This is a genomic window from Methyloversatilis discipulorum (genome assembly GCF_018780585.1).
GTDB classification, from domain to species: Bacteria; Pseudomonadota; Gammaproteobacteria; order Burkholderiales; family Rhodocyclaceae; genus Methyloversatilis; species Methyloversatilis discipulorum_B.
The window spans coordinates 57,672-109,519 of sequence record NZ_JADMJL010000003.1; the positions used below are offsets into that span (position 1 = coordinate 57,672).

General features: G+C 67.7%; 47 protein-coding genes (1 of these 47 only partly in view). 23 read left to right on the forward strand and 24 right to left on the reverse strand.

Annotated elements, in window-relative coordinates; genetic code table 11:
* Nucleotides 1–2,683, reverse strand: the 5' portion of a protein-coding gene (locus tag IV112_RS00475) for an LPS-assembly protein LptD (RefSeq protein ID WP_304000408.1). It extends 200 nt beyond the left edge of the window; 2,683 of the gene's 2,883 nt are visible here — the first part of the coding sequence; the start codon lies at nucleotides 2,681–2,683; the stop codon falls past the left edge of the window.
* Nucleotides 2,684–2,881: 198 nt separating this feature from the next.
* Here IV112_RS00475 and IV112_RS00480 point away from each other — a divergent pair, with 198 nt between their 5' ends.
* Nucleotides 2,882–3,886: an aminoglycoside phosphotransferase family protein gene (locus IV112_RS00480; protein WP_304000409.1), complete on the forward strand. Its 1,005-nt coding sequence runs from the start codon at nucleotides 2,882–2,884 to the stop codon at nucleotides 3,884–3,886.
* An 8-nt stretch (nucleotides 3,887–3,894) separates the two neighbouring features.
* Nucleotides 3,895–4,575, forward strand: coding sequence for an N-acetylmuramate alpha-1-phosphate uridylyltransferase MurU (gene murU / locus IV112_RS00485; RefSeq protein WP_304000457.1), 681 nt, complete (start codon nucleotides 3,895–3,897; stop codon nucleotides 4,573–4,575).
* Between the two features lie 6 nt (nucleotides 4,576–4,581).
* Here murU and IV112_RS00490 read toward each other — a convergent pair whose 3' ends face one another.
* The 7 genes from IV112_RS00490 to IV112_RS00520 form a co-directional block, all read right to left on the reverse strand.
* A complete protein-coding gene (locus IV112_RS00490) occupies nucleotides 4,582–6,060 on the reverse strand; it encodes a sensor histidine kinase (RefSeq protein ID WP_304000410.1) in 1,479 nt (492 codons plus the stop codon).
* Nucleotides 6,060–6,740 carry a response regulator gene (locus tag IV112_RS00495; RefSeq protein WP_019916878.1) on the reverse strand — a complete coding sequence of 227 codons (681 nt, stop codon included), beginning with the start codon at nucleotides 6,738–6,740 and terminating at the stop codon, nucleotides 6,060–6,062. The genes IV112_RS00490 and IV112_RS00495 overlap by 1 nt, the downstream gene beginning before the upstream one ends.
* Before the next feature lie 69 nt (nucleotides 6,741–6,809).
* Nucleotides 6,810–7,454, reverse strand: coding sequence for a tetratricopeptide repeat protein (locus IV112_RS00500; protein ID WP_304000411.1), 645 nt, complete (start codon nucleotides 7,452–7,454; stop codon nucleotides 6,810–6,812).
* Nucleotides 7,451–8,263 (reverse strand): SDR family oxidoreductase, encoded by an 813-nt coding sequence (locus IV112_RS00505; protein WP_304000413.1) that lies wholly within the window; start codon nucleotides 8,261–8,263, stop codon nucleotides 7,451–7,453. The genes IV112_RS00500 and IV112_RS00505 overlap by 4 nt, the downstream gene beginning before the upstream one ends.
* Nucleotides 8,260–8,928 (reverse strand): TenA family transcriptional regulator, encoded by a 669-nt coding sequence (locus IV112_RS00510; RefSeq protein ID WP_304000415.1) that lies wholly within the window; start codon nucleotides 8,926–8,928, stop codon nucleotides 8,260–8,262. Before IV112_RS00510 ends, IV112_RS00505 begins: the two co-directional genes overlap by 4 nt.
* Entirely contained in the window at nucleotides 8,915–10,384 is a 1,470-nt protein-coding gene (locus tag IV112_RS00515) for an AMP-binding protein (protein ID WP_304000416.1), read from the reverse strand. Before IV112_RS00515 ends, IV112_RS00510 begins: the two co-directional genes overlap by 14 nt.
* Nucleotides 10,381–11,061 carry a thermostable hemolysin gene (locus IV112_RS00520; RefSeq protein ID WP_304000418.1) on the reverse strand — a complete coding sequence of 227 codons (681 nt, stop codon included), beginning with the start codon at nucleotides 11,059–11,061 and terminating at the stop codon, nucleotides 10,381–10,383. Before IV112_RS00520 ends, IV112_RS00515 begins: the two co-directional genes overlap by 4 nt.
* A gap of 138 nt (nucleotides 11,062–11,199) precedes the next feature.
* On the opposite strand from IV112_RS00520, the gene pepP reads away from it, so the two are divergent.
* From pepP to hemF, 9 genes are all read left to right on the forward strand, one after another.
* On the forward strand, nucleotides 11,200–12,513 hold the full coding sequence (gene pepP / locus IV112_RS00525) for a Xaa-Pro aminopeptidase (protein ID WP_304000419.1): 1,314 nt from the start codon (nucleotides 11,200–11,202) through the stop codon (nucleotides 12,511–12,513).
* Nucleotides 12,510–13,685, forward strand: coding sequence for an FAD-dependent monooxygenase (locus tag IV112_RS00530; protein ID WP_304000420.1), 1,176 nt, complete (start codon nucleotides 12,510–12,512; stop codon nucleotides 13,683–13,685). Before pepP ends, IV112_RS00530 begins: the two co-directional genes overlap by 4 nt.
* 83 nt (nucleotides 13,686–13,768) lie before the next feature.
* The gene (locus IV112_RS00535; RefSeq protein WP_304000422.1) at nucleotides 13,769–15,271 is read left to right on the forward strand and encodes an MBOAT family O-acyltransferase; all 1,503 of its coding nucleotides are present in this window, start codon (nucleotides 13,769–13,771) and stop codon (nucleotides 15,269–15,271) included.
* 2 nt (nucleotides 15,272–15,273) lie between these two features.
* A complete protein-coding gene (locus IV112_RS00540) occupies nucleotides 15,274–16,467 on the forward strand; it encodes a hypothetical protein (protein WP_304000423.1) in 1,194 nt (397 codons plus the stop codon).
* Between the two features lie 110 nt (nucleotides 16,468–16,577).
* A complete protein-coding gene (dusB, locus tag IV112_RS00545) occupies nucleotides 16,578–17,612 on the forward strand; it encodes a tRNA dihydrouridine synthase DusB (RefSeq protein WP_304000424.1) in 1,035 nt (344 codons plus the stop codon).
* Between the two features lie 49 nt (nucleotides 17,613–17,661).
* On the forward strand, nucleotides 17,662–17,898 hold the full coding sequence (locus IV112_RS00550; RefSeq protein ID WP_019916864.1) for a Fis family transcriptional regulator: 237 nt from the start codon (nucleotides 17,662–17,664) through the stop codon (nucleotides 17,896–17,898).
* A 53-nt stretch (nucleotides 17,899–17,951) separates the two neighbouring features.
* Nucleotides 17,952–19,541 (forward strand): bifunctional phosphoribosylaminoimidazolecarboxamide formyltransferase/IMP cyclohydrolase, encoded by a 1,590-nt coding sequence (gene purH, locus IV112_RS00555; RefSeq protein WP_304000426.1) that lies wholly within the window; start codon nucleotides 17,952–17,954, stop codon nucleotides 19,539–19,541.
* 34 nt (nucleotides 19,542–19,575) lie between these two features.
* Nucleotides 19,576–20,838, forward strand: a complete 1,263-nt coding sequence (gene purD / locus IV112_RS00560; protein WP_304000427.1) for a phosphoribosylamine--glycine ligase — start codon at nucleotides 19,576–19,578, stop codon at nucleotides 20,836–20,838.
* Nucleotides 20,835–21,758, forward strand: a complete 924-nt coding sequence (gene hemF / locus IV112_RS00565; protein ID WP_304000429.1) for an oxygen-dependent coproporphyrinogen oxidase — start codon at nucleotides 20,835–20,837, stop codon at nucleotides 21,756–21,758. The genes purD and hemF overlap by 4 nt, the downstream gene beginning before the upstream one ends.
* 225 nt (nucleotides 21,759–21,983) lie before the next feature.
* Here hemF and IV112_RS00570 read toward each other — a convergent pair whose 3' ends face one another.
* From IV112_RS00570 to hemC, 7 genes are all read right to left on the reverse strand, one after another.
* The gene (locus tag IV112_RS00570) at nucleotides 21,984–22,619 is read right to left on the reverse strand and encodes an OmpW/AlkL family protein (protein ID WP_019916860.1); all 636 of its coding nucleotides are present in this window, start codon (nucleotides 22,617–22,619) and stop codon (nucleotides 21,984–21,986) included.
* An 80-nt stretch (nucleotides 22,620–22,699) separates the two neighbouring features.
* Nucleotides 22,700–23,728 (reverse strand): M48 family metallopeptidase, encoded by a 1,029-nt coding sequence (locus IV112_RS00575; RefSeq protein ID WP_304000430.1) that lies wholly within the window; start codon nucleotides 23,726–23,728, stop codon nucleotides 22,700–22,702.
* Nucleotides 23,709–24,794: a YjgN family protein gene (locus IV112_RS00580; protein ID WP_304000431.1), complete on the reverse strand. Its 1,086-nt coding sequence runs from the start codon at nucleotides 24,792–24,794 to the stop codon at nucleotides 23,709–23,711. Before IV112_RS00580 ends, IV112_RS00575 begins: the two co-directional genes overlap by 20 nt.
* 56 nt (nucleotides 24,795–24,850) lie before the next feature.
* Entirely contained in the window at nucleotides 24,851–26,014 is a 1,164-nt protein-coding gene (locus tag IV112_RS00585) for a heme biosynthesis HemY N-terminal domain-containing protein (RefSeq protein WP_304000432.1), read from the reverse strand.
* On the reverse strand, nucleotides 26,014–27,024 hold the full coding sequence (locus IV112_RS00590) for a uroporphyrinogen-III C-methyltransferase (RefSeq protein ID WP_304000433.1): 1,011 nt from the start codon (nucleotides 27,022–27,024) through the stop codon (nucleotides 26,014–26,016). Before IV112_RS00590 ends, IV112_RS00585 begins: the two co-directional genes overlap by 1 nt.
* 97 nt (nucleotides 27,025–27,121) lie before the next feature.
* The gene (locus IV112_RS00595; RefSeq protein WP_304000434.1) at nucleotides 27,122–27,919 is read right to left on the reverse strand and encodes a uroporphyrinogen-III synthase; all 798 of its coding nucleotides are present in this window, start codon (nucleotides 27,917–27,919) and stop codon (nucleotides 27,122–27,124) included.
* The gene (gene hemC / locus IV112_RS00600) at nucleotides 27,916–28,926 is read right to left on the reverse strand and encodes a hydroxymethylbilane synthase (RefSeq protein WP_304000435.1); all 1,011 of its coding nucleotides are present in this window, start codon (nucleotides 28,924–28,926) and stop codon (nucleotides 27,916–27,918) included. Before hemC ends, IV112_RS00595 begins: the two co-directional genes overlap by 4 nt.
* Before the next feature lie 196 nt (nucleotides 28,927–29,122).
* On the opposite strand from hemC, the gene ppc reads away from it, so the two are divergent.
* The gene (ppc, locus tag IV112_RS00605) at nucleotides 29,123–31,906 is read left to right on the forward strand and encodes a phosphoenolpyruvate carboxylase (RefSeq protein ID WP_304000437.1); all 2,784 of its coding nucleotides are present in this window, start codon (nucleotides 29,123–29,125) and stop codon (nucleotides 31,904–31,906) included.
* A 276-nt stretch (nucleotides 31,907–32,182) separates the two neighbouring features.
* On the opposite strand, the gene IV112_RS00610 is transcribed toward ppc, so the two are convergent.
* Together IV112_RS00610 and IV112_RS00615 are read right to left on the reverse strand one after the other, a co-directional pair.
* On the reverse strand, nucleotides 32,183–32,941 hold the full coding sequence (locus IV112_RS00610; RefSeq protein WP_304000438.1) for a LytR/AlgR family response regulator transcription factor: 759 nt from the start codon (nucleotides 32,939–32,941) through the stop codon (nucleotides 32,183–32,185).
* 2 nt (nucleotides 32,942–32,943) lie between these two features.
* The gene (locus IV112_RS00615; protein ID WP_304000439.1) at nucleotides 32,944–33,942 is read right to left on the reverse strand and encodes a sensor histidine kinase; all 999 of its coding nucleotides are present in this window, start codon (nucleotides 33,940–33,942) and stop codon (nucleotides 32,944–32,946) included.
* A gap of 102 nt (nucleotides 33,943–34,044) precedes the next feature.
* Between IV112_RS00615 and argH the strand changes: the two genes are divergently transcribed.
* The 5 genes from argH to IV112_RS00640 all read left to right on the forward strand — a co-directional run bounded on the left by argH (nucleotide 34,045) and on the right by IV112_RS00640 (nucleotide 39,931).
* A complete protein-coding gene (gene argH, locus IV112_RS00620; protein ID WP_304000440.1) occupies nucleotides 34,045–35,481 on the forward strand; it encodes an argininosuccinate lyase in 1,437 nt (478 codons plus the stop codon).
* An 81-nt stretch (nucleotides 35,482–35,562) separates the two neighbouring features.
* A complete protein-coding gene (locus tag IV112_RS00625) occupies nucleotides 35,563–36,864 on the forward strand; it encodes a serine/threonine-protein kinase (RefSeq protein WP_304000441.1) in 1,302 nt (433 codons plus the stop codon).
* Nucleotides 36,865–36,868: 4 nt separating this feature from the next.
* Nucleotides 36,869–38,206: a serine/threonine-protein kinase gene (locus tag IV112_RS00630; protein WP_304000442.1), complete on the forward strand. Its 1,338-nt coding sequence runs from the start codon at nucleotides 36,869–36,871 to the stop codon at nucleotides 38,204–38,206.
* On the forward strand, nucleotides 38,203–39,072 hold the full coding sequence (locus IV112_RS00635; protein ID WP_304000443.1) for a fructosamine kinase family protein: 870 nt from the start codon (nucleotides 38,203–38,205) through the stop codon (nucleotides 39,070–39,072). Before IV112_RS00630 ends, IV112_RS00635 begins: the two co-directional genes overlap by 4 nt.
* Nucleotides 39,073–39,367: 295 nt before the next feature.
* Nucleotides 39,368–39,931 (forward strand): phasin family protein, encoded by a 564-nt coding sequence (locus IV112_RS00640; RefSeq protein WP_020165799.1) that lies wholly within the window; start codon nucleotides 39,368–39,370, stop codon nucleotides 39,929–39,931.
* Between the two features lie 72 nt (nucleotides 39,932–40,003).
* On the opposite strand, the gene IV112_RS00645 is transcribed toward IV112_RS00640, so the two are convergent.
* From IV112_RS00645 to ubiD, 3 genes are all read right to left on the reverse strand, one after another.
* Nucleotides 40,004–41,035 carry an HAF repeat-containing protein gene (locus IV112_RS00645; protein ID WP_304000444.1) on the reverse strand — a complete coding sequence of 344 codons (1,032 nt, stop codon included), beginning with the start codon at nucleotides 41,033–41,035 and terminating at the stop codon, nucleotides 40,004–40,006.
* A gap of 125 nt (nucleotides 41,036–41,160) precedes the next feature.
* A complete protein-coding gene (locus IV112_RS00650) occupies nucleotides 41,161–41,913 on the reverse strand; it encodes a competence/damage-inducible protein A (protein WP_304000445.1) in 753 nt (250 codons plus the stop codon).
* Between the two features lie 77 nt (nucleotides 41,914–41,990).
* Nucleotides 41,991–43,484: a 4-hydroxy-3-polyprenylbenzoate decarboxylase gene (ubiD, locus tag IV112_RS00655; RefSeq protein WP_304000446.1), complete on the reverse strand. Its 1,494-nt coding sequence runs from the start codon at nucleotides 43,482–43,484 to the stop codon at nucleotides 41,991–41,993.
* 168 nt (nucleotides 43,485–43,652) lie between these two features.
* Between ubiD and IV112_RS00660 the strand changes: the two genes are divergently transcribed.
* From IV112_RS00660 to IV112_RS00670, 3 genes are all read left to right on the forward strand, one after another.
* Nucleotides 43,653–44,582: a histone deacetylase family protein gene (locus IV112_RS00660; RefSeq protein WP_304000447.1), complete on the forward strand. Its 930-nt coding sequence runs from the start codon at nucleotides 43,653–43,655 to the stop codon at nucleotides 44,580–44,582.
* Nucleotides 44,583–44,683: 101 nt separating this feature from the next.
* On the forward strand, nucleotides 44,684–45,352 hold the full coding sequence (locus IV112_RS00665; protein ID WP_304000448.1) for a hypothetical protein: 669 nt from the start codon (nucleotides 44,684–44,686) through the stop codon (nucleotides 45,350–45,352).
* Between the two features lies 1 nt (nucleotide 45,353).
* Nucleotides 45,354–45,902: a FlgO family outer membrane protein gene (locus IV112_RS00670; protein WP_304000449.1), complete on the forward strand. Its 549-nt coding sequence runs from the start codon at nucleotides 45,354–45,356 to the stop codon at nucleotides 45,900–45,902.
* A 22-nt stretch (nucleotides 45,903–45,924) separates the two neighbouring features.
* Here the strand turns inward: IV112_RS00670 and IV112_RS00675 are convergent, their stop codons facing one another.
* From IV112_RS00675 to IV112_RS00690, 4 genes are read right to left on the reverse strand one after another with little or no spacing between them, the layout of a single operon-like run.
* On the reverse strand, nucleotides 45,925–46,839 hold the full coding sequence (locus IV112_RS00675) for an alpha/beta hydrolase family protein (RefSeq protein ID WP_304000450.1): 915 nt from the start codon (nucleotides 46,837–46,839) through the stop codon (nucleotides 45,925–45,927).
* Nucleotides 46,836–47,336, reverse strand: coding sequence for a DinB family protein (locus IV112_RS00680; RefSeq protein ID WP_304000451.1), 501 nt, complete (start codon nucleotides 47,334–47,336; stop codon nucleotides 46,836–46,838). The genes IV112_RS00675 and IV112_RS00680 overlap by 4 nt, the downstream gene beginning before the upstream one ends.
* A gap of 13 nt (nucleotides 47,337–47,349) precedes the next feature.
* Nucleotides 47,350–47,547 (reverse strand): DUF1127 domain-containing protein, encoded by a 198-nt coding sequence (locus IV112_RS00685; protein ID WP_304000452.1) that lies wholly within the window; start codon nucleotides 47,545–47,547, stop codon nucleotides 47,350–47,352.
* Complete coding sequence (locus IV112_RS00690) at nucleotides 47,522–47,917, reverse strand: tautomerase family protein (RefSeq protein ID WP_304000453.1); 396 nt, start codon at nucleotides 47,915–47,917, stop codon at nucleotides 47,522–47,524. Before IV112_RS00690 ends, IV112_RS00685 begins: the two co-directional genes overlap by 26 nt.
* A 193-nt stretch (nucleotides 47,918–48,110) precedes the next feature.
* On the opposite strand from IV112_RS00690, the gene IV112_RS00695 reads away from it, so the two are divergent.
* The 3 genes from IV112_RS00695 to IV112_RS00705 all read left to right on the forward strand — a co-directional run bounded on the left by IV112_RS00695 (nucleotide 48,111) and on the right by IV112_RS00705 (nucleotide 51,742).
* Nucleotides 48,111–49,514, forward strand: a complete 1,404-nt coding sequence (locus tag IV112_RS00695) for a PLP-dependent aminotransferase family protein (protein ID WP_304000454.1) — start codon at nucleotides 48,111–48,113, stop codon at nucleotides 49,512–49,514.
* Nucleotides 49,515–49,642: 128 nt separating this feature from the next.
* A complete protein-coding gene (locus tag IV112_RS00700) occupies nucleotides 49,643–50,206 on the forward strand; it encodes a PEP-CTERM sorting domain-containing protein (protein ID WP_304000455.1) in 564 nt (187 codons plus the stop codon).
* 39 nt (nucleotides 50,207–50,245) lie between these two features.
* On the forward strand, nucleotides 50,246–51,742 hold the full coding sequence (locus tag IV112_RS00705) for a PhoX family protein (RefSeq protein WP_304000456.1): 1,497 nt from the start codon (nucleotides 50,246–50,248) through the stop codon (nucleotides 51,740–51,742).
* The last annotated feature ends 106 nt before the right edge of the window (nucleotides 51,743–51,848 follow it).

Below are 51,848 nucleotides of genomic sequence, written 5' to 3' on the forward strand. Positions count from 1 at the left end.
CGCCGTTGTACTCGAAACCCGCGAGGCCTTCGACCAGTCGACGCTCGGCGATCGAATAGTTGTGGCGCGCCACGGCGTACCAGCGATTCGTCAGCGGCCACTGCGCCGACAGGTCAAGATCGCGCACGTCTCCAATCGTGGTCGAGGCGCGGCGGAAACGGTAGGACGCATTCAGCACCTGCGCCTCGCGCGGATTCCAGCGCATGGTCAGGTTGTAGCGCTCGGTCTGCGAAAGGTCGGTGTTGTACTGCACGGCCGCATCGACCCAGGTCTTCGGCAACAGCTCGCCGGACACCGCGGCCAGCGTGCTGGCGACGCGCTCTGTACGGGGCGTGCCGCCGGGCAGCGTGACCAGCTGGTCGCTGAAGTAGAAGCGCTGCCCCAGCGCGAGGCGAGCACGTTCCGATCCATTGACCGGATCGATGAAACGCGAGATCGCGGCCGTCGTGACCTGATTGCTGTCGGCGATACGGTCCTGACCGACGAATACGTTCTCCGAGAAGATCTGCGCGAAGTTGAAGTCGGCCAGCGCACTGTCGAACACCGGATACTTCGACTGGTCCTTGTAGGTCGACAGCACGTAGTACATGCGCGGTTCGAAGGTCTGTATGAAGCCCTGACCGAACAGGTCGGAATCGCGCTCGAAGACGGTGCCTGCGTCGAGACTGAAGATCGGGATCGAACGCGACAGCGAGGTCGACTGCGCAGCGTTCGCGGTTCCGCGATCGAGGTCGTAATTGCTCAGATGCACGCCGACCTTGGGCGTGATGAACATGTAGGAGTTGCGCATCGGCAGCGACAGCTGCGGATAGACGACGGCACGACGACCCTGGTCGCGCGTCACATCGTCGATGCGGAAATCGGTGTAGTTGGCCAGCGTGCTGAACACCAGCCCGCCCGGCAGATCGGAACGCAGCGCATTGAATGTGACGCTGGGTAGCAGACGGTAGATATCAGGCAGGTTCGCGAGCGTCTGATAATCGGTCGCCCTTGCAGAAACTTGCCACCAGTCGCCCGAGTATGTGAGTGACCCCTCGCGCGGAAGATAGCTTAGAGAGGTGATTGCGAGTCGTGCCCCAAGATCCGTGTAGTAATTGCGGTCCGATACCGAATTGATGTTCAGCGAGCCAGTCAGGCGCTCGTTGAACCGGTGCGCGTGCTGCATGCTGAAGGCGTAGCGATCACGCTCTGCCAGACGATCGCTCGGCAGGTAATCGAGCCGTATCTTGCCGGCATAGTCTTCCTGCAGGTAGCGGAACTCGCTGCTGAGCATCAGGCCGCGCGTACCGAGTACGCGCAGGCCGATGGTGGCATCCATGTTCGGCGCGATATTCCAGTAGTACGGCAGCAGCAGGTCGATACCGGTGCGGTTGGTCACACCGAAGGTGGGCGTCAGGAAACCGGACTTGCGGCGATTGTTCAGCGAGAAATCGAGCCAGGGCGAATACAGGACCGGCACACCCTTGAAGATGATCTTGCCGTTGCGGCCCTCGCCCTCTTCCGACTCGAAGTCGAGATTGAGCGTATCGACCTGCGCATACCAGTCCGGGTTTTCCGGGCCGCAGGTCGAGTAGGTCGCGTTCTCCATGCGGATGCGGTTCTCGCCGAGAAACTCCATCACGTCGGCTTCACCGCGGCCGGTGGTGGTACGCAGGTTCTCGCCAGTCTGCAGATTGCGCCGCACGGTGTAGCGCGGCTTGTCGAACACGCCCTCGCTGCGCGTCAACTGGTAACGCAGCGACGGGCCCTCGACCACGTCCTCGCCGCGTACCAGGCGCACATTGCCCTGCGCCCGCAGTTCGTCTGTAGGCGGCTCATAGACGATGGAATCGGCAGTCAGCGAGGTGGTCGCGCGGCGCAGTTCGGCAGTGCCTTCGGCGCGCATCACGGCGTCGGTGGTGCCGTCCAGCTGATCGGCGGCGATCAGCGTCGCGCGCGACTCGGGGTGACGCTCGACGTACTCCGACAGCGTGATCGCCCCCTTGAGCATGCGCGTCTCGTCGTCCTCCGGCACCTGCGGCGGCAGCGCGCCGGTGACGTCCGCTTCCTGCGCGGCCGGCGCACCGGCAATGACAGTCTCGCCGGTCTGACCCGCCGGCACACGCCGACGCGCCACCGGCGGCGTGCCCATCAGCGATCTATCGACCTTGAGCGGCGGCATGTTGCGCGCCGTCGTCACGTTGCGGTAGGGCGGTGCCTCGTCAAGCGCGGCCTGCGCCGTCGGCGGTGCAACGCGCGCGCCCGGCGGCGCCTTGACCAGCGAACGGTCGACCTTCAGCGGCGGCAGGTTGCGGGCATTCGATGCCGTCGCCGGCGCGACAGGTGCAGCAGCCGGTCTGACGGACGCCGGAGCGGCCTTCAGCGCTGGAGCTGGAGCCGGAGCAGGCGCTGGAGCCGGCGCCGCTTCGACGGCAACCGGTGCCTCTGCGGCCGGCTGTCCCGGCGTCGCCACCGGAAACACTTCCACGCCCGGTGCAGCCGCCGGCGTCTCGGCCGGCGCCGCAGCGCCGCCGGTCGCGGCCGGCTGCTTCGGCGCAGCGGCCGGCTTGGCGGCGCCCGTCTTGGCCGGCCGCTGTGACGGCGGCACCAGGGACGGATCGACCTTCAGCGAAGGAAGTGCATCGGCCGCCTGTGCGCCGCAGGCCATCCAGGCCAGATAGAGAATGACGGAACGCCTGAGCACGAATGAGAGGGCTGGAAGCGGGCTGATCGCGGGTTGAACTCCGGCTTTCGCGCCCGGGCGACGGATCGCCGGCTTGCACGCAGCCGCGTTATAGAATCACGCATCTTATCAAACGCGACCCGGTTGCCGGCCTGCGATGGCAACAATTTGCAGATCGCGACGCCGGCCCGCCGGTCAGCCGCCCCGGCCCCACCGAACATGACCCAAGACCCGCGCCTCGACGCACTCACTGCCTGGCTGCAGGCGCAGTTTCCCGGCCAGACCCTCGACATCCGCCCGGCCTCGGCCGACGCCAGCTTCCGCCGCTATTTCCGGGTGACGCTGCCCGACGGCAGCACCCACATCGCGATGGACGCTCCGCCGCCGCAGGAAAACTGCCGCCCCTTCGTTGCCGTGCAGGCGCTGTTCGAGGCGGCCGGCGCCCATGTGCCGGCGCTGCGCGCGCAGGATGTCGAACAGGGTTTCCTGCTGCTGTCCGACCTCGGCAGCACCACCTATCTTGATGTGCTCGACGCAGAAAACGCCCCGGCGCTCTATTTCGACGCCACCACCGCGTTGATCGCCATGCAGAAAGCCAGCCGGCCCGGCGTGTTGCCCGAGTACGACCGCGACCGCCTGCTGGCGGAGATGGAACTGTTCCCGGTGTGGTACGTCGGGCGCCATCTGAAGGCCGAACTGTCGGAGGCCGAGACGACCGCGCTGTACGATGTGTTCGACCGCATCCTCGACGTGAATCTGGCCGAGCCGCAGGTGTTCGTGCACCGCGACTACCACAGCCGCAACCTGATGGTGACGATGCCCAACCCCGGCGTGCTCGACTTCCAGGACGCCGTGTACGGCCCGATCAGCTATGACCTGGTCAGCCTGTTCAAGGACGCCTACATCGCCTGGGACGAGGAGCAGACGCTGGACTGGCTCATCCGCTACTGGCAGGACGCAAAGCGCGCCGGCCTGCCGGTGCGCGAGGACTTCGCTGACTTCCACCGCGACTACGAGTTCATGGGCGCACAGCGCCACCTGAAAGTGCTCGGCATCTTCGCCCGCCTGTACCACCGCGACGGCAAGGACGGCTACCTGAAAGACATGCCGCGCGTGATGAAGCATCTGCTTGCCACTGCCAGCCGCTACCGCGATCTTGCGCCGCTGGCCAGGCTGCTCAACCGTCTTGAAGGCATCACGCCGCAGGCCGGCTACACCTTCTGATGAAAGCGATGATCCTCGCCGCCGGCCGCGGCGAGCGCATGCGCCCGCTGACCGACCACCTGCCCAAGCCGCTGCTCGAAGTCGGCGGCCGGCCGCTCATCGTCTGGCATATCGACGCACTGCGGGCGGCCGGCGTCACCGACCTCGTGATCAACCACGCCCACCTCGGCCACAAGCTGGTCGAGGCGCTCGGCGACGGCAGTGCGCTCGGCGTCCGCATCGCCTGGTCGGCAGAACCTGAAGGCGCGCTGGAAACCGCCGGCGGCATCGCGCACGCGCGCCAGCTGCTCGGCAACGCTCCGTTTGTCGTGGTCAATGGCGACATCTGGTGCGACGCCGACTTTGCGGCCCTCGCGCAGGCCGCATCGGCGCTGCACGCCGACGGCGACCTCGCCCACCTGCTGCTGGTGCCCAACCCGCCACACAATCCGGGCGGCGACTTCGTATTGCGTGACGACCGCGTATACGACGAGAACGACGGCCGGCTCACCTTCTCAGGCATCGGCGCCTATCACCCCTCGCTGTTCGACAGCCTCGATCCGGACGCGCCGGCAAAGCTCGCGCCGCTGCTGCGGGCGGCGATGCGCGAAGGCCGCGTCGGCGGCGCGCTGCACCGCGGCCACTGGCACGACGTCGGCACCCCGCAGCGGCTGGCCGAGGTCGACGCGCTGGCGCGCAAGGACGGCTGAAACCGATCAGGCGGCCAGCGGCAGACGCAGATCGATGTGCATGCCGCCACCGTCGGCATCGCGCAATTCGATGTCGCCGCCCAAGCGCTCGACCACCTCGCGCACGATGGCCAGACCCAGCCCGGTACCGCTGCCCGCCGATCCGGGAATGCGGAAATACGGCTCGAAAACCCGCTCGCGCAGTTCAGGCGGTATCCCCGGCCCCGCGTCGATGACGGCCAGGCGCGCCACATCCCCGTCGCGCGACAGGCGCACCGTGATGGTCGTCCCCGTGGGTGCATAACGCTGCGCGTTGTCGATCAGATTGCCCGCCATGCTGGACAGGCCTGTAGGGTCAGCGCGCATGATCAGCGGGTCTCCGCAGCTTTCGAAGGCCAGCAGATGACCACTCGATTCGCAGGCCGGCAGCCGCTGCGCCACCGCGTCGGACACCACGTCACGCAGAGACACCGCCATGTCGTGGGTGGCGCGGCCGGCGCGGCTGTGCGCCAGCATCTGCTCGGCCAGATGTACGGTGCGCGCCACTCCTTCGAGCAGGCTGTCGAGCGACTTGTCGCGCTGTATCGCGTCTTCCGCGCGACGAGCGTTCTGCGCGTGGATGCGCAGCGCGGCCAGCGGCGTGCGCAGTTCGTGCGCGGCGGAATCGATGAAGCGCCGCTCGCGTTCCAGCGTGTTGCGCACCCGCGCGAACAGCGCGTTCAGCGCACCCAGCACCGGCATCATTTCGCGCGGCACGCGCGACAGCGTAAGAGGCTGGTCGTCCTGCGGGCGGCGGGCCGCGATGCGCTCGGTCATTTCGGACAGCGGGGCCAGACCGTAGCCGATCAGTAGCGCGTTGAGCAGCAGCACGACCACCAGTCCGACCAGCAGCGGCGCACCGGTGGCCCAGCCCAGCTTGGCCGTCAGTTCGGCGCGCGCGTCGGTGCGCTCGCCCACCTGTACCCACACGTCTCCGGCCCGCAGCACGAACACGCGCCACATGCCGTCGTCGAGGTCGTGGTCGCTGAAACCGGGCTTCATCGGTGCAAACGGTTTCTCCGGTGCCGACGACGAGCGCGCCAGCAGGCGATGAGCGGCGCCGCCGAAATCGACGCTCCACACCTGATAGGCAATATGCGTCTCGTACTCGTGTCCGAGCGGCGTTTCGACATCGTGATGACCGAACAGCCACTCCTGCAGTATCCACAGCAGTGCGAAACCCGGCTTTCCGGCCAGTTCGGCGTCATGCTCGTGCGCCATGTCGGCCAGCGGCCCCGGCAGCGACATGACCAACGGGGCATTGATGGTGGCGTGCTCGACCTGTTGCGCGAGCAGACTTTCGAGCACACGCGCCGAGGTGGCCAGACGCGCATCGAACAGTTCATCCGCCTCGTCCTGTCCGGCCATCACCGCCAGCACCGCGGTGGTGCCGATCACGCACAACAGGATGAGGGCGCTGCCGGCCAGCAGCAGCGCGCGTATCGACATGCCGCGGAACGGCCGCATCACTTGCCCTGCCGCGTCGCAGGCAACGGATCGATCACGTAGCCGACACCGCGCACGGTGCGTATCAGTTCGGGGTGGAATTTCTTGCGCAGATTGTGGATGTGCACATCCAGCGCATTGCTTTCGAGGTCGCTGTCCCAGCCGTAGATGTTCTCCACCAGCTGCTGCCGGCTCAGCACGTGGCCGATGTTCTCCAGCAGGCGGCGCAGCACCATGAACTCGCGCCGCTGCAGTTCGACCGGCCGGTCGTCGATGCTCACCGTCAGCCCCGCCGTATCCAGCGTGATGCTGCCGTAGCGGATCAGGTTAACGACGGTGCCGCGGGTGCGCCGCTCGAGCACCCGCAGCCGGGCCAGCAGTTCGTCGAGGTCGAAGGGCTTGGTCAGATAGTCGTCGGCACCGGCGTCCAGCCCGCCGATGCGCTGCGCCGTCGTGTCACGCGCACTGAGCACCAGCACCGGCGTCGTGACGCCGGCCTCGCGCGCGCGGCGCAGCACGTCCATGCCGTCGAGCCGCGGCAGACCGAGGTCGAGCACCGCCATGTCGACGCCGCCGCCGCGCAGCGCAGCCAGCGCCTGCGCGCCGTCACGCACCCACTCGACCGTGTAGCGCGCGCGTTCGAGCGCGTCGCGGATGCCCGCCCCCAGCAACTCGTCGTCTTCAACCAGCAGAACCTTCATCGGTCTGGACACGCCGTAACGGAAAGCCGTCATTGTCGCTCCAGGCGGACGTTCGTGCAGTACATCGACCTACTTCAGCTTCTCGCGCACCTTGACCAGCAGCGCCTCGATCTCCTTGCGCCGCCCTTCGTCCGCCAGCGGACGGTTCGGGCGTGCCGGCGCCTGCAGCGCCGCTTCGAGCGAGGCGCGTGCCTTCTCGTACTCGCCGTTGCGGTACAGGAAGTCGCCCATGAAGTAGTTGCTGTCGATACCCTTGGGGTTGATGGCCAGCGCCTTGGTCAGCAGTTCGCGCGCCTTGTCCTTGTCGCCGAAGCCAATCGGCCAGCCCGGCACCTGGTAATAGAGCGAGCCGAGGCTGGTGTAGGCCGATCCGTCGAGCGCGTTCGGGTTCTTCGCCAGCGCCTTCTCAAGCGCCGAGCGCGCGTCCTTGACCAGCGACAGCGCGCCCAGCCCGCCCTTCGCACCGGCGTGGCTGGCGACGATGATGCCGTACCAGATGTCCGCTTCAGCGCGATCCGGATGTTCGGCGCGCACCGCCGCCGCCTCCTTGCTCAGCGCCTCGAAAGCCTGTTCCTGCTTGTCGGCCGGTTGTCTGTACTTGATCTGCTCCCATTCGGTCTGCAGCTTGGCAACCGACTCGTCCACACCGGCGAAGGCCGGTGCAATGACCATTGCTGCGAACAACGCGCACGAGGCGCGAAAGAATGCGTTCACGATTTGACTCCCTGTTGTGCGTGACGACGGATGACGGACAGCTGCTTCGCCAGACTGGAATCAACCAGCGACGGCAGCAGGCGGTTGATGCGGACGAACAGCTTTTCGGGCCAGCCCAAGTGGCGCTCGGCGCGTGCGCCGTCGAGCAGCTTCAGCAGCTCGGCGGCAACGTGTTCCGGAGCGTCGCTGGCGACGCCAAGCTCGGCGTTCAGTGCCACCTGGGCCGGGGTGTTCAGCGGAGTGCGGGTGGCGCGCGGCGCCAGATAGCGCAGCTGCACGGCGCTACCGGCCAGTTCGCGGCGCAGTGCTTCGGTGAAGCCGCGCAGCGCGAACTTGCTGGCGCAGTAGGCAACGCTGCCCGGGTGGCCGATGTCGCCAAGAATGGAGCCGACATTGACCACCTGTGCCCGCGCCTGCCGGTGCAGCGCCGGCAGCAGCGCGTGCGTCAGCAGCATCGGTGCGACGACATTCGTGTGCACGATGCGCTCGATCTGCGCGTCCGACTGGTCCTCGAACCAGGCCAGCTCGCTGACACCGGCATTGTTGATGAGCAGGTCGGGCCCGCCGGGCAGCGCTTCGGCGGCGATCACCACGGCGGCGCGTCCGGCGACCGTGCCGAGATCGGCGACAACGCTACGCACCTGCGTGCCGGGTGTGCGGCGCACCAGATCGTCGGCCAGCGCAGCCAGCTTCACCGGGTCGCGACCGACCAGCAGCAGCGCGGCGGCGCGCGGCGCCAGCGCGTGCGCCATCGCACTGCCGATGCCGCCGGCCGCGCCGGTCAGCACGATCCTCAGTCCCTTGGTCATGCCGCGCACGCCTCGTCGCAGGTGGGCAGCGCGCGGAAGATGTCGCCGTAAAGGCGGAACATGACGCGCGCGACGTGAATGACCGCCTGTCGGTCGTCCTCGTCGTCGAGGCCATCCATCAGCGTGGCGAAAAAGCGCACGTGGTCCTGGTCCAGGCTGCCGTGCGAATTCAGATAGGTGAAGGCGGCGGGCGGCAGGTGCAGCGTCTGCGCGATGCGCTCGGCCGCCGTGGTCGCAATCTGCACGCTGGTGCCTTCGAGCACATGCACCATGCCGAAGAAGCCGACCGGATTCTTGCGCGCGATGCAGTCGTAGGCGTAGGACACCATCAGTTCGGTCTCGATGGCGGGTTCGGACATGCGCGCAGCTTCGCGGTCTCCGCCGCAGGCGACGATGTCGTCGAGTATCCATTCCTCGTGGCCGATTTCCTCGTCGATGTACTCGGCCACCGCGCGACGCAGCGATTCGTGCCGCGCCGGCAGCCGTGCGCCGCAAGCCATCAGCAGCGGCACCGTGTGGCGCACGTGGTGGAAGGCTTCGCCGAGGAAGGCGCGGTACTGGCGCAGCGTGACGCGGCCGGCCAGCGCGTCCTGGATGATGGGCGCGCTCAGCAGGTGAGCGCGTTCGGCGGCGGTTTCGTGTTGCAGGCGTTCATGAAAAGACATGTCGGTTCTCTCCGCGGGCATCCCCGCATTCGTACAGCTCGGCGATGCGTTCGCCGTAGCAGGTCCACACCGCGTCACGGCGCACGCGGCCGTTGTCGGTCGCCAGACCGTTGGCGGGGGAAAAGGGGGAATCGGCGCGCAGGTAGACGCCGATGCGTGCGTAGTCGGGCAGCCGTGCGTTGGCGGCGGCGACCGCGGCATCGAGCGCCGCGTCCGGCAGATCGCCGCGCGGCACGATGACTGCGGCTAGCGTCGGCCGCGCCTCGCCGAACACGACCACCTGCGCCACCGCGGGCGAGGCGAGCAGTTCGGCTTCCGGCCATTCGGGCGACACGTTGCGACCGAAACTGGTGATGATCTGGTGCTTCAGGCGGCCGGTCACGTGCAGCCGGCCGTCGGCGTCGAGGCGACCGATGTCGCCCGTCGGCAGAGGTCCGTCGGGCAGCGCCGGCGCACCGAGATAGCCGGGCAGCCGCGGGCCATCGACCAGGATTTCGCCGCGCGCCGACAGCGCGACACGCAGATGCGGCAATACGCGCCCGACGGCGCCCGGCGGATCCGACGGCAGATTGAGCGCCACCACCGACCCCGCTTCCGACAGGCCGTAGCCCTCGCAGGCCGGAATGCCGAGCGCGCGCGCGCGCGCGATCAGGTCGGGCGACACGCGCGCGCCACCAACCGCCACCAGCTTGAGCCCGCGCGGCGCCGGCAAGCCGGCATCGACCGCCGCCACCAGCGCGGTCAGCATCTGCGGCAGCAAGATGAGGCTGTCCGGCTGCCAGCGTTCGAGCGCTGCCAGCGCCGCACGCACGTCAAAACGGCTGGAGCCGCTCAGGCCGACCTCGGCCAGCGGCGGCACGACGCACTGCGCGCCGGCCAGCCAGGCCGCATCGGCACCGGCGACGTTCTCCAGCAGCACGGCCAGCGGCAGCATGCAGAGGTGGCGACGGATGCCGAGCTCACGCGCGATATCGGCCACCGACCGGCTGACCGCCGACAACTGCTCCGTGCTCAGGCATACGCCTTTGGGCTGACCGGTGGTACCCGAGGTGAAGGTGATCTTGGCTGTCCCCGGCGGCAGCGTCACCGCCGGCGCGTCACTGCGGCAGAAGAGCGACAGCGCGCCGGGGCGGGCCGGCGCGACACATCCGGCGCCGAGCACGGCGGCGCGTGCTGCGTCGTCGGTCAGCAGCAGGCGCGCACCGGCGGCGTCGAGCGCGTGCCGGCACTGGGCGTCGGTGAAGAAGGTGGGCAGCGGCAGCAGCACGCGGCCGGCCATGCGCACCGTGCGGTCGGCGAGCAGCCAGTCCGGGCCGTTGTCGGCGAGCAGTGCGACGACTTCGCCGTCGTGCGCACGCAGGTCGCGCGCCAGTGCGTCGACGCGCGCGGCCACCGCAGCGGCGTCGAGCACGCCGTTGCAGCCAGCGAGTGAGGGCGACAGCTGCTCGCCGCTCATGCCGCCTGCTCGCCCACGGTGTGCAGGCCGCTGACGATGCGGCCGACCATGACGGTCGGGCTGTTGCGGTAATAGCTGCCCCAGCCCTCTTCGCCGTCGTGCAGCCGCGCCGGATCGGCCGGCGCCACCGGGAAGATGGGAATGCCGAGGCGGACAAAGGAATTGGCCAGTGCGCGGGTGGCGGTGAACACCACATAATCGAGTCCGCGCGCGTAGAGATGGCGGGTGGCCAGCGCGATCAGCTGCCGCCCCATGCCGGCGGAGGTCGCCGCCATATTGCCGACCTCGGCCAGCGCCGCGCGCGCAACCGGCTCGCGCAGCACGGCCGACAGCGCCTGTTCGAGCGGCAGGTCGAGATACTGTTCGACGAACACATGCGGTCTGGCCACCGGCAGCGAATAGCCGAGCGCCGCCTGCCACTGGCCGTCGGCACCGCGCACGCCGAGCAGGGTGTCGGCAAAATGCCGGATCACCGCGCCGTAGCTGCGGAAGAAGCAGCCGGCGATGAAACGTTCGAGCGAGGCCCGCGCCGGGTGGCCGTGGCCGACCACTTCCAGAACGGGTTCGCCCTCTTCGTCCGGCATACGCAGCCCGATCACGCAGGCGCGCAGCGAAGCGGCACCTCCGGAACGGGCCTGCAGCGGGGTCAGTGCAATCAGCGCGGCGGTGTGCGGCATCGCTTGCCTCCTTTTCGATGGAGGCATGCTCGGGGCTGAAGATTAACCGGCCCTTAACTGCCCTGGCCGGCCTGCAACAGAACGTTTCCGGTGCCGGAAGCCCTAAACTCACGTCCTAAACGAAAGCCGGAACCCGACATGCATCCCTATTCCGAACGCCGCGCCCGCCTGATCGAACGCATGGGATCGGGCGTGGCCGTCATCGCCACCGCCCCCGAACGCGCGCGCAACCGCGACACCCACTACGGCTACCGCCACGACAGCTACTTCTATTACCTGACCGGTTTCGCCGAGCCGGAAGCGGTGCTGGTGCTGGTCGCCGGCGACAGCCCGCGCAGCATCCTGTTCTGCCGCGAAAAGAACGAGGAAAGGGAAATCTGGGACGGCTGGCGCCATGGCCCCGACGCAGCGCGCGAGAAATTCGGCTTCGACGACGCCCACGTATATGGCGAACTGGACGCGAAGCTGCCCGAACTGCTGGCCAACCAGCCGCGCCTGCACTACGTGATCGGCGAGGACGCAGCGTGGGACCAGCGCATGATGGCGGCGCTGAACGCCGTGCGCGCGCAGGTGCGTGCCGGCCGTCAGGCGCCGTCCGAACTGCTGGACATCCGGCAGCCGCTGGACGACATGCGGCTGATCAAGGACCTGCACGAACAGGCGCTGATGCGCCGCGCCGCCGACATTTCCGCCCGCGCCCACCGGCGCGCGATGCAGGCCACCCGCCCGGGCGCGATGGAATACGAGATCGAGGCGGAAATCCTGCACGAGTTCCGCCGCAGCGGTTCGGAGGCACCGGCCTATGGCTCCATCGTCGCCGGCGGCGCCAACGCCTGCGTGCTGCACTACGTGTCGAACGACGCCGAACTGCACGGCGGCGATCTGCTGCTGATCGACGCCGGCTGCGAACTGGGCGGCTACGCCTCGGACATCACCCGCACCTGGCCGGTCAGCGGCCGCTTCCACGCCGCACAGCGCGACGTCTACCAGCTGGTGCTGGATTCACAGACCGCCGCCTTCGCCGAAGTGAAGCCGGGCGCGCGCTTCATCGACTACCACGACGCCGCGGTCAAGGTGCTGGCGCAGGGCATGCTGGACCTCGGCCTGCTCAAGGGTTCGCTGGACGAAGTGATCGACAAGGGCGATTACCGCCGTTTCTACATGCACCGCACCGGCCACTGGCTGGGCATGGACGTGCATGACGCCGGCGAGTACCGCCCGCGCGGCGGCGGCCCGAACGAGTGGCGCACGCTCGAAGCGGGCATGGTGCTGACGGTCGAGCCCGGCTGCTACATCCGCCCGGCCGACGACGTGCCGGAGGCCTTCTGGAACATCGGCATCCGCATCGAGGACGACGTCATCGTCACCGCCGACGGCTGCGACATCTACACCGCCGCCGCGCCCAAGACCATCGCCGACATCGAAGCCGTGATGGCCGAGGCGCGCGGATGAGCGAGGTCGTCGTCGCGCCGCCGCTCGATGCCTTCATCGTCGGCGCCGGCCCGGTCGGGCTGGCCGCCGGCTGCGCCTTGCGCGCCGCCGGTCTGCAGGTGCTCGTCGCCGACGCCGGCCCGGCCGAGCGCGCGCTGGAAGACACGCGGGTGATCGCGCTGTCTGCCGGCTCGCGCGACATCCTGCGCACGCTGCAGGCCTGGCCGAACGCCGACGCGACGCCGATCGGCACCATCCACATTTCGCAGCGCGGTCATTTCGGCCGCACCGAACTGCGCGCTACCGACTACGGCCTCGACGCGCTGGGCCACGTCGCCCGCGCCGGCACCGTGGTGCGCGCCTTGCGCAGCCGCGCGCAGGCGCTCGGGCTCGACGTGCGGCACGAGCTCGCCGTCACCGGCGCACGCGAGGACGGAGACCTTGTCCAGGTCGACACCGCCGCCGGCACCTTCGCCACACGTGTACTGATCTGGTGCGAAGGCCGCATCGCCGACGACGAGGCGCTGGCGCGCAGCCGCGACTACGGCCAGCACGCGGTGATCGCGCTGGCCACGCCGATGCGTCCGCACGGTCACGTCGCCTACGAACGATTCACGCCGGACGGTCCGGTCGCGCTGTTGCCCTGTGGCCGCGACTACGCCGTCGTATTCACCTGTGCCGCGGCCGAAGCCAGCGCACTGCGCGACGAGCCGGATGCGCAGTTCCTCGCCCGGCTGTCCGACGCGCTCGGCGGCCGCGTGCAGTTTTCCGCACTGGGCCCGCGCAGCGCCTGGCCACTGACGCTGCGCATGCGCGCCGACGTCGTACGCGGACATCAGGTGTGGCTGGGCAACGCCGCCCAGACGCTGCATCCGGTGGCCGGCCAGGGGCTGAACCTCGCGCTGCGCGACGTCGGCCAGCTGGCCGAGTGCCTGCTGCCGGTGCTGGCGCGCGGTGAGGGCGACATGGCCGAAGTGCTCGAGCGCTACGGCCGGCTGCGCCGCACCGATCGCGCAGCGACCGGCGGTTTCACCGACGCGCTGGTGCGCATCTTCGGCATCGGAGCCGGCCATCCGCTGCTCGGCCCGCTCGCCGGTCACGCCCGCGGTGCCGCGCTCGCCCTGCTCGACGCCTGTCCGCCGGCGCGTCAGTTCATCGGCCGGCGCATGATGTTCGGCGCGCGCGGCTGGTAGCGCCCGCGGGGCGGTCGCAGTTCCTCGCGGCGACCGCGACCTGCCCCTAGAATCCGCGCACACCCCACGCCCGACGGCCGCGCATGCTGTTCAACTCCTACGCCTTCCTGTTCGCCTTCCTGCCCATCGCACTGGTCGGCTATTTCCTGCTCGGACGGCGTTCGATCACGCTGGCGGCAGGCTGGCTGGCGCTGGCGTCGCTGTTCTTCTACGGCTGGTGGGACGCGCGCTACCTGCCGCTGCTGATCGGCTCCATCCTGTTCAACTACCTGACCGGGCGCGCCATCTCAACACGCGCCGGCACGCCGGCCGCGGGCCGCCTGCTGGCACTGGGCGTGACGGCCGACCTCGCACTGCTGATCGGCTACAAGTACAGCGCGCTGTTCATCGACACCGCCAATCGGATGGCCGACCTGGGCCTGCCGGTGCCCGACATCGTGCTGCCGCTGGGCATTTCCTTCTTCACCTTCACGCAGATCGCCTTCCTCGTCGACGCCTGGGCCGGCAAGGTGCATGAGACGCGGCTGGTCAGCTACACGCTGTTCGTCACCTATTTCCCGCACCTGATCGCCGGGCCGGTGCTGCATCACGGCGAAATGATGCCGCAGTTCGAAAAGGCCCGGAATTTCCGCCCGCATCTGAACAGCTTCCTGATCGGCGGCAGCATCTTCGTGTTCGGCCTGGCGAAGAAGGTACTGCTGGCCGACAACCTGGCGCCGCTCGCCGGCGCGGTATTCGACCGCAGCAGCGAACCCGGCCTGCTGGTGACCTGGGGCGGCGTGCTGGCGTATACCTTCCAGCTCTACTTCGATTTCTCCGGCTATTCGGACATGGCCATCGGGCTGTCGCGGCTGTTCGGCGTCAAGCTGCCGCTGAACTTCGATTCGCCCTACAAGGCAGCCACCATTTCCGACTTCTGGCGGCGCTGGCACATGACCCTGTCGCGCTTCCTGCGCGACTACCTCTACATCCCGCTCGGCGGCAACAAGCACGGACCGCTGCGCCGCTACGGCAACCTGATGGTGACCATGCTGCTCGGCGGCCTGTGGCACGGCGCCGGCTGGAACTTCCTGCTGTGGGGCGGCCTGCACGGCGCCTATCTGTGCATCCAGCACGCCTGGTCGTCGATGTTCCGGCTGCCGCGGCCGCTCGCCGTGCTGCTCACCTTCGTCGCCGTGGTCGTCGCCTGGGTGTTCTTCCGTGCCACCAGCCTGCCGGTCGCGTTCGATCTGCTGGCCGGCATGGCGGGGGCACACGGCGTCGGCCTGCCGGAAGCGATCGGCCAGCGCCTCGGCCCGCTGGCGCCGCTGCTGCAGCGCCTGGGCGTCGACTTCTACGGCGGCGGCGGGGAGCAGTTCGTCACCACCTGGATCTGGGTGACGGTGGCGGCCTTCGTCGCCTTCGCCTGCCCGAACACGCAACAGATCCACGCACGCCTCAGGCCGGCGATCGAGCGCGTGCGGCCGCTGCGCGGCGGTCTGCACTTCTCGCTGCGCCCGCGCTGGGCGATCGGACTGGGCCTGGCCAGCACGCTGTGTGTGCTGGCGCTGTCGCGGCCGTCCGAATTCCTCTACTTCCAGTTCTGACCATGACGCCGCGCCGCCACTTCGCCCGCCAGTGGATGGTCACGCTGACGCTGTCGCTGGCCGCAGTCGCCCTGTTCAACGCCTTCATCGACCCGTGGGGACTGCACGGGCTGGTGCGCATCGACGGTGTGAACGCGGTCAAGATCCGTCCCGAGCGGGCGATCGGCGAACTGAAACTGGCACGCGCGCTGCGCCACCAGCCGGACGCGCTCATCCTCGGCAACTCGCGCGCCGACATCGGCCTCGACCCGGCACACGACACTCTCACCACGCTGGCGCAGCGCCCGTTCAATCTGGCCGAGCCGGGCGCCGCGCTGACGGCACAGGTGCACCAGCTCGAAGCGCTGCTGGAAGCCGGTCACCGCCCGCGTCTGCTGCTGGTCGGGCTGGAACTGTTCGACCTGCTGAACGCCGAACCGCTGCGCCGCACCCACTGGCGGCCGCGCGATGACCTGCAGGCGCAGCAGCGCGCGACGCGATTGCAGAGCGTGATCACCTTGTCCGCGCTCGGCGACAGTCTGCTCACGCTGCGCGCGCAGCGCGATCCGTACGCGGCCACGCTGCGCGACGACGGCTTCAACCCGCTGCGCGACTACGACGGCATGGCGGCGCGCGAGGGCTACGCGCCGCTGTTCCGTCAGCGCGCCGCCGAGAACGCCCGTCGCATCGGTGCTCACCGCTGGCCGTCGCGGCTCGATGCGACCGCCGACTTCATCGCACTGCGCCGCCTGCTCGAACTGGCCGACCAGCACGACATGCGTGTCGAGTGCTTTACCTACCCCTACCACGCGCACATCCTGGGCACGCTGCACCGGGCAGGCCTGATGGACGAAGTCGCCGCATGGAAGCAGGCGCTGGCCGACACGGTCCATGCCGCCGCTGCGCAGGGTGCGAACGTCAGGCTGTGGGATTTCGTCGCCGTCACGCCCGAAACGGCCGAAGCGGTGCCGTCGCCGGGTGACCGGCGCAGCGTCACGCGCTGGTACTGGGAGGGCGGGCACTTCAAGGCGGCGCTCGGGCATCGCATGCTGGAACGGATGCTGGGGACCCGCAGCGAGGAGGGCTTTGGCCGCGAACTGAGTCCCGAGGCGGTTGCCGACGACACGCTGGCACGCGACGTCGACGCGCTGCTGGCTGCGCGCGCCGATCTGGCTGCCGATCTTGACCACGCCTTCGCGACCGCCGGGCTCGACTGACATCCCCGGATACGCCCGACCACCGGCGGGCTTCGCTGCAGATTTTCTCTGCGCCGCCGCATCGGGGTAGAATCGCGCCCCTGCCCGTCCGTATACCGTCCCCACCCACCATGCAGTTCGTCGGCTTCAACCTGCGGAACAACCTTTTCGTCGCGCCCATGGCCGGCGTGACCGATAGACCCTTCCGCCAGCTGTGCAAGAAGCTGGGCGCCGGACTGGCGGTATCGGAAATGGTCACGTCCAATTCCCTGCTCTACGGCAGCGCGAAGACGCAGCGCCGCGCGAACCACGACGGCGAGGTGGCACCGATCTCGGTGCAGATCGCCGGCGCCGACCCGAAGATGATGGCCGACGCCGCCCGCCACAACGTGGACCGCGGTGCGCAGATCATCGACATCAACATGGGCTGTCCGGCGAAGAAGATCTGCAACGTGATGGCCGGTTCGGCGCTGATGCAGGACGAACCGCTGGTCGAGCGCATCCTTGAGGCGGTGGTCAAGGCGGTGCCGGACACCCCGGTCACGCTGAAGATGCGCACCGGCTGGAACCGCGACAACAAGAACGCACCGATGCTGGCGCGCGTGGCTGAGCAGTGCGGCATCCGCGCGCTGGCCATCCATGGCCGCACGCGCGCCGACCAATACACCGGCCACGCCGAGTACGACACCATCCGCGCGGTGAAGGCCGCAGTGAACATTCCGGTGATCGCCAACGGCGACATCACGACGCCGCAGAAGGCACGCGAGGTGCTCGCCATCAGTGGCGCCGACGGCGTCATGGTCGGCCGCGCAGCCCAGGGCCGTCCGTGGATCTTCCGCGAGATCGAACACTTCCTCGCCACCGGCGAACTGCTGGCACCGCCCGAAGTGGCGGAAATCCACCGCGTGTGCCGCGAACACATCGAAGACCTGTACGGCTTCTACGGCACCGACAGTGGCGTGCGCATCGCACGCAAGCACATATCCTGGTACACCAAGGGTCTGGTCGGCTCCGCCGCCTTCCGCCACGCGATGAACCAGCTCGAGGGCACGACCGCGCAGCTGGCGGCCATCGACGAATTCTTTGGTCGCATGGCGGCCGACAACGACAGGCTCGCCTACGAGCCGGACTCCACCGAAGACGACACGCAGGAACTGGCCGCCTGAGCGCCGGGCCACGGCACAGCATCGGACGGACCATCAGGGAGACGCCGCCATGAGCGGACGCAGTGATATTGCCGAGTGCGTGAGGCACTCGCTGGAACGTTATTTCCGCGATCTGGATGGCGAAGCGCCGAGCGACATCTATGACATGGTCCTGCGCCAGATGGAGCGCCCCATGCTCGAGGTGGTGATGCGCGAAGCCGAAGGCAACCAGACACGCGCCGCCGACATGCTCGGCATGAACCGCAACACGCTGCGGCGCAAGCTCACCGACCACGGCATGATCTGAGCGGCGCTCCGGCACCGCCCACCGAATTCCTCAACCTCCCACTGGAACGGCGCATGAAAGTACAGCGTGCATTGATCAGCGTATCCGACAAAACCGGCATCGTTGAATTCGCCACAGCCCTGACCGGGCTTGGCATCGAACTGCTGTCCACCGGCGGCACCGCCTCGCTTCTGGCCAACGCTGGCCTGAAGGTGACCGAGGTGGCCGACCACACCGGCTTCCCGGAAATGCTGGATGGCCGCGTCAAGACGCTGCACCCGCGCATCCACGGCGGCCTGCTCGCCCGGCGCGAGGTCGAGGCGCACATGCAGGCGCTGGCGGAACACGACATTCCGACCATCGATCTGCTGGTGGTGAACCTGTATCCGTTCGAGGCGACGGTGGCCAAGGCCGGCTGCACGCTGGAAGACGCGATCGAGAACATCGACATCGGCGGCCCGGCCATGGTGCGTTCGGCCGCCAAGAACTGGCGCGGTGTCGGCGTGCTGACCGATGCGTCGCAGTACGCCGGCGTGCTGGACGAACTGCGCGCGAATGGCGCGCTGTCCGACGCCACCCGCTTCGCGCTGTCGGTCGCCGCGTTCAACCGCATTTCGAACTACGACGGCGCGATCAGCGACTACCTGTCGGCGCTGAACGTCGACGGCTCGCGCAGCGAGTTCCCGGCGCAGTCCAACGGCCGTTTCGTCAAGATCCAGGATCTGCGCTACGGCGAGAATCCGCATCAGCGCGCCGCCTTCTACCGCGACCTCTACCCGGCACCGGGTTCGCTGGTGAGCGCGAAGCAGCTGCAGGGCAAGGAGCTGTCGTACAACAACATCGCCGACGGCGACGCCGCGTGGGAATGCGTCAAGAGCTTCGACAGCGGCGCCTGCGTCATCGTCAAGCACGCCAACCCCTGTGGCGTGGCGCTCGGTGCGACCCCGCTGGAGGCCTACCGCAAGGCCTTCGCCACCGACCCGACCTCGGCCTTCGGCGGCATCATCGCCTTCAACACGCCGGTCGACGCGGCCACCGCCGAAGCGGTCAGCGGCCAGTTCGTCGAAGTGCTGATGGCGCCCGCCTTCACCGCCGACGCGCTGAAGCTGCTGGCCGCCAAGGCCAATGTGCGCGTGCTGCAGATTCCGCTCGACGGCGTCGACCCCAAGGGTGCGACCGCCTGGTCGCGTGGCCGCAACCTGCATGACGTGAAACGCGTCGGCTCCGGCCTGCTGATCCAGACCGCGGACGAACCGGAATCGCTGGAAGGTCGCCTCAAGGTGGTGACCCAGCGCGCGCCGACCGCACAGGAAATGACCGACCTCACCTTCGCCTGGCGCGTCGCGATGTACGTGAAGTCGAACGCCATCGTCTATTGCCGCGACGGCGCGACGGTCGGTGTCGGCGCCGGCCAGATGAGCCGCGTTGATTCGACGCGGATTGCGCGAATCAAGGCAGAGAACGCCGGTCTGACCATTGCCGGTTCGGTGGTGGCGTCGGACGCCTTCTTCCCGTTCCGCGACGGCGTGGACGTGCTGGCCGAAGCCGGTGCCAAGGCCATCATCCAGCCGGGCGGCAGCATGCGCGACGAAGAAGTGATCGCCGCCGCCGACGAGCACGGACTGGCCATGGTGTTTACCGGCACCCGCCACTTCCGTCACTGAGCTGTACCCGCGCACGATTGAAGAAGGACGTGAAATGAAACTGCTGGTCATCGGTTCGGGCGGGCGCGAACACGCCATCGCCTGGAAGCTCGCGCAGAGCCCGCGCGTGCACAAGGTCTACGTGGCGCCGGGCAATGCCGGCACCGCGCTGGAACCGAATATCGAAAACCTGCCGATCACCGATTTCGCCGAGCTGATCAGCTTCGTCGAGAACGAGAACATCGCCTTCACCGTGGTCGGACCGGAAGCTCCGCTGGCGGCCGGTGTGGTCGATTGCTTCCGCGTGCGTGGCCTGAAGATCTTCGGCCCCACCCGCAAGGCGGCCCAGCTCGAAAGCTCGAAGGACTTCGCCAAGCAGTTCATGGTGAAGAACAACATCCCGACCGCGCATTACCAGACCTTCACCGACGCCGCCGCTGCGCGTGCCTACGTCGACGAGATGGGCGCACCCATCGTGATCAAGGCCGACGGCCTGGCGGCCGGCAAGGGCGTTGTCGTGGCGATGACGCTGACCGAAGCGCACGCCGCGATCGGCACCATGCTGCCGGGCGACGACGGCGGCAAGTCGCGCGTCGTGATCGAGGAGTTCCTGCAGGGCGAGGAAGCCAGCTTCATCGTCATGTGCGACGGCATGAGCGCACTGCCGCTGGCCACCAGCCAGGACCACAAGCGCCTGCTGGATGGCGACGCCGGCCCCAACACCGGCGGCATGGGCGCCTATTCGCCGGCGCCGGTGGTGACGCCGGAAATCCACGCCCGCGTGATGCGCGAAGTGATCCAGCCGGTGCTGACCGGCATGGCGCTCGACGGCCTCCCCTTCACCGGCTTCCTGTACGCCGGCCTGATGATTTCGCCTGAGGGCGACATCAAGGTGCTGGAATTCAACTGTCGCATGGGTGACCCGGAAACCCAGCCCATCATGATGCGGCTGAAGACCGATCTGGTCGACCTGATGGAAGCCGCGCTCGACTACAAGCTGTCCGAAGCCAGTACCGACTGGGACCGCCGCGTCGCACTCGGCATTGTCATGGCAGCCGCCGGCTACCCGGACGCGCCGCGCAAGGGCGACGTGATCAACGGCCTGCCGGCCGCGACGGCGGAAGGCCACGTGTTCCACGCCGGCACCACTGAGCGTGACGGCAAGGTGGTGACCAACGGTGGCCGCGTGCTCTGCGTGACCGCGCTCGGCGACACCGTCAAGCAGGCGCAGCGCGCCGCCTACGCACTGTGCGACCAGATCCAGTTCGACGGCGCCCAGTTCCGCCGCGACATCGGCCACCGGGCGGTGCGGCGATGAGCACGCGGGCGGAAACGGTCCGCGCCTGGCTGCTCGATCTGCAGGACCGCATCATCGGCGGTCTGGAAACGGCGGACGGCTCGCCCTTCCTGACCGACGGCTGGGTGCGCGGCCCGGAAGAACGGCTGCAGGGCGACGGCCGCACGCGGCTGATCGAGGAAGGCAAGCTGTTCGAGCGCGGCGGCTGCAACTTCTCGCACGTGCGCGGCGACACCTTGCCGCCGTCGGCCTCGGCCAACCGCCCGGATCTCGCCGGGGCGTCGTTCGAGGCGATGGGCGTGTCGCTGGTGCTGCATCCGCGCAACCCGTACGTGCCGACCGTGCACCTGAACGTGCGCTTCTTCACCGCGCAGCCGAAGAGCGGCGACGCGGTGTGGTGGTTCGGCGGCGGCATGGATCTGACGCCCTATTACGGCGTCGAAGAGGATGCAGCCCACTTCCACCGTAGCTGCCGCGACGCGCTGGCGCCCTTCGGCGCCGACACCTGGGCGCGCTACAAGAAGTGGTGCGACGATTATTTCTACCTGAAGCACCGCAAGGAAGCGCGCGGCATCGGCGGCGTGTTCTTCGACGATCTCGGTGCCGACGGCGAAGTGAGCTTCGATCACGCCTACGCGCTGACACAGGCGGTCGGCAACACCTTCCTCGACGCCTACCTGCCCATCGTCGAGCGCCGTCGCGACACGCCCTACGGTGAGCGCGAACGCGACTTCCAGGCCTACCGGCGCGGCCGCTACGTCGAATTCAACCTGGTGTTCGACCGCGGCACGCTGTTCGGCCTGCAGTCGGGCGGACGCACCGAGTCCATCCTGATGTCGATGCCGCCGGTGGTGAAATGGCGCTACGACTGGCACCCCGCCGACGGCACGTCGGAAGCCAGGCTGTACACCGACTTCCTCCCGCCGCGAGACTGGGTATAACAGGGGTTTCGCGAAGCGCTGCTTCGCGCCTGCTGAACGATTCGGCTGTGCAAAGCCGGCCGTGGGTGGCGGCACGGGCGTCGTCTGCGTGAAGTGCTGCGCACGGACGCAAGCGTCAAAAAAACGGGCACCTCAAGGGTGCCCGAACCGGGACTGCAGGAAGAACCTTTGGCTTGCCCGCCGGCCTTCAGGCTTGTGGCCCTCGACCGGCGAACCCGCTCAAACTCAGAAGCGATAGCCGATACCGACCGAATACAGCATCGGGTCGATGCCCAGCTTGGTCACCTTGGCGCCGCCAGCGCCCTTGATGAAGATGTCGGTGTCGATCGCGACGTACTTGACGTCGAAGTTCAGGAACCACTTCGGCGCGATCTGCACGTCGGCGCCGACCTGTGCTGCCCAGCCGAAGCTGCTGCGGTCAATGCGCAGCGGCACGCTGCCGCCGAGAACGGTGCCGGCGTCCAGATCAACGCTGGAGAAACGCGTGTAGTTCAGGCCAAGACCGGCGTACGGGCGAATCTGACCTTCCGGGTTGAAGTGGTACTGCAGCGTCAGCGTCGGCGGCAGGTGCTTGACCGAACCGATGCCCACACCGCCCAGCTCCACGTCATGCTTCTGCGGATAGGTCAGGATCAGTTCGGCCGCGATGTTCTTGGTGAAGAAGTAGGTGATGTCGATTTCCGGGAACACCTTGTTCTCGGCTTCGACATCGATCGGCAGGCCCAGACCGCCCGAATTGTCATTGTCCGGGTTCATGTACAGCGCACGTGCGCGCACCATCCAGTTGCCTTCGTCCGCTGCGTTCGCCACGCCTGCCACGGCAGCCAGTGCTGCCACACCCACCCACTTGATCGCCTTCATTTTTACGTGCTCCAGAGGATTTAAACCGCATTCAGTGACGGCAGTATCCTCAAGAGCCGAAAACCCCACGTTGACCAAGGTCAATCGGCGGCGAAGTCTCCACGGCGCAGTCTTTCGATACGTTGTGCGCTATCCGGATGGCTTGAAAGCCAGCCCGCAGCCGTGCCATCCTCGCGCGCGCCGTGCGCGCGGGCGAGGCGTTCGAGCATGTCGGCCAGCAGCGCCGGCGAGCGGCCCTGGCTGCGCAGCGCATGCGCCGCGTAGGCGTCGGCTTCAAGTTCCATGTTGCGGGAATAGCCCGACTGCAGCAGCACGGTCGGCGCCATCGCCAGCAGACTGCTCACGTCACCGGCGTACCAGGTCATGAACAGCGCGACGGCCGACCCCTGCAGCACCATGCGCATGCCATGCATGCGTTCGACGTGCCCGAGTTCGTGCATCAGTACCGCCAGCACCTGTTCGTCATCGTCGGCCAGCGCGACCAGCTGGTCGGTGACGATGAGCGAGCCGTCGGGCAGCGCAAATGCGTTGGCACCGACCGACCCACCCGAGCGGAACAACAGCGTGTGCGGCAGCGCGCTGCGCGCTGCGAGCGCCGAGCGCAGCCGCTGCTGGCGCGCCTCGTCGAGCTTGCTCGGTGCCAGCAGACGGTCGTCCAGCAGTTCGAGCGCCTGCTGTGACATGCCCGCCACCACCGCCTGCGGCACGTGCGGCGCCGCCATGCCGGCAGCCCAAGGCAAGCCGTAGCGCGCGCCCAGCCAGACGATGAGGATCAGCGCTGCGACGGCACCGAGCACGACGCGTGCATCGAAGGCCCAGCGCACCGTCGCACGGTCGCGATGACCGCTGGCGTCGAGCAGCAGCGCCAGCGCGGCGTGATCCCGCACCTCGACGTGCGCACCGTCGGCGAAGGTGATCAGCCGCGGCGCCGACCCCATGGGCTCCGACAGACGCAGCGTCGACAGCGGCTCGCGGCGTGCGACGCCTTCGGCATGCACGTGCAGCGCGTCACCGTCGAGTTCGATGGTGGCCGCATGCGCCCGCGCGCTGACACCGTCGAAATACAGGGCCGCCACCGCTGACGGCATGTCAGAGCGCGATGTCGACATCGAACAGATCGGCCGCCTCCTCACCGGTCGCCGCCACGTCCGGCGACTGGCCGGCGACGAAGTCGTCGAGCGGACCGGCGCTGATCATCGTGACGCTCTCGATCCGGTAGCGTGCGAGCCTGATCGCGGCAAAAGGCATGAACAGACCGAAGGTGCACACGATGGCAATCAGGTTGGTCAGCGTGATCGCGTACAGCGTGCGGGCACGGGCACGCGACTCGAAGCGATGCGGGCCGAGTTGCGTGTTGTTCCACACCACGTTCTGCAGGCGTGCAAGCAGATAGGGCTGGACCAGCATGAGCACGGCCAGCCAGCCAAGCATCAAGAGTATCGGCAGCATGGACAGGCTCTCCGGCCCGCCGCCACTCAGCACGATGAGACCGATCATCGCGGTGCCCAATACGAGAAAGCCCGTCAGAAAGAGCAGGAACAGGACGCCGTAGATCTTGTAGAAGGCGGACACCGGTACATCCAGATGGAAACGCGTGGTGCCAAAGCGTGTGTTGTCGAGCTGATAGCGCTTCATGCGCTGGTGCCACATCGGCGCCAGCAGGTAGAGCGTGACGACGGACAGCAGCGGCCACATCAGGAAGACCGCGTAAGCGCCCTTCTCGTCGCCATCGAAGGCGAAACGCAGGCCACGCCAGCTGGTATTGCGGGCGCGGAACTTCAGCGAGCGCATGAGCAGCATCGGCATCACGGCGGCCAGCACGATGGCGACCGCAATGCCGAGGACGGGCGAGAACTCGAATGACAGGTTGTAGGCGACCAGCAGGATGACGCCGATCACCCGTCCCTTCAGGATGGCGCGCGGATCCCCGTGGTAGTCGAAGGCCGCGCCGCCCAGCGTGGTATGACGATGGAAGTACTGCAGCCGCCGGACCTTGGCCCAGGCGGAGTAGATGCCCAGCGTGACGATGCTGAGCAGCAGGTTGACGATCCAGATGCCGAAGTACTCGGCACCGCGGCCGGAGAAGATGAGCGCCTCCGCATGTGGCGCGCCGGACGGACCGAAGGGGTCGGCAGGCGGCTGCGCCGCGACTTCACTTTCGAAGGGATTGTTCATGTCTCGCCCGCGCCGATGATCACGCGCGGATCATGACATACGCACAGCGACGCGGTTCACTTCATCAGAGCCGCCGCGCGGAAATGTGCCCGTGCATCGTCGGGTCGCTCCAGGTGCTCGGCCAGCAGCGCCAGTTCGACATGGACGATGCGCGACGGCTGCACCGCCAGCGCCGCTTCGAGATAGCTCTGCGCCTTGCCCCACAGCTGCTGTGTGCGGCACAGGCGGCCGAGCGCGAGCAGCAGTTCGGCATCGTCCGGATGGTCGCGCAGCCAGGCCTCGGCCCGGGCGATGCGCGCCAGCGCGTCGGCGCCGTCGGAGTGCGCGTACAGCGTCATCAGCGACGATTCCCAGCCGCGCTCGATCTGCGCCTCGATCAGCTTGCGCGCCTGCGCGAACTGGCCGGCGGCGACCAGCGCCTCGCACATCGCACGGACCACCTGCGCGTCCTCGCGCTCGACCGACGGCAGGCTCTTCCAGTAGGCATCCAGTTCCGCCGGATCGATGTCGTGCAGCGCCCCCATGTGCGCCTGGCGCCGGACCGGTGCCGCCTGTTCCGGCGTCAGCGCACGGTGCTTCTGCAGCAGACGCACCACGCGCAGCAGACCGCCCCAGTCGCCGAGGCCGCGGCGGGCGCGCATCGCCAGCCGCAGTGCGGCGACGTGGCGCTGACCACCCGATTGCAGCACGTCGATGCGTTCCAGCGCATCGCCATACTCGCGACGGTCGGTCAGGATGTCGGCTTCGGTCATCAGGCGCGCGGTGCGCAGATCGTCGAAGCGCTCGGCCTGGCGCAGCCACTCGTCGGCCTGCACCTGCTCGCGCATCGCATGCGCCGCGCGGGCGCCGATCAGCGCCGCCAGCCCGGGCGACTCGCCGCCCTCGACCGCCACCCGGGCACTGCGTTGCGCGTGGCCGTAACGGCCCTCGAAATACAAGCGCGCAGCGTCGCGCAGCGCGGTCACCGCTCGATGACGACGCTGACGGGCGCGATAGCGCGCGGCGCGCGCCGGCATCCGCATCAGACCGTCGATGAAGTGGAACAGGCTGTACAGCAGCGCGACACCGAGCAGCAACGTGACGATGAACAGGTTCAGCGACAGCTCGACGCGCCAGGGGGACCACTGGATCAGCACGAAGCCGTCGTTGTGGCGGGCGGCGATGACCAGACCGACGGCCAGCGCGCACAGGCCGAGCAGCCACAGCAGCAGGCGCACCATCAGCGCTTCTCCTCGCGCGTGACAGTCGGGCGCTGACGCTGCGCCTTCAGCTGGGCCAGCGCACTCATCGATTCATTCAGCCCCGGCAATGCCTCGCCCGGATCGACTGCCGCCAGCTGGCGCAGCGTGACCAGCGCGTTCTCGGTCTGGCGGGCGCGGGTGTCGTAGTAGCGCTCCAGCCACTCGCGCGCCAGCCGGATGTCCTCACGCCAAACGGCACCGTTACGCTGCAGCAGCGCAACGCGCGCATTGATCAGCCGAAGTTTCAGGTTCTCGCGCAGGAAGAAGCTGTGCTCCGGCGACAGCAGCGCGGGATCGGGGCGGTCCAGTCGTTCGATGCGCACCAGCTGGCGCACCTCCTCCCACACCGCCCGCGCCAGCCGTTCGGCCTGCGTCGGCTCAGCCCCCTTGTCGTCGCCGGGCGCTGCTGTCGACGCAGACGCACCCCGGGCCGGCGAGCGCTCGAAGGCGAGCGGCAGCCCGTCGACGACCGCCAGCAAGGTGTCGATGCGCAGTGCCTGGCCGGACAGATCGGCCATCGGCGCGCGGCGCAGTCGTTCCATGTCGTTGGCCATGGCGCGGCGCAGCGGCAGGTAGCGGCCGGTATCGACGCGCGCCAGCCGCGCTTCGGCGCCGGACAGCGCACTGAGCGCGAGCTTGGCGTCGCCAGCCAGCTGCAGCTGCTGCTGGCCCAGCACCAGCGCGTGCTCGACTTCGGCCAGCACGCGTTCGTCGTAACTGCGCACCAGATCGTCGGCCAGGTATTCGTAGGCGTCGATGCGTGCCCGCAGTTCGGCCAGCTGCACTTCCTGGCTGCTCAGCCGTGTGCCGTAGCCCGCGATGCCGGCGGCCTCCTGTTCGGTCGCGCGGGTGGCCTGCGCCGCCTGTTCGCCGACCACCTCGACCCGCCGATGCAGTTCCGACTCCAGCGCACGCATGCGCTGCAGCATCAGGAAGCTCGCCACGCCGAGCGCGACCAGCAACAGCAGCGACAGGCCCAGCGCCCACATTGGAACGACGCCCTCGCGCTTCGACGACGCCGGCTGGGAGGCAGCTGCGCCGACAGGGGTGACAGGGGTATTCGGAGGTGTCTGCTCGCTCATGTCGTCAGTGAAGGTCGCGCGACGGCGACGAAAAGTAATCGGTCAGGCCGGCCATCAGGCCGGCATCGGCGGGATCGGTTTCGATCACGCGGGCAAAGCCCTGTTCGCGTGCCTGCTCGGCAATGCGCGCGTGTGGCGCGAACAGCGGCAGCGCGCGCAGCGCGTCGGCGCAGTCCAGGCCGGGCAGTGCCAGCAGATTGCGCAGCGACTCCGACGAGGTGATGGTCAGCGCGTGCAGTGCGTCGCCTCGTACGGCCTCGCACAGCGGTGCGCCATCGCGCGGCGGCACGCGCCGGTAGCAGGTGATGTGTTCGACCGTCGCGCCGCGCGCGCGCAGCGTGTCGCCGAGCAGTTCGCGCCCGCCGTCGCCGCGGAAGATGAGCACCCGGCGTCCGGCCAGCGCGGCAGCCGACAGTTCGGGCAGCGCCAGCAGCGCCTCGGAATCGAAGCGGCCCTGCTGCGGCACGAGCACGCGGGCGATGCCGCGCGCGCGCAGCGCCTGCGCCGACTGCTCGCCCACCGTGGCGGCCGGCAGTGCTGCCGGCCAGGCACGCCGCGGCAGGATCAGGTCGAGTGCATGGTTGACCGCGTTGGCGCTGACGAACACCGCGAGTGCCGCATCGTCCAGCGTCGCCGCGGCCGCTGTCACCGCCGCGGTGTCAGCCAGCGGCTCGATGTCGATCAGCGGAAATTCGAGCGGATGACCACCGGCCGCGCGTATCGCGTCGCTGAGCGCAGCCGCCTGCGCGCGCGGGCGGCTGACCAGCACGCCGCGTCCGCTCAGCGCGCCGCGCGGATTCATCGTCCGGCCAGATCGTCGAGGATGGCCTGTGCGCCGTCCGCAAGCAGGGCCTCGACACAGACGGCAGCCAGTTCGTCCGGCTGCGCGATATTGCCGCGCGCCTCGGCCATCGCGATACGCGAGCCATCGGGCATCGCGACGCGCGCGCGCAGCCACAGCGCGCCACCGTCGAGCACGCAGTAGGCGGCCAGCGGCACTTCGCAGGAACCGGCCAGCGCGCGCGACACCGAACGTTCGGCGCGAACGCAGGCTTCGCTGGTACCGCACACCAGCGGCGCCAGCCAGGCCGCCACTTCCGGCCGCGACGACAGCGCCTCGATGCCGAGCGCGCCCTGACCGGCTGCCGGCAGCGACAATTCGACCGGCAGCAGCGAGCGGATGCGATCGCCCAGCCCGAGTCGCTTGAGGCCGGCCGCGGCGAGGATGATCGCGTCGTACTGACCCTCGTCGAGCTTGCGCAGGCGGGTATCCAGATTGCCGCGCAGGCTGCTCACCGCGAGATAGGGGAAGTTCGCACGCAGCTGCGACTCGCGCCGCAGGCTGGAGGTGCCGACCACGGCACCCGGCGGCAGTTCGTCGAGACTGGCGTAGCGCGAAGACACGAAGGCGTCCTGCGGCACTTCGCGCTCGAGCGTGGCGACCAGCGCGAACTCGTCGGCCAGCGTCATCGGAACGTCCTTCATCGAATGCACGGCCAGATCGGCGCGGCCTTCGAGCAGGGCGGTTTCCAGTTCCTTGACGAACAACCCCTTGCCGCCGACCTTGGCCAGCGGGCGGTCGAGAATCTGGTCGCCGCGCGTGGTCATGCCGAGGATGTCGACGGTCGTACCCGGGTACAGCGATGACAGTCTGTCACGCACGTGTTCCGCCTGCCACATGGCGAGCCGCGACTCGCGCGATGCGATCACGATGCGCCCGGGCTTCGGGTAAGCTTGGGTTTCCTGCTGCGGTACCGACTGCGCGCGATCCGCCGCAATGAGGTCCGCCGGGCCGGCCGGATGATCCATATGGAAAATAGGCGTGTGGTGATCAGTTAGGTGAACACACCGCGCGCCAGCGTGAGCGAGTGCCTACAGGCAGCGCGCGAATCGGCCCGAATTCTAGCAGCCCCGGATGGAACATCGCATCGCCTCGGCCAGAGCAGGCCGTCGGCGCGCATGAATCAGACACTCATTCAGGACCCTCTTCGAGGAAGGATTGCCAGTGAATCAACAGGCCCAGACGCCGGTTGCGGTGCACGATCGCGCCACGCACGACAAGGACCAGCCGCTGTTTGACGACATCCGCCTGCTCGGCCGCATGCTGGGCGACGTGGTGCGCGAGCAGGAAGGCAGCCGCATGTTCGAACTGATCGAGAACGTTCGCCAGCTGTGCGTGCGCTTCCGCCGCGACGACGACCTCGACGCGCGCGCCGAACTGGCCAAGCTGCTGAATGGCCTGTCGGACGACGACACCATCATCGTTGTACGCGCCTTCAGCTATTTCCTGCATCTGGCCAACATCGCCGAGGACCAGCACCATATCCGCCGCGCCCGCGCCCATGCCATAGCCGGTGACCCGCCGCGCCCGGGCACGCTGGCCAACGCGCTCGCCAAGGCGCTCGATGCCCAGATCCCGGCCGAGGAAATCCTCGCCTTCTTCCGCGACGGCCTGGTGGTGCCGGTGCTGACCGCACATCCGACCGAGGTGCAGCGCAAGAGCATCCTCAGCCAGGAAATGAAGATCGCCCGCCTGATCGACGAGCGCGACCGCATGCGACTGACGCCGGAAGAGCTGGAAGAGCGCGATGAGGCGGTGCGCCGCACCATCACCTCGCTATGGCAGACGCGCATGCTGCGGCGCACCCGGCTGTCGGTGGCCGACGAGGTGATCAACGGCCTGTCGTTCTACGACTACACCTTCCTGCGCGAACTGCCGCGCGTCTACAACGCGGTCGAGGACCAGCTCGAAGCGGCCTTCCCCGAACACAAGCGCGAAATCGGCAGCTTCCTGCGCATGGGCTCGTGGATAGGCGGCGACCGCGACGGCAATCCTTTCGTCACCGCCGACGTGCTGCGCGCGACGCTGCGCGTGCAGTCGTCCAAGGCTCTGGATTACTACCTGACCCAGGTGCACATCCTGGACACCGACCTGTCGCCGACCACGCTGCTGAACAACGTCAGCGACGAACTGCGCGTGCTGGCCGCCACCGCACCCGACAAGTCGCCGCACCGCGAGGACGAGCTGTACCGCCGCGCACTGGCCGGCATCTACGCCCGCCTGGCGGTCACCGCCCGCACGCTGGACCAGCACGAGGCGCTGTGGAAAGCGGTCGGCGACGCCGATCCCTACACCGACGCCGCAGAATTCGTGCGCGACCTCGACGTGATCCACGATTCGCTGGTCAGCCACAAGTCGGCGCTGATCGCGCGCGGCCGGCTGCGCCGCCTGCGCCACGCCGCACGCGTTTTCGGCTTCCATCTGGCGGCACTCGATCTGCGCCAGAACTCGGATGTGCACGAGCGGGTGATCGCCGAACTGCTGGCCAATGCCCACGTCTGCAACAACTACCTCGAACTGCGCGAGGAGCAGCGCATCGAGGTGCTGATCAACGAACTGGGCACACCGCGCCCGCTGACCGCGCCCTTCATGCAGTTCTCGGCCGAAACCGAGGGCGAGCTGGCGATCGCGCGCACGGCCGCCGAAATGCACAAGCTTTACGGCGAAGCGGCGCTGCCGAACTACATCATTTCGAAGACCGACGGCGTGTCCGACATGCTGGAAGTCGCGCTCATCCTGAAGGAAGTCGGCCTGCTCAACGTGCACGAGCGGCAGGCGGCGATGAACATCATCCCGCTGTTTGAAACCATCGGTGACCTGCGCAACGCACCGCGCATCATGGACCGGCTCTTTACGATTCCGATCTGGCGCGTGCTGCTGGACGCCCGCGCCCTCACGCAGGAAGTGATGCTGGGCTATTCCGATTCGAACAAGGACGGCGGTTTCCTCACCTCCGGCTGGGAGCTGTACAAGGCGGAAACCAAGCTGGTGCAGGTGTTCAAGCGCCACGGCGTGCGGCTGCGCCTGTTCCATGGCCGCGGCGGTTCGGTCGGCCGCGGCGGCGGTCCGAGCTTCCAGGCCATCCTGGCACAGCCCGGCGGCGCGGTGCAGGGGCAGATCCGCATCACCGAACAGGGCGAAGTGATCGCCTCCAAGTACTCCAATCCGGACGTCGGTCGACGCAACCTCGAAGTGCTGGCCGCGGCCACCTTCGAAGCGACGCTGCTGGGCAAGCGCGAGGCCGCCGCACCGCCGGAATTCACCGACGCGATGGAAGAGCTGTCGGGCTACGCCTTCAAGGCCTACCGCAATCTGGTCTATGAAACCCCGGGCTTCGAGAAGTATTTCTGGGAATCGACCGTCATCACCGAAATTGCCGAGCTGAACATCGGCTCGCGCCCGGCTTCGCGCAAGAAGGGGCAGAAGATCGAGGACCTGCGCGCCATCCCGTGGGTGTTTTCGTGGTCGCAGTGCCGGCTCATGCTGCCCGGCTGGTTCGGCTTCGGGTCGGCGGTGAACGAGTACCGCACCCAGCACGCCGATGGCATGGCGCGGCTGCAGGCCATGGTGCACGAGTGGCCCTTCTTCGCCACACTCATTTCCAATATGGACATGGTGCTGTCGAAGACCGACATCGCGATCGCCAGCCGCTACGCCGAACTGGTCGAGGACGAGGCGCTGCGCACCGCCATCTTCACGCGCATCCGCGCCGAATGGCAGGCGACGCTGGACGCGGTGCGCCAGATCACCGGTGCGCCGGAGCTGCTGTCGACCAATCCGCTGCTCGCGCGCTCGATCCGCAACCGCTTCCCCTACATCGAGCCGCTGAATCACCTGCAGGTCGAACTGCTGCGCCGCTTCCGCGCCGGCAACCGCCACGAACGCACCCGCCGGTCGATCCACCTGACCATCAACGGCGTCGCCGCCGCGCTGCGGAACAGTGGGTGAAGCAGGGGTTTCGCGAAGCACCGCTTCGCGCCTGCGGAACCGGACGGCCATGCAGGGCCGGCCGTGGATGATGAGGTGAGGGTTTCGCCGAGCACTGCTCGGCGCTCACCGAATGGGTCGGCCATGCAGGGCCGACTTCCGTAGTTTCTGTTCCGGCGAGCACTGCTCGCCGCCCGTCGAACCGGTTTGCCCTGCCTGGCAAACCGCGGGTAACGCAGGGGGTTCGCGAAGCACTGCTTCGCGCCTGCGCAACCGGTCGGCCATGCAAGGCCGACCTCAGCCGCGCTCCGTCCCCCGGATGTCGGCGAACTCCGCCCTGACCTGCGCCCATTGCCGCCGGCTCACCGGCAGGCGTTCGTCCAGGCCCCTCAGCACGACCGCCCAGTGTCCTTCGGCGCCATCACGCACGTGTTCGAAGCCGACCACCGCGTCGCGCGCCACCAGGCAGTTGCGGTGTATGCGCACGAAGCGCCGGGCGAACTCCTGCTCCAGGGCAGCCAACGCTTCCTCCAGCAGGTATTCGCGTGCAACGGTGCGCGCCGTTACGTATTTCAGTTCGGCGCGCAGATAGAGGATGTCGGCCACCGGCAGCAGCAGGATGCGGCCGCGTTCGCTGCACGACAACTGGGTGCGCCCGGCCTCAACCGGCTGTGCCCGCCGCTCCGGTACCCGGCGCAGCGCGTCGAGCAGCCGGTTCGCGCGCACCGGCTTCATCAGGTAATCGACCGCCTGCAGTTCGAAGGCGCGCACCGCGTACTGGTCGTAGGCAGTGCAGAACACGAGTATCGGCGGCCGCGGCAATGCCGCCAGGCGCGTCGCCAGTTCGACACCGTCCATGCCGGGCATGCGGATGTCGACCAGCGCAACGTCGGCCTGATCGTCGGCAGTCAGCGCGGACAGACGTTCCAGCGCCTCCTGTCCGTTCGCAGCCTCGCCGACCACCCGGTTCGGCAGTTCGGCCTCGATGTCGGACAGCAGCGCGCGCAGTCGCAGGCGGGCCGGGGCTTCGTCGTCAGCGATGAACACACGCAGCATGCTCAGGCCCCCACCCGGTACGGAAAGCGGATGCGCACCCGGTACAGGCCGTCCTGCTCGCCTGCTTCCAGTTGCGCTTCGAGGTCGAAGAACAGCATCAGCCGCTCGCGGATATTGTCCAGCGCCATCCGGTTGCCGCTGCCGTGCCCGCCGGCACCGTCGCGCGGCGGCGCCGGATTGTCGATCTCGACCACCACGTCGCCACCGGCCCGCTGCACGCTCACCGTGACCTCGCCGTTGCCGGCCAGCGGCTCGACGCCGTGATACACCGCGTTCTCCAGCAGCGGCTGCAGCATCAGCGGCGGTACCCGTGCGTCGGCCGGGCAGCCGTCGGTCTGCCAGCGCACGCTCAGTCGTTCGCCCAGGCGCAGCGTCTCCAGTGCGATGTACTGGCGACACAGCGCCAACTCGTCACCCAGCGTGACCAGATCGCGGTTCTCGCGCATCAGCACGCGGAACAGGTCGGACAGCTCCTCCAGCGCGCGCTCGGCCCGACGCGGGTCCTCGCGCATGATGCCAAGCACCGCATTCAGGCTGTTGAACAGGAAGTGCGGCCGGATGCGCGCCGACAGCGCCATCAGCCGCGCCTGCGCGATAGCCGGACCGAGCGCGCGCTCCTGCACGGTGAAATAGGTCATCGCGGCAGCGGCAGCCAGCAGCGCCCACATCGCCTCGCGCACCGGCCAGGACGGTACCGAGTCGACGTCCCAGCCGCCGAGCGCGGTCGTCGCGAGCACGCTGCCGAGCGCGACCAGACCGGTCAGCGCCCAGCCGCTGCGCGCGCGGAGCCTGGCGAACAACGGCGCCATCAGATAGAGCAGCAGCAGCGACAGAATCAGCGCCGGCTCGACCCTCGCCGCCATTTCCGCCGCATCGAGCGGCAGCGCGTCCCAGCTGCGGTTGCGCGCCAGCAGCGCCAGCGCAGCCAGCGCGTTCACCAGCAGCACGGTGCGCAGCATCACGCCGAGATTGCGCCAGTCGGGTGCGCGCGCCGGCCTCATGTCAGCTCCCACGCCGGACGCACGCCGGCCGGCGCGTCGGGCTTTGCGCCCCGCTGGCCTATAATTGACGGTTTCCCGCAGCGTGCCGAACTTCTTTCCATCATGAGCGCATCTTCGCAGTCCGAGCCGACCAAGGCGTGGTCGGGCCGTTTTTCCGAGCCCGTGTCCGATCTGGTGAAGCGTTATACCGCTTCGGTGTTCTTCGACCAACGCATGTGGCGGCAGGACATCCGCGGCTCGCTGGCCCATGCCGCCATGCTGGCAAAGCAGGGCATCATCGCGCAAGCCGATCTCGACGCCATCCGCTCGGGCATGGCACAGATCACGCAGGAAATCGAAGCCGGCCAGTTCGACTGGAACCTCGACGACGAGGACGTGCACCTGAATATAGAGAAGCGCCTGACCGCACTGGTCGGTGACGCCGGCAAGCGCCTGCACACCGGCCGCAGCCGCAACGACCAGGTGGCGACCGACATCCGGCTGTGGCTGCGCGACGCGATCGACACCATTCTCGCGCTGATCGCCGACTTCCAGCGTGCCGTGCTCGACCTGGCCGAACACCACGCCGCGACACCGCTGCCCGGCTTCACCCACCTGCAGGTGGCACAGCCGGTCACCTTCGGCCACCACCTGATGGCCTATTTCGAAATGCTGCGGCGTGACGCCGAGCGCTTCGCCGACTGCCGCAAGCGCACCAACCGGCTGCCGCTCGGCTCCGCCGCGCTGGCTGGCACCACCTTCCCGATCGACCGCGAATTCGTCGCCGCCGAACTGGGCTTCGACGAAGTCTGCTTCAACTCGCTGGACGCGGTGTCCGACCGCGACTTCGCGATCGAATTCTGCGCCGCCAGCAGCCTGCTGATGACCCACCTGTCGCGGCTGTCGGAAGAGCTCATCCTGTGGATGAGCCCGCGCGTCGGTTTCATCGACCTGGCCGACCGCTTCTGCACCGGCTCGTCCATCATGCCGCAGAAGAAGAACCCGGACGTGCCGGAACTGGTGCGCGGCAAGACCGGCCGCGTGAACGGCAGCCTGGTGGCGCTGCTCACGCTGATGAAGGGCCAGCCGCTGGCCTACAACAAGGACAATCAGGAAGACAAGGAACCGCTGTTCGACGCTGCCGACACGGTGATCGACACGCTGCGCATCTACGCCGACATGATGGGCAGCACGACGGGCGCCGACGGCAGCAAGGTGTTCAACGTGCGGGTCAAGGCCGAGGCGATGAAGAGCGCGCTGCGCCAGGGTTACGCCACCGCCACCGACCTCGCCGACTGGCTGGTCAAGCGTGGCCTGCCTTTCCGCGACGCGCACGAGGCAGTCGCCCGCGCGGTGCGGCTGGCCGAGCAGAAGGGCTGCGACGTGTCCGACCTCACGCTGGACGAGCTCAAGTCCTTCTCGCCGCTGGTCGATGAATCGGTGTTCGCGGTGCTGACGGTCGAAGGTTCGCTGTCCGCCCGCAACCACATCGGCGGCACCGCACCGGAGCAAGTGCGCGCCGCCATCGTCCGCGCTCGCGCGCGGCTGGCGACCGGCTGAACGGGAGAATCCGCTTGAAACCGACAGGCATCACACGCACCGGAGCGACCGCGCGACGCCTGTCACCGGCCCCACGCTGACATGGACCTGCTCGGCAAGTACCGCATCCAGCGCCTGCTCGGCGAAGGCGCCACGTCCAAGGTGTTCCTCGCGCACGACCCTTTCGGCCGGCGCGACGTGGCCATCAAGATCGTTGCCCGCGGCGACGACACTGGCGCCAGCGGCAGCAAGTCCGAGCGCTACCAGCGCAAGTTCTTCGTCGCCGAGGCCTCGCTGGCGGGCAAGCTCACCCACCCGCACATCGTGCAGATCTACGACGCGGTGGCCGACGCCGACCCGGCCTACATCGTGATGGAGTATGTGCCGGGCGGCACGCTGGAGCCGTATATCTCGGCCGACCGGTTGCTGCCGGTCGGCGACGTGCTGGAAATCATCTTCAAGTGCACGCGCGCGCTCGACTTCGCGTGGCGACTGGGCGTCATCCACCGCGACCTGAAGCCGGCCAACATCATGCGCGTCGAGGACGGCGCAGCCGTCGGCGGCACCAATGTGAAGGTGTCGGATTTCGGCGCCGCGATGTCGGTTTCGGCCACCGAGACCCAGGTGTCGGGCGTCGGCTCGCCGGCCTACATGAGTCCGCAGCAGATCAAGGAACACCCGCTCAATCACCAGACCGACATCTTTTCGCTCGGCGTGGTGATGTACCAGCTGCTGACCGGCCAGCTGCCATTCCAGGGCAGCAACAACTTCAGCATGATGTACCAGATCACCCACGCCGATCCGGTACCGCCGTCGGCGCTGCGTCCGGAGTTGCCGTCGGTTCTGGACGACATCGTGATGCGCGCGCTGCAGAAATCGCTCGACGACCGCTACCCGAGCTGGGATGCCTTTTCCTTCGACCTCGCCGAGGCCTTCCGTACCGAGGCGCAGCGCGACCACGGCAATCGCATTGCCGACAGCGAGAAGTTCAATTCGCTGCGCCGGCTCGCCTTCTTCCGCGATTTTTCCGACGTCGAGCTGTGGGAGGTGGTGCGTCTGGGCGAATGGCACCGCGTGGCCGGCGGCCAGATGCTGCTGCGCGAGGGCGACCCGGGCGACGGTTTCTTCATCATCGCGGAAGGCGAAGTGAAGGTGACCAAGGGACGCAAGCTGCTCAATGTGCTGTCGGCCGGCGAATGCGTCGGCGAGATGGCCTGGCTGACGCCGGAGCGCGGCACCCGCGGCGCCGACGTGTCCACGCTGTCCGAGGCGGTGGTGATCCACCTCGCCAACGCGTCGCTCGAACACGCGTCGGAAGCCTGCCGCCACCGCTTCGACCGCGCCTTCCTGCGCATCCTGGTCGAGCGGCTGTCGCTGGCCAACCAGCGCCTGACCGGTGTCTGAGCGGATGCAGACACCCGCGCCGCCGACCCCGCCCGACGTCCCCGCACCCGGCAGCTCGCTGGGCCGCTACCAGCTCAGGCGCATCATCGGCCGCGGCAGCACCAGCACCGTCTGGCTGGCCTGGGATCCGCAGACGCAGCGCGAAGTGGCGATCAAGTGCATCGACCCGGACGTGCTGAACGACCACGCGCGCGGCAGACTGCACCACAATCTGCTGATCAACGAAGCTTCGCTCGCCGACAAGCTGCAGCATCCGCACATCGTCGCCATCCACGACGCGGTGGTGACCGGCGATCAGGCCTATATCGTGATGGAGTACGTCGCCGGCGGCACGCTGGAGGCGCACGTGCAGCGTCCCGGTCTGCTGCCGGTGGAGCGCATCGTCGAACTGATGTTCAAGTGCACGCGCGCACTCGACTACGCGTGCCAGCTGGGCATCACGCATCGCGACATCAAGCCGGCCAACATCCTGCTCACCCGCGACGGCGAACTGAAGCTGACCGATTTCGGCGCGGCACTGTTCACCGCCAACGAGCGCACCCAGGTCGAGGGCGTCGGTTCGCCGGCCTATATGAGCCCGCAGCAGGTGCGCGAGATGCCGCTGAACCACCAGACCGACATCTACTCGCTGGGCGTCGTGCTCTACCAGTTGCTGGCGGGCGAGCTGCCCTTCCAGGCAAGCAACAAGTACAGCCTTGTGTATCAGATCATCCACGTCGAACCGCCTCCGCCGTCGGTGCACCGTCCGGGCCTGCCACCCGCACTGGACGCCGTCGTAGCGCGTGCGATGCAGAAGGACATTGCGCTGCGCTACGCGACCTGGGCCGAGTTCACGCACGACCTGGCACAGGCCTTCCGCAACCGCCGGCTCAAGCCGCGCGAGGACGAATCGGGCGCCGCCGAGCACTTCCGGTTGCTGCGCACGCTGGCCTTCTTCAATGACTTCAGCGACGTCGAACTGTGGGAGGTCGCTCACTTCGCACGCCAGGAGCGCGTCGCCGCCGGCACGCTGCTGATGAAGGACGGTGAACAGGGTGACCGTCTCTACGTGCTGGTCGAGGGTGAGCTGGCGGTATGCAAGTCGGGCCGCACGCTGAACATCCTGACCAGCGGCGAATGCTGCGGCGAAATGTCGGTGATCGCCCGTCGCGACCGCAAGCTGCGCGCCAACGACGTGCAGGCGAGCACCGACAGCCTGCTGTTCGCGATCGACGGCGAACGCATCCGCCGCGCCTCCGAAACCTGCCGCATGCGCTTCTACGAAGCCTTCCTGCAGGTGCTGGCGGCGCGGCTGTCGTCGGCCAACATCCGTCTGGCCGACAGCTGGGGCGGTGGCGAATGAACGCGCTTGCGACACGGATCGCCACTGCGCTTGGCGTGGGCTGCAGGGGCACTGTCGAACTGACACCCGGTCGCACTCGCCGCGCACTGAGGATCGACACTGGCGACACGCCTCTTTTCGTCAAGCTGCTGCCAGCCGACCGTGCGGAAGTGTTCGCCGCCGAGATGGAAGGACTGGCGCTGCTGCGGGATACCGGCTGCTTCCGGGTACCGGCCGCGCGCGGCCGCGGTACGGCCGGCGACGTCGCCTGGCTGGCGCTCGAATGGCTGGACCTGAAACCGGTGTCCACCGACGAAGACGGGCGCGCTTTCGGCACGGCGCTGGCAGCGCTGCACGAAGTACACGGTGAGCTGTATGGCCTGCCGCGCGACAACTGGCTCGGCGACAGCCGTCAGGAAAACGGCACGTCCACGACCTGGCCACTCTTCTATGCGCAGAAGCGCCTGCAGCCGCAACTCGAACGACTGATCGCCGAAGGCATGCGCGGCGAGCTGATACGGAACCTGCAAGGCATCGTCGAACGCGTACCCGCCCTCTTCCTCGACTACCGCCCGGCCGCCTCGCTGCTCCATGGAGACCTGTGGCACGGCAATGCCGGCATGGTCGATGGTCAGCCTGCCGTGTTCGACCCGGCCGTGCATTACGGCGATCGCGAGGCGGACTACGCAATGACGGAACTGTTCGGGGGCTTCCCGATCTCCATGTACGCCGCCTATCAGAAGAGCGCCCCGCTGGACGCCGGCGCCGCATCCAGGCGCGGCCTTTACCGGTTGTATCACCTGCTCAACCATACTCTGCTGTTCGGCAGTGCCTACCTGCGGGAAACCGAACGCACCGCAGCACGACTGCTGTCTGAACTGCGCTAAGAGCGCCCTGGCGCGGCATCTGACGCAGCGCACCCCGGCTCCTGCGTTTTTATGAACGTACGTTCACATCTCATTGTTTAGGCGAAGAAATAATCCGGAAAAGTTTTTGTGTGCAGTGCAACAAAAACATGTTGACATCACGTCGACCCGCCCTATAATCGTGTTCATGGTGCAGCGCAATACGAACCCTTGGGGTAAGTAGTGAGTCGCACGATTTAGGTGACCTCGTGGGTGTTCCCGGTATTACCGCCCGGTCGTGGTCGCTCTTTCAACTACATGTACGGAGATAACCACCATGGCCTTCACCCCTGAACATTTCGCCGCCGCCAACAAGAATGGCATCGAAGCCCTGCTGACCCTGGCCAACACCGCCTTCGCCAGCACCGAGCGCCTCGCCGCTCTGAACCTGAACACCGCCCGTTCGCTGCTGGAAGACAGCGTCGCGAACGCCAAGACCCTGATGGGCGCCAAGGACGTGCAAGAGATCGTGTCGCTGCAGAGCGGCCTGGTCCAGCCGGCGATCGAGAAGGTCGTTGCCTACTCGCGCAGCGTCTATGAAATCGTTTCGCAAACCCAGGAAGAACTGAGCAAGGTCGTCGAAGCTCAGGTCGGTGAAGTCAACAAGGCTGTCACCTCGACCCTGGATCAGGCCGCCAAGCAAGCCCCGGCCGGTTCCGACGTCGCCGTCGCCGCTGTCAAGTCGGCCATCGCCGCCGCCAACAGCGCCTACGACAGCATGGCCAAGGCTGCCAAGCAAGCCGTCGAAATGGCTGAAGCCAACGTGAACGCCGCCACCTCGGCGACCGTTCGTGCCGTCGGCGCCGCCAGCACGACCGCGAAGAAGAAGGCAGCTGCCTAAGTCTTCAAGAGCAGTCTGAAAAGAGCCCCGCCTTGTGCGGGGCTCTTTTCGTTTACACGACTGCAGCGGGTTTCAGTCCGGAGTCATCACGAAACCACTCACGTCGCCCGCCACATTGACGCCGTAGCCCGCGATCTGACCTCTGTCGTTGATCGCTCGCGCCAGCGCCAGGCGACGCCAGCCCGCCCGCCGTACCTCCGGCAGGTCCTCGAGCACCGTCAGCCTCTCCGTGCCGAGGTCAAAGAGCACCGCGCGCCCGCCCTGTACGCCGACCACCTGCCCGCGATTGTTGATGTCGTAGGGCTCGAACGGAATCTCGATCGTCGTGCCCTGCACCTCTCCTGGTCCGGCCGGCGTCCACACGAAACCCCGTCCGTCGAAAACGCCGACGACCTGTCGCTGGTCGTTGATGCCGCGTGCCTCGCCGCTCGTGCTGGCCGGCGCCGACAACTCTCCGACCGGATGCGCACGTCCGGTCGCCGGATTCCATAACCAGGGCGGATGTGGCGTGACGTACGCATGGCCGGCAATCCAGCCCAGCGGTCCGATGGCGCGCGCCACGCCCGAGCCGCCGAGATCGGACGGCAAAGGCGTGATGCTGCGTACGGGCTGCGAACTGTCGTACCGCCAGGTGAAAGCAATGTCGACCACGAATGAACGACCCACCTCTTCCCGGAAACCACCGACAACGTCGCCGGCCTGATTCACCGCGAGCAATTCGCTGCTGAGCACGCGCCGGCCAGGGAACTGGACAGCCTCGACCTCGCCGCCGGACCACACGGCTGCGATCTTCCGGCCGCCGCCGCTCGTCTGGCAGTGTCCGACGACGAGACCCGTGTCATTGATGCCGGCGGCAGTGCATGCGGCGGTGCCCGCAGGCCGCGGCAGCGGCGTCAGACCGACTCCCCGCCGCCAGACGAAAGCGCGATTGCCGTCCGCGTCGCTGCCGTACCCGACCACATCACCGCCTTCGTTGATGGCGTAGGCCTCGCTGACGTGCGGCCCACCGGGCAGGTCACCGAGGTCGTCGATCTGCCAGCACCCGGCCAGCGCAGCTGCAAACGTGAGCACTACACAGGCACGCGCCGCCGACACGCGATTCATCGAACACTCTCCACACGAAAATTCCGCGCGAATAGTGAATCGTCGTATCGACGATGTCGATCGGATCTGCTCCCCGGCCGTGACAGGCGTCTTGATCAGGGGTCCGACAGCCCGCCTGGCGTCGGTCAGAGCGGGTCTGCGTCGACCTCCAGGCCGCGCTGGATCACCTCGGCACGCATGGCTGCCAGCGCCGGGGCGACCTTGTCCGGATCGCCCTTGGCGCCCAGTTCGATGTGCGGCCGCGCCCGCTTCGCGTTGCCGAAGCTGGGCAGGCTGAATACGGTGACACCGTAGTCGCGCTCGATCGCCTGCATCAGGTCGAGCAGCCGGCTCTCGTGCGCGTCGAACACGAAGAAGGACGCCTCCGTCCAGTTGCGGGTGTGATGCAGGTGCCGGTACTTCGTGTCGAGCACCCACTGCATCATCGGCCAGGCCATTTCCGGAAAGCCCGGCACGAAGTGGTGATCGCCACAGCTGAAGCCGGGAATACGGTTGAACGGATTGGGAATGATGTCGCACCCTGCCGGAAACTCGCCGAGACGCAGACGGTTTTCAGTCACCTCGGCGCCGAAACGTGCGCGGATCTCGACCTCGGCCGCCGGATGCAGCACGCAGTCGACACCAAGCGCCGCCGCCGCCGACTGCCTCGTGTGGTCGTCCGGCGTGACACCGATGCCGCCACAGGAGAACACGATGTCGGTCGTCGCCATCGAACGACGGAAAGCGTCGATCAGACGCGGCCGTTCGTCGCCCAGATAGCTCGCCCAGGACAGCTGCAGGCCGCGCTCGGCGAGCAGTTCGCGCACTTTGGCGAAGTGTCCGTCCTGACGACGGCCGGACAGGATTTCATCGCCGATGATGTAGAGGCCGATGGCCATGATCGAAACTCCTGTTCAGCGCGAAGGGCGCTGAATATCGTGATAAATAAGACCGACTCGTGATCAAAGCGCGTGCGTCAAAGTCCGAGCTCGGACCACATCGCATCGACGCGCTTCTTCACGTCGGCATCCATCTCTATCGTGCGTCCCCACTCGCGGCTGGTTTCGCCCGGCCACTTGTTGGTCGCATCCAGCCCCATCTTCGACCCGAGGCCGGCGACCGGGCTGGCGAAATCGAGGTAGTCGATCGGCGTGTTGTCGACGATGACGGTATCGCGCCTCGCGTCCATGCGCGTGGTCATCGCCCAGATCACTTCCTGCCAGCTACGGATGTCGATGTCCTCGTCCACGACGATGATGGTCTTCGTGTACATGAACTGCCGCAGGAAACTCCATACGCCGAACATGACCCGCTTGGCGTGCCCCGGGTACTGCTTGCGCATGGACACCACCGCCAGCCGGTAGGAGCAGCCCTCGGGCGGCAGGTAGAAGTCGGTGATTTCCGGAAACTGCTTCTGCAGCAGCGGCACGAACACCTCGTTCAGCGCCACGCCCAGCATGGCGGGTTCGTCCGGCGGCTTGCCGGTATAGGTCGAGTGGTAGATCGGATTGCGGCGCATGGTCATGCGTGTGATCGTGAACACCGGAAACTCGGCCACTTCGTTGTAGTAACCGGTGTGGTCTCCGAACGGCCCTTCTGGCGCGTGCTCATAGCCGGACGGGTGGTTCGCGTCCGGCCGCAGTTCGCCTTCGAGCACGATTTCGGCGCTGGCCGGCACGTCGAGATCGTTGCCGATGCACTTCACCAGTTCGGTGCGGCTGCCACGCAGCAGGCCGGCGAACTGGTACTCGGACAGCGTGTCCGGCACCGGCGTCACCGCGCCCAGTATCGTCGCCGGATCACAGCCCAGCACCACCGAAACCGGGAAGGCCGTACCCGGAAACTTGCGCGCGTGGTCGCGGAAATCGAGCGCACCGCCGCGGTGGGCCAGCCAGCGCATGATCACCTTGTCCTGCGCGATCACCTGCTGGCGATAGATGCCGAGGTTCTGCCGCTTCTTGTCCGGTCCGCGCGTCACCACCAGCCCCCAGGTGATCAACGGTGCCGCATCACCCGGCCAGCAGTGCTGTACCGGCAGGCGCGACAGATCGACCTGACTGCCTTCCCACACGACGTCCTGACACGGTGCCGACGACACCTTCTTCGGTGCCATCGAAAACACCTGCTTCAGCATCGGCAGCTTGTCCCAGGCATCCTTCAGGCCCTTGGGCGGCTCCGGCTCCTTCAGCATGGACAGCGTGCGGCCGATGTCGCGCAGCGCTTCCGCCCATCTGTCGCCGCTGACGCCCATGCCGAGTGCCACGCGTCCCGGCGTACCGAACAGGTTGCCGAGCACAGGCATCGTGTGACCCGTCGGCTGCTCGAACAGCACCGCCGGCCCCTGCGCGCGCAGAACGCGGTCGCAGATCTCGGTCATTTCCAGGTGCGGCGACACCGGGCGCGCGACGCGCTTCAGTTCGCCCATCCGTTCGAGCTGCGCGATGAAGTCGCGCAAATCCGTGTATTTCATGTCGTGTTACGGCTCCAGTACTTCGCGCCTTGCTGAGTCCTGCGCAGTGCGCGGCCGATGGTAAGCGATAGTGAAGGCCGCCGCACTCCGCACGCGGCTACGGACCGCGCGGCACAGCAGGCGTTCCGATACAGCTGTCGCAACCGCGGCCGGCAGTCGGCTGTCAGAATGCGCGACCGTCCCACCCACCTGCACGACATGCTTGCCTGGTACGCCGACCACTTCGTCCTGCCGCTGCCCGAAACCCATCGCTTTCCGATGGACAAGTACCGCCGGCTGCGCGAACGCGTCGCTGCAGAACTGCCGGGCGTCACGCTGAGCGAGCCGCCGGCTGCAACCGACGCCGAACTGTGCCGCGCACACGACGCCGGCTACGTCGATCGCGCCAGCCGCGGCGAACTGAGCGTGAACGAAATCCGCATGATCGGCTTTCCGTGGTCGGCGCAGATGATTGAGCGCTCGCGCCGCTCCGCCGGCGCCACCATGGCCGCCTGTCGCAGCGCGCTGCGTGACGGCGTGTCGGTCAATCTGGCTGGCGGCACCCACCACGCCAAGCGCGCCAGCGGCGCCGGCTATTGCGTGTTCAACGACTCGGCGGTGGCCGCCCGCATGCTGCAGGCCGAGTGCGGCATCGAACGCGTGGCCATCGTCGACCTCGACGTGCACCAGGGCGACGGCACCGCCGAAATCCTCGGACGGGCGGACGACGTATTCACGCTGTCGCTGCACGGCGATCGCAACTTCCCCTTCCGCAAGGAACGCAGCCACCTCGACGTCGCACTGCCCGACGGATGCGGCGACGACGCGTATCTCGCCGCACTCGACGACGCGCTGACACGGATGAGTGCACGCTTCGATCCACAGTTCATCCTTTTCCTCGCTGGCGCAGATCCGTTCGAGGGCGACCGCCTCGGCCGGCTCAAGCTCACCAAACCGGGCTTGGCCGCACGTGACACCCGGGTATTCGACTACTGCCGTCGGCGTGACCTGCCACTGGCGGTGGCGATGGCCGGCGGCTACGCGGAAGACATCGCCGACATCGTCGATATCCACTTCGCCACTGTCGCTGCCGCGCTACGCCACGCCACGACGCGCTGACGTAGCCGTTGACGCAAGCCTGCCGTGTTCTGGTAGATTCCGCCTCATATATGCCTTCAGCATATTCTTGGATTCCACCAACCGGGAGGTCAGACCGTCCGATGAACACCCGACACCTGGGCACAGCCCTCGCCCTTGGCGCATTGCTCGGCGGCTGCGCCGCGCCGCACAGCGAAACGCCGCTCGCCACCAATTTCCCGACCACGAAGCAGCCCAAGGTGCAGGCGGCCGGCCACTGGTCGGTCATCGCCCGTGATGTCGCGGCGCAGATCGCGCGCGACCTGAAGGACGAACGCCCGCTGTTCGTACGCGAGAGCAGCGCGCGCACCCACTTCAATCTCGCCTTCGAGAAGCAGCTCATTTCGGCATTGATCGAACAGGGGCGCACCGTCAATCGCACGCCGCAGGGCGCGCTGGTGCTCGAGTTCGATACCCGCACGCTGCGCTTCTCGGCGGATCGCCCGCAGTACAGACACAGCGGCACGGCAACCATGCTGGCGGCCGGACTGTGGGGGCTTGCCGTGGCTGACGCCAGTGCGGCGGGCGTGGCGACCGCAGGCGTCGCCGGCGCCGACGCCTACGGCTGGTTCCGTTCCGAGTTCGCGTCCGGTGCGACGCCGCAGACGGAAATCATCGTCACTGCGCAGGTCAGCGACGAGCAGCGCTTCCTCGCCCACCGCACGCATGTCTATTACGTCGCCGACGGCGACCGCGCGCTGTACGACGCCGGCAGCGGCACGCACACCATCCGCCTGAATGGAGATCAGTGAGATGCGTTCCTCTGTCCTCGCGCTGCTGTGTGCCGGCCTGCTGCCGCTGGCCGCCTGCACGTCCTCGGCCAAGCCCGATCCCACCTACGAACAGGCGGCCAGCGACCGCTTCGTGCCGGCCAACTACAAGGCGGCCGATGCGCTGCTCGGGCAGATCGACAATTCGATCGGCAGCGGCAATCCGCTCATCATCGCCACCGTGGTGAACATCGACGCGCTGGACCAGTCGTCCACGCTCGGCCGGCTGGTGTCGGAGCACGTATCGTCGCGCTTCTCGCGCGCCGGCTACCACATGGTGGAGATGAAGTTCCGCAACAACGTGTATGTGCGCCAGCACCAGGGCGAAATGATGCTCACCCGGGAGATCAAGGATCTCGCCCGCTCGCATCAGGCGCGCGCCGTCATCGTCGGCACCTATGGCGCCGCGGAAGACATGGTGTTCATCAATCTGAAGGTGATCGACCCGGCCACCAATGTCGCGCTGGCCGCGCACGATTACGTATTGCCGCGTGACGCCGCGATGAAGTCGCTGCTGCGCAGCACGCGCTGACGGCAGTTGCCGTCGCAAGGGTTCAGCCCGTGCGGCGGCTGCGCAGCCATTTGAGACCGAGCGGCCACAGCGTGCGCTGCATGTCGGAGTGGAAGGGCGCAAAGTGGCCGATACGGTTCAGGCCAAAGCGGGCCGGCAGGAACTGCACCTGGCGCGTACGCGCCTGCGTGAACCAGCCGAGCAGCCGTTCCATCGCCGCCGGCGTCGCGTAGGGGTCGTCGGCCGAGGCGCAGGCCAGCACTTCGCCGCGGTAGCCCGCAAAGGCGGCGCGGGCCGCGTCGCCGTCCGGGGTGCCGCCGGCGCCGGGCAGCCAGCGGTAAAGCCGGTCGAAATCCGGCCACAGCCGCAGCCCCCATTCGAGCGCTACACCACGGGGCAGGTCCTCCAGCCAGCCCAGACGCTTGCCCGGGAAATAGCCCATCACCAGTGCGAGCGCCGGCATCAGCAGATGCCAGCGCAACAGGTAGCCGACACGCTGGCGCGGCGCGTAGTCCGGCCAGTAGGCGTATTGCGAGCCGACCAGCAGCAGTCGGGCGAGCCGCGCATTCGACGGCGCCGACCCGAGGCAGAAGCCCCCGATGCTGTGGCCGACGCCGACCAGCGTGCGCCCGGGGAAGCGGGCGGCCAGCGTACGGATCGCCGCGTCGGTGTCGAGCGCGCCCCAGTCGTGCTTGGTTGCACGCAGTCCGCGCAGGCTGCCGTAACGGCTGTCGCCGATGCCGCGATAGTCGAAGGTCATGGCCGGCAGCCCATGTGCGGACAGCCAGGCGGCGAAGCGTCCGTAGTAGCGCGCCGCCACTCCGGTGGCGCAGCAGATGATGACCGCCGGCCGCCTGCCGTCATCCAGTAGCGGTCGCCACAGGCGACCACGCAGCCGGTAGCCGTCGGCCGCGGCGAACTCGATGTCCTCCGGCGCGCGCGGCTCGTGTCCGCTCACAGTCCGCTCAGGCGCAGGAAGTAGACGAGATCCATCTCCGGCGCCGGCTGGCCCAGGCGCGTGGCGACCGCCGACATCTGGCCGCGGTGGTGGGTCGCGTGATTGAACACATGCAGCAGCGTGCCGGCCCACGGCGTGTCACAGGGCTGAGCGGCCATGCTGGCGTAGCGCAGCCGGCCCCCGAAGGTAGTGTCGTCGGCCCCCTCGACCAGTTCGATCCAGCGCTCGGCCTGCGCACGCACCCGTTGCCGCAGCGTCGCGCGATCGGACTCGACCTCGTCGGCGAGCGATGCGGCCGCATACGGCCGGCCGGTGAAGCGGCCGTACCAGATCAGGTCGGCCAGCAGCAGATGATTGAGGGTGCCGTGCAGGCTCTTGAAGAACAGCCCGTGATCGGTACGCCAGTCGGCGTCGCTGACAGCCTCGAGCGACGCGAACAGGCGGTCGAAGGCCCAGCCGTGGTAACGGGCCATGGTCAGACTGTGCGCTTTCATCATTGCAGGTCCGGAGTCAGTGCAGGCGTTTCGCCTGCGCGCGAAACCCGTCCTCGAAGCGACCGCCAAGCACCGACGGCAGGTCCGAGCGGCCGAGGCCGAGATCACGCAGTTCAAGATCGTTCATCGCCTGCAATTCTGCACGCGCGCGACGCTGCCGGCGTACCTCGCGCAGCCGGCGGGCCATATCACTGAGCCAGGCGTGCGCGGACATGACGCAACTCCTGTGTTTCGCCGGCATAGCCCCATGAATCCGCCGCCAGGTCGCTGACCACGATGTAGCTGGCCGGATGCAGCGGGCCGACCAGTTCGTCCAGCGACTGCCAGACGGCGGAAAGATAGTTCGCCTTCTCCGGCTTCGTGTTGGTGCCGGCGGTGACGCGGACCTCCAGATGGAAGGCAGTCAGCGCGCCGCCGACCGCCTCCGCGCCGACCGACCAGTGTTCGCTGTGGCCGATGGACAACGCGGTCAGTTCGCGCTTCTTGCCAAGTATCTCGGCCGTCAGATCGGTCACCGCGCGGATCACGGCGAGGCGGGTTTCGGCGTCGAGCGGGCGGGACAGTTGCAGCGTGATCATCGGCATGGCGGGACTCCTTCACGGGATGACCGGATCATGCCGTCGGCAACTGTGATGGTCGATGTACAGGAATCTGTTTTTGGACCGACACAATTGATAGTCACGCGGATCTGTACCGCCAACAGTATGCGCAAACTGTACCGGTCGACAGAAAATGCCGTGCAGTACAGTATCAGCCGCCACCGCGAGAGGACGCCGCATGAACCGCTACGAACAACTCGCCGACCGGCTGCGCTCGGACATCCGCGCCGGTCTTTACCCCCCGGGCCAGCGCCTGCCGTCCGTACGGCGCATCGCGCTGCAGCAGGGCCTGAGTATCGCCACCTGCATTTCCGCCTACCGCAAGCTCGAAGCGCAGGGCTGGCTGGAGGCGCGGCCGCAGTCCGGCTTCTATGCGCGCACGCCCGAGGCGCTGCCGCCACGCGCCTGCCAGACCTGCGACGACGAATCGCCGGGCGAAGTGACGATGTCGGAACGGGTTGCCCAGGTGATGCGCGCGTCGCACCGCGACGACCTGCTGGTGTTCAGCACCGCCATTCCGCACGCCGACTTCCTGCCGGTGAAGGACCTGCGCGCCAGCTTGGGCCGCGCGCTGCGCGCCGACGACGCCGGCAGCGCACGCTACGGAGAATTCATCGGCGAAGAAGCGCTGCGCGTGCAGATCGCCCGCCGCGCGGTCGACTCCGGCTGCCAGATCCACCCCGACGACATCGTCATCACCACTGGCTGTCAGGAAGCGCTCACGCTGGCGCTGCGCGCAACCACGCAGCCGGGCGACGTGGTCGCCATCGAGTCGCCGGCCTTCTTCGGCACCCTGCAGCTGATCGAATCGCTGGGTCTGAAGGCGCTCGAAATTCCGACCGACGCGCAGACCGGCCTGAGCCCGGACGCGCTCGAACTGGCGCTCGAAAAATGGCCGGTCAAGGCCTGCCTCGCCTGCACCAGCTTCAGCAACCCGAGCGGCGCGCTGATGCCGGACGCGCACAAGCGGCGCATCGTGCAGATGCTGTCGTCGCGCGGCATCGCGCTGATCGAGGACGACATCTACGGCGAGCTGGCACACGACGGCGAACGCCCGCGCGTGGCCAAGGCCTGGGACCGCACCGGCCACGTGCTGCTGTGTTCGTCCTTCTCCAAGACACTGGCGCCCGGCCTGCGCATCGGCTGGATTGTCGCCGGGCGCTGGCGGCGCGAGGTCGAGCGCCTCAAGTACGGCAGCACCATGGCGACCGCCCTGCTGCCGCAGCGCGCCCTCGCCGACTACCTCGCCAGCGGCCGGCCGGAGCGTCACATGGCGCGCATCCGCCGGCAGTACGCCGAGCAGATGGAAAGGATGCAGACGGCCATCGCCCGCCACTTCCCGCCAGGCACGCGCTGCACGCGCCCGGCCGGCGGCTTCATCCTGTGGGTGGAACTGCCGGAGCACATCGACGCACTGGCGCTGCAGTCGCGCGCGCTGGCGGCAGGCATCAGCATCGCGCCCGGCCCGCTGTTCTCGCCGCAAGGCAAGTACCGCAACTGCATCCGCCTGATGTGTGCCGTGCGCTGGGACGCGCGCGTCGATACCGCGCTCGCCAGCCTGGGTTCGCTCGCCAGTCGATAGTCCGACCGGACCATGCCCACCGGCCGAACGGCCTACGACCTCCCGCGTCGAACATTAACGGGAGATTAATTGGCGGGACATCGTCGCCCGCCAGACTTTCCGCGTCTCAACCCAGACCGGAGAGTCCCATGTCTACTCGTTCCATCCTTGCAGCCGCCCTGCTGGCCGGCCTGATGTCGGCCGGCGCCCAGGCGGCCGCTCCCGTCATCAGCGGCCAGTTCGGCAGCGGCATCACGGCCGGCACCGTCGCCGCCGAAAGCTATTCCTTCATCGGCGGCGCCGAAAACTGGTCCTTCTGGACCTTCAAGGCCGACTTCATGAGCGAAGTGTCGATCACCGTCACCCCGACGGATCCGACGCTCGACGTCATTTTCGGCATCTGGTATGGCGTCGAGAGCGACACCGCCAACTACTTCGACCTCGGCAGCGCTTCGCTGACCACGATGTTCGTCACCGGCGCCGACGGCACGCCGTCCATGCCCTTCGCAGGTGCCGGTGAAGCGGCCAGCGCGAACTTCTTCAACGACTACGGCAACGGCCTGTTCGTGCTCGCCATCGCAGACTTCAGCGACAACGTCGGCGCGGGCCAGCTCGGCTACACCATCACCGCCACCGTGCCGGAACCCGAAACCTACGCGCTGCTGCTGGCCGGCCTCGGCCTGATCGGTGCCGCCGCCCGCCGCCGCGCCTGACGCACCCGCCCCCTGCATATTGAAAACGGAGAGACAACAATGAACCATCAAGACGACCTGATCGACGTCCTGCGCGACTTCAGCAAGACCGATGCATCCAAGGACATGGATCCGCACTGGACCTACGGCCGCCGCGGCTTCCTGAAGAGCGGTGTTGCTGCCGCCGCCACCGTGGCGATGCCGTTCAGCATCCTCGGTTCGAAGAAGGCGCACGCCGTGCAGCTGCCGTTCAGCCCGGACTACGGCCCGCTCGCCCCGGTCGCCGACGAAGTGACCGGCCTGCCGCTGCTGCAGCTGCCGGAAGGCTTCAAGTACTGGTCCTACGGCTGGACCGGCGACGTGATGACCGACGGCATCGCCACTCCGGGCGCGCACGACGGCATGGCCGTGGTCGCCGCCGACGCGAACAAGATCGTGCTGGTGCGTAACCACGAACAGGGCAGCCGCACCGCCGGTTCCTACGCCAACCCGAAGATCACCTACGACCCGCTGTGCAACGGCGGCACGACCAACCTCGTGTTCTCGCCGCGCACCAAGCAGTGGGTCGGCGCCTACGCGTCGATCTCCGGCACCATCCGCAACTGCGCCGGCGGCCCGACCCCGTGGAACTCGTGGATCACCTGTGAAGAAACCTCGGACGGCCCGCACAACGGCGCCTCCAAGCAGCACGGCTACTGCTTCGACGTGCCGGCCACCGGCGTCGCCAAGCCCGTTCCGCTGGTCGACATGGGCTGTTTCAGCCATGAAGCCGTCGCCGTCGATCCGGTCACCGGCATCATCTACGAAACCGAAGACAGCACCCCGTCGGGCTTCTACCGCTTCATCCCGAACGTCATCGGTCGTCCGGAAATGGGCGGCAAGCTGCAGATGATGAAGCTGAAGACGGCCAACAACGCCGTCCGCACCATCAACGGCGTCAGCTACGGCTACTACAACACCGGCGTGGCGCAGGCTCCGGGCACCACCTTCGACGTCGAGTGGGTGAACATCGACGAGCCGAACAAGCCCTTCATCACCGGCACCTCCTACGGCGGCGTGGTCGCCCAGGGCATCATGCAGGGTGCATCGAGCATCGTGCGCGGCGAAGGCGTGTGGTACGGCAACGGCGTGATCTACGTGTGCTCGACCAGCGGCGGTGCCGCCGGCAAGGGCCAGATCTTCGCCTACGATCCGCGTCGCGAAACCTTCACGCTGGTGTACGAATCGTCCGGCGCCGACGTCTGCGACAACCCGGACAACATCGCCTGGAGCCCGCGCGGCAGCCTGATCCTGTGCGAAGACGGCGGCAACTCGGTATCGCGCTGCCACGGTCTGACCACCGACGGCACCGTGTTCCCGTTCATCGCCAACAACGCCGACTTCCGCACCGGCGCCATCGGCACCTACACCCGTCCGTCCGGCCGTTCCTTCAGCAGCAACTCGATGGGTTCCGAGTTCTGCGGTGCGACCTTCCACAACGAGTGGCTGTTCGTGAACACCCAGTCGCCGGGCATCACCTACGCGATCACCGGCCCGTGGGATAACGGCGCGCTGTAATCGCACGTCTGCAGTCCGCAGTTCCGGGCCGGCGCACCAGCGCCGGCACTTAATAGGAATCCATTAACCGTCCCTTCTAAAGAAGGGACGAAGGCCGGCGCACCTG

Coding starts and splice junctions, on each gene's coding strand:
- IV112_RS00480 (WP_304000409.1), top strand. CDS start 2,882: ATGACCCAAGACCCGCGCCTCGACGCACTCACTGCCTGGCTGCAGGCG.
- murU (WP_304000457.1), top strand. CDS start 3,895: ATGATCCTCGCCGCCGGCCGCGGCGAGCGCATGCGCCCGCTGACCGAC.
- IV112_RS00490 (WP_304000410.1), bottom strand. CDS start 6,060: ATGCGGCCGTTCCGCGGCATGTCGATACGCGCGCTGCTGCTGGCCGGC.
- IV112_RS00495 (WP_019916878.1), bottom strand. CDS start 6,740: ATGAAGGTTCTGCTGGTTGAAGACGACGAGTTGCTGGGGGCGGGCATC.
- IV112_RS00505 (WP_304000413.1), bottom strand. CDS start 8,263: ATGACCAAGGGACTGAGGATCGTGCTGACCGGCGCGGCCGGCGGCATC.
- IV112_RS00510 (WP_304000415.1), bottom strand. CDS start 8,928: ATGTCTTTTCATGAACGCCTGCAACACGAAACCGCCGCCGAACGCGCT.
- IV112_RS00515 (WP_304000416.1), bottom strand. CDS start 10,384: ATGAGCGGCGAGCAGCTGTCGCCCTCACTCGCTGGCTGCAACGGCGTG.
- IV112_RS00520 (WP_304000418.1), bottom strand. CDS start 11,061: ATGCCGCACACCGCCGCGCTGATTGCACTGACCCCGCTGCAGGCCCGT.
- pepP (WP_304000419.1), top strand. CDS start 11,200: ATGCATCCCTATTCCGAACGCCGCGCCCGCCTGATCGAACGCATGGGA.
- IV112_RS00530 (WP_304000420.1), top strand. CDS start 12,510: ATGAGCGAGGTCGTCGTCGCGCCGCCGCTCGATGCCTTCATCGTCGGC.
- IV112_RS00535 (WP_304000422.1), top strand. CDS start 13,769: ATGCTGTTCAACTCCTACGCCTTCCTGTTCGCCTTCCTGCCCATCGCA.
- IV112_RS00540 (WP_304000423.1), top strand. CDS start 15,274: ATGACGCCGCGCCGCCACTTCGCCCGCCAGTGGATGGTCACGCTGACG.
- dusB (WP_304000424.1), top strand. CDS start 16,578: ATGCAGTTCGTCGGCTTCAACCTGCGGAACAACCTTTTCGTCGCGCCC.
- IV112_RS00550 (WP_019916864.1), top strand. CDS start 17,662: ATGAGCGGACGCAGTGATATTGCCGAGTGCGTGAGGCACTCGCTGGAA.
- purH (WP_304000426.1), top strand. CDS start 17,952: ATGAAAGTACAGCGTGCATTGATCAGCGTATCCGACAAAACCGGCATC.
- purD (WP_304000427.1), top strand. CDS start 19,576: ATGAAACTGCTGGTCATCGGTTCGGGCGGGCGCGAACACGCCATCGCC.
- hemF (WP_304000429.1), top strand. CDS start 20,835: ATGAGCACGCGGGCGGAAACGGTCCGCGCCTGGCTGCTCGATCTGCAG.
- IV112_RS00570 (WP_019916860.1), bottom strand. CDS start 22,619: ATGAAGGCGATCAAGTGGGTGGGTGTGGCAGCACTGGCTGCCGTGGCA.
- IV112_RS00575 (WP_304000430.1), bottom strand. CDS start 23,728: ATGTCGACATCGCGCTCTGACATGCCGTCAGCGGTGGCGGCCCTGTAT.
- IV112_RS00580 (WP_304000431.1), bottom strand. CDS start 24,794: ATGAACAATCCCTTCGAAAGTGAAGTCGCGGCGCAGCCGCCTGCCGAC.
- IV112_RS00585 (WP_304000432.1), bottom strand. CDS start 26,014: ATGGTGCGCCTGCTGCTGTGGCTGCTCGGCCTGTGCGCGCTGGCCGTC.
- IV112_RS00590 (WP_304000433.1), bottom strand. CDS start 27,024: ATGTGGGCGCTGGGCCTGTCGCTGCTGTTGCTGGTCGCGCTCGGCGTG.
- IV112_RS00595 (WP_304000434.1), bottom strand. CDS start 27,919: ATGAATCCGCGCGGCGCGCTGAGCGGACGCGGCGTGCTGGTCAGCCGC.
- hemC (WP_304000435.1), bottom strand. CDS start 28,926: ATGGATCATCCGGCCGGCCCGGCGGACCTCATTGCGGCGGATCGCGCG.
- IV112_RS00610 (WP_304000438.1), bottom strand. CDS start 32,941: ATGCTGCGTGTGTTCATCGCTGACGACGAAGCCCCGGCCCGCCTGCGA.
- IV112_RS00615 (WP_304000439.1), bottom strand. CDS start 33,942: ATGAGGCCGGCGCGCGCACCCGACTGGCGCAATCTCGGCGTGATGCTG.
- argH (WP_304000440.1), top strand. CDS start 34,045: ATGAGCGCATCTTCGCAGTCCGAGCCGACCAAGGCGTGGTCGGGCCGT.
- IV112_RS00625 (WP_304000441.1), top strand. CDS start 35,563: ATGGACCTGCTCGGCAAGTACCGCATCCAGCGCCTGCTCGGCGAAGGC.
- IV112_RS00630 (WP_304000442.1), top strand. CDS start 36,869: ATGCAGACACCCGCGCCGCCGACCCCGCCCGACGTCCCCGCACCCGGC.
- IV112_RS00635 (WP_304000443.1), top strand. CDS start 38,203: ATGAACGCGCTTGCGACACGGATCGCCACTGCGCTTGGCGTGGGCTGC.
- IV112_RS00640 (WP_020165799.1), top strand. CDS start 39,368: ATGGCCTTCACCCCTGAACATTTCGCCGCCGCCAACAAGAATGGCATC.
- IV112_RS00645 (WP_304000444.1), bottom strand. CDS start 41,035: ATGAATCGCGTGTCGGCGGCGCGTGCCTGTGTAGTGCTCACGTTTGCA.
- IV112_RS00650 (WP_304000445.1), bottom strand. CDS start 41,913: ATGGCCATCGGCCTCTACATCATCGGCGATGAAATCCTGTCCGGCCGT.
- ubiD (WP_304000446.1), bottom strand. CDS start 43,484: ATGAAATACACGGATTTGCGCGACTTCATCGCGCAGCTCGAACGGATG.
- IV112_RS00660 (WP_304000447.1), top strand. CDS start 43,653: ATGCGCGACCGTCCCACCCACCTGCACGACATGCTTGCCTGGTACGCC.
- IV112_RS00665 (WP_304000448.1), top strand. CDS start 44,684: ATGAACACCCGACACCTGGGCACAGCCCTCGCCCTTGGCGCATTGCTC.
- IV112_RS00670 (WP_304000449.1), top strand. CDS start 45,354: ATGCGTTCCTCTGTCCTCGCGCTGCTGTGTGCCGGCCTGCTGCCGCTG.
- IV112_RS00680 (WP_304000451.1), bottom strand. CDS start 47,336: ATGATGAAAGCGCACAGTCTGACCATGGCCCGTTACCACGGCTGGGCC.
- IV112_RS00685 (WP_304000452.1), bottom strand. CDS start 47,547: ATGTCCGCGCACGCCTGGCTCAGTGATATGGCCCGCCGGCTGCGCGAG.
- IV112_RS00690 (WP_304000453.1), bottom strand. CDS start 47,917: ATGCCGATGATCACGCTGCAACTGTCCCGCCCGCTCGACGCCGAAACC.
- IV112_RS00695 (WP_304000454.1), top strand. CDS start 48,111: ATGAACCGCTACGAACAACTCGCCGACCGGCTGCGCTCGGACATCCGC.
- IV112_RS00700 (WP_304000455.1), top strand. CDS start 49,643: ATGTCTACTCGTTCCATCCTTGCAGCCGCCCTGCTGGCCGGCCTGATG.
- IV112_RS00705 (WP_304000456.1), top strand. CDS start 50,246: ATGAACCATCAAGACGACCTGATCGACGTCCTGCGCGACTTCAGCAAG.